This window comes from Neobacillus mesonae (assembly GCF_001636315.1).
Taxonomy (GTDB): Bacteria; Bacillota; Bacilli; order Bacillales; family Cytobacillaceae; genus Neobacillus; species Neobacillus mesonae.
The window spans coordinates 116546-163702 of sequence record NZ_KV440949.1; the positions used below are offsets into that span (position 1 = coordinate 116546).

Sequence of the window (47157 nt, forward strand, 5' to 3'; positions counted from 1 at the left end):
GTCGTGGTTAAGGCAGCACGATACTTCTCCTCAAAAGCCATATCATACATCCGAGCTTTCACATCAATGATCGGCTTAAAGGACGGGTGTTCAGTGATATTTTTCACCTTTTCCCCGTCAATATAGACCTCCCTCCCATCATGAAGCGACTCGCGATACTGTTTACCTGTCATTAACGCCATCCAGCTACCTCCCTTTTTAATAACCATTAACCATCTAATGTTACTTCCTATTTACGGATTTTTTCTTTAACTATTCTTTAAATAAAATAACATCGCCATAGTGCTAATGTCAATCCAATTTTCTAAAAATTCATTATTTTATAAATTTAAAAAGAGTGTCAGGCACCATGTGAAAATTTCACATGGTGCCTGACACCCAATATCCACTCATTTAAACTGCTTGTGTAAATGTATTAACTGTGTTGTGCTGATCTGCTTTTCCTTTTCGCAGGCTGATCATGGCGATAAAGGAGACACAGTAAAGGATGGCTAGGTAGCCCATGGCGACTGTGACGTTGGCGTGCTGCAGGATGAAGCCTACTAGGATTGGTGATAATCCTCCTAATGCTCTCCCGAAGTTGAAGATGGTGTTGGTTGCTGTGCTTCGTACTTCAACTGGGTAGTAGTGGCTGATTAATGCACCATATCCGGCAAACATTCCGTTTGAGAAGAATCCGACGATGGCCCCGCCGATTAAAACCCCCGCTGCTCCAGTCGCAAACGAGTACATGAACACCGCGATTGCAGAAGCAACAAGGAAAATTCCGTAGGCTTTCTTCATTCCAAGCCTGTCCATAATCTGTCCGAACGTTAGCATCCCGGCAATCATTCCTACTGCGGTACTAATCGTCCAAAGCGCAGAACCCGATACCGATAAGCCTTGTGATTTTTGCAGGATGGATGGCAGCCAAATCATCAAGCCGTTATACCCGGCGATTTGCACAGTAGCCATAAGGGCTAAGGCAGCAGTGGTAAACGCAATTCTAGGATTAGCGAATAACTGACTAATATTTCCTTGCTTTTTCGCTTGACGTTTTTCTTTGGAGGCTGCAAGCCATTCAGGTGATTCCTTCAGGTTTTTCCGAACGATGAAGGCAAAAATAACTGGTACAATACCCACGAAGAACAAACCTCTCCAGCCCCAGGTCGGTAAGATCATCGCGCTAAGAAGTGCCGCGAGGATAACCCCGAATTGAGCCCCAATACTTACATACGAAGAGGCGCGGCCTTGCTTTTTCTTTGGCCATGCTTCTGCGACAAGTGTCATCCCAATTCCATATTCCCCGCCTGCTCCTAAGCCAGCAATAAACCTGAAAATGTAAACCTGTTCAACATTGGCTGCGAGACCCGTTAACGCTGTACCGATTGCGAACAATAATACCGTATAAGTAAACACTTTTACACGGCCAAACTTATCTGCTAAGATTCCGAAAATGACTCCTCCGAATAACATTCCTAAGTTGGTAATGGAAGAAATAAGACCGCCTGTTGCCATATCAAGATGGAATTCCGCGATAATCATCGACATGGCAAAGGATATAAACATGATGTCCATACCTTCTAAAGTCAAACCTGCTACTGATGCGACGACTGTTTTTTTCTGATAATTCAATTTCGTCATTCTCCTTTCGAGCCTCACTGGACACAGATTAAAAGATTTTAAATAAAACTAAAATGCCCTTCCATCCGTAGAGGACAAAAGGGCATTCATATATCTAAATACTATATACGAATATTAACGTTCACCCTTTTTGGACTCTCTGGACCAAGATTAAAGGAAATTTTCTTCATAATACTATCACGACTTTCTGCCGCTGACAATAATTTTTTATAAAAGTTGCTGCAGGGAAATAATAGGAATCAGCCTGTTACACGCCTCGCTTATTGCCCCAAAGCAATGTATGCAGCTGCGGCAATACCCTGACATTGTTTAATTGGGCATCCGCGGCCACACAATTTACCAGCCATTCATATTTTTGAAGCAGCTTATCGATTAATTCATGATCGTTTAAATTAGTTAAATCATTATTTCCAACCTGCAAATAAAACGGAATATGTTCATATCTTTGGTGGACCATTTTGGCATACTCCAAGTCTGCTTCGTCAAAAATCACAACTTTTAAACTCACATGATTTTTAAAATCTTTTAACCGCGAAAAAATCATATCTAATATCTCAAAATTAGTATTCATTTTGGAGCTTGGCGGTTTTGGTGAAATTGTTAGTTCATCGACGTTTAAAAACCAGTCCTGCCATTTACTTCCTTGTGTTTCAAGCCCGCATTTGATGCCATTCGCTTTTAATAATTCAATGAGGGCATCCATATTTTTCAGAAGTGCGGGATTCCCGCCGGAAATGGTGACAAACGAGAACCGATCTCCCCCGATTTCCGTTAATTCCTGCCAAATCTCTTCTGCATCCATTAACCTAATTTCATCTTTCGCGCTTCCGTCCCAGGTGAAAGCAGAGTCACACCAGCTGCAGGAATAATCACAGCCTGCTGTGCGGACAAACATCGTTTTCTGGCCAATGACCATGCCTTCCCCTTGGATTGTCGGGCCAAAGATTTCAATTACAGGGAGCTTACTCATTTCCCATCCACTCCCTTCTAGCCTCGGCATAACTTGTCGGGGTTTCATAAAGGCGAACAAATTCAACCCTTGCCCCGTCATATTTTGGCCCAGCCGCTTCAAGTGCTTCAGTCATTTTTTGAAAAATCCAAACGACCATGTTTTCCGCGGTCGTGTTCATCGGCGGAAGGGTCTCATTTAAATATTTATGATCAAGAAAAATTTCAATTTGATTTTTCCAAATTTCCTTTATGTCTCCAAAGTCCATCATAATTCCACGATTATCTACAAAGCCGCTGATGCCGAAGATGACTTTATATGTATGTCCATGGAGGTTCTTACATTTTCCATCGTAGCAATGGAGGTGGTGAGCGGCATCGAAAGTAAACTCTTTGCTCACTAATACGCGTTTCGTATGATATTTTAACTGCTTTCGGCTGATGTCCTCATCGATTTTCTGCAGTTTGTCGACAATTCTAAAACCGTACATCATTTACTGCCCCCGCTTAAGTATTCTTCAAGCCCTCTTTTTCTCAGAACACAGGCAGGACACTCCCCGCAGCCGTCCGAGATAATGCCGTTATAGCAGGTCAGTGTTTTTTCACGAACAAAATCTAGTTTTCCTAATTCATCCGCCAATGCCCAAGTTTGAGCTTTGTTAATCCACATTAGTGGAGTATGAATCACAAAGTTATCATCCATAGCGAGATTTAAGGTAACATTTAGCGATTTCACAAACATATCGCGGCAATCCGGATAACCGCTGAAATCTGTTTCACAGACACCGGTAATGATATGCTTTGCCCCTACCTGACTAGCTAAGACACCGGCAAAGGATAAAAATAACAGGTTTCGGCCCGGAACAAAAGTTGATGGAAGCTCTCCTTCCGCCCCATCCTTGACCTCAATTTCAGAACGTGTCAACGCATTCGGCGCCAACTGATTCAATAACGACATGTCTAAAATGTGGTGCCTGACACCAACTTCATTTGCGATTCTTTCTGCACACTCAATTTCCAACCGGTGTCTTTGGTTGTAATCGAAGGTAACTGCTTCGACTTCCCTGAAGTTTTTTAATGCCCAGAATAGACATGTCGTGCTGTCCTGTCCTCCGCTAAACACTACAACTGCTTTTTCATTTTTCAACATTCTTTAGGAATGCTCCTTTCAAAATAGAAAAAACAGTACTAAGAAACGTACTGTTTTTCCTTAGTTTTTTTAGTGAGGGGTGCTAGAACCTCAACCGCATTTCAGCGGATTTTTATTCATTTATTTTCATCAGCAAATTTATATTACTATTTTTCTAACTTTCTGTCGACCATCAATTTTCATTTGACGTGCTTTCACATTTTCTATATCATAGTGGGTAATTGAATACGAGAGGTTCATAGCGATTAACCCTCTATAAAAAACTATGGATATTTTAAAGCCAGCCATGTCCATATAGAACATGGCTTTTTATTTTTTTATAGAATGGTTGAATGATCCTCTTATTCATTAATTTAAGGGGGTTTTTTTATGACTGGCAGAAGCGATGAACAAGGTTTAAAGGATTTAACATTATTAGGAAATCAAAATAATCAATATTTATTTGAATATTCACCGGATGTTCTGGAAGCGGTGGATAATCTTCATGCCGACCGTGATTATTTCGTCAAATTTAATTGTCCGGAGTTCACGAGTCTATGCCCGCTCACCAAGCAGCCGGATTTCGCCACCATGTATATTTCATACATACCAGACCGTAAAATTGTCGAGAGCAAATCACTGAAATTATACTTATTCAGTTTCCGCAACCACGGTGATTTCCACGAAGACTGCGTCAATATCATTATGAACGATTTAATCAAGCTGCTTGACCCGCGGTATATTGAAGTCTGGGGCAAATTCACTCCCCGCGGCGGAATATCCATCGACCCATGGTGCAACTACGGAAAACCAGGAACCAAATACGAAGAAATGGCCAATTTCCGCCTCATGAATCACGACCTCTACCCAGAAAAAGTGGACAATCGATAAAAAGAAAGCGCAAAGGGTGTCAGGCACCATGTGAAAATTTCACATGGTGCCTGACACCCAATTTAATTTAGCACATTTTCTGCCACATTCTCGTGCTGTCAGCTGTGGAGTGATGCTCGACGATGGAGTAGGCTGCATTGGTGATGGCATGGGCCAGTGTTTCGCCGGTGGCGCAGATTTCATTAAAGCAAACTCGAGAAACACCTTTGACGGTATAAGTAAATCCCATTTCTTCCAGTCTATCAACGATCAGCATGGCGTGGTTTAGGTTTTGCTCCGGCTGAAAATCAGCATCATGAATGAAAACCCCTTTTTCCCCATCATACCAGCGATCCCATCGATTTAATTTCCAGCCCAGAATTCTCCGTGCAATTGAGTCTGTTTTCATCATTCGCCCTGCTCCTTTATTAGTGAATTTTTGTTATATAACACCCATGTTTAATTACCACAATTATATAACACAATTTTCTGATTTTCCAGTATTTATTTATAAAAAATTTTAGTGATTTCAATCACAATATAGGACGCTTGAATTTTTTATACTAAAGGTAGACGAATGTAAGAAAGGGGTTATTTTGATGCTAGGGTGTCAAAGCGGAATGTTTGGAAATGGTCCAGTTACACTTTCGGAAGGATTAAATAAATTACTCAGTGAACATATCCCACTAAGGGAAGGGTTAGAAAGATTATTTTCATTGTGTAAAACGGTAAAGGAGGGACAAGGGGCTTCTTTTGTAGACTTAGTTCAGGAAGTAAAGGATTTTGCAAGCGACCTTGACCATCATTCTGAGCGTGAGGAAAACATTTTATTTCGCATGATGGAGGTTTATCTTGGTAAAAACGGCGGTCCGATCGCTGTTATGGAATATGAACATGAGAAGGCTCATGGATTTATAAATGTATTTTTGAAAAACGTCGAGAGCTCTTCTGAGTTTTCTGATGAGGAAAAAATTCAAAATGCCGATTTGATTGAAAATGCTTATCATACGTTAATCAGCCATTTTGGTAAGGAAGAACAGGTGCTCTATCCAATGGCTGAGCGTATGTTTACCGATGAGGAAAAGGAAATAGTGAAACAAAGGGTTTCTGAATAGCCATACTTTTTTAAGAGTCCGATTGGTTTGGACTCTTTTCCCTTATATTTAGAAGGGTTACCTTTGGTACAATACAGGCTCATTTTTTCATTTTTATCGTAAACTGAAAAAAAATGCAGCAGGTGATTTCATGCACACGATCATTACCGGCACCAACGGAGCTATCTATTTAGGTTATCCCCCGCCATTGTTTGGTCCATGGGGTCTGCCAATTCATCATCATACTGTTCACTTCGGCCATTACAACTATCATTTTATTCCTGTTCTTTACGGCCACCCGTCGTCGTTTCCATATTTCGGGCCGTATGTGCCGTTGCAATAATTAAAATGGTTAAAATAAATTTTTTATATGTTATTTTTCGGTACCTTTTCAATTTCGGTAACGTTGACTTCTTCTACGTTACATTACAGTCTTTCTTTTCGCTCTTTCGGTCACGTAGACCCCTTCTACGTTACCCTACTGCCTTTCTTTTCACTCTTTCAGTCACCTAGACCCCTTGTACGTTACCCTACTGCCTTTCTTTTCACCTCTTCGGTCACGTTGACCCTTTCTACGTTACCTTACATGCTTCCTTTTCATTCTTTTTGTCACGTAGACCCTTTCTACGTTACCCTACAGCCTGGCTTTTCACTCTTTCGGTCACGTAGACCCTTTCTACGTTACCCTACAGCCTGGCTTTTCACTCTTTCGGTCACGTAGACCCCTTCTACGTTACCCTAATGCCTTTCTTTTCACCTCTTCGGTCACGTAGACCCCTCCTATGTTACCCTAATGCCTTTCTTTTCACCTCTTCGGTCACGTAGACCCCTTCTACGTTACCTACAACCTTTCTTTTCACCTTTTCGGTCACGTAGACATCCTCTACGTTACCTACAACCTTTCTTTTCACCTTTTCGGTCACATAGACATCCTCTACGTTACCCTGCAGCTTTCCATATTCCCATTAGGTCACGTAGGCTAGCTTTACGAATGAATATTATTTCTTCACATTAATCGCACCTCTCCCGGTAAAAATAAGGATAATTACATAAATCCATTGCACGGGAGAGGTCCATGGAAGAAAGAAAAAATCGCGCAAAACTAAATATTACATACGCCCGTTTAAGACGAGCCAGATCTAGGGTCAAGCTTCCGCAAATTTCAGCTGAATCTATAAGTTTAGGGGCAATGCTTGCTTTAATTGGCGGTTTCTTGGATGCTTATACGTACGTCAGCCGGGACGGAGTTTTCGCTACATCCCAAACCGGAAACCTTGTTCTGCTTGGAATAGAACTGGCCCATGGCCAATGGGACAAAGGATTAAAGCATATTCCCCCAATCCTTGCCTTTGTCATGGGAGTGATTGTTGCTGAGGGTTTAAAACATCCAATGATTACAAGGATATTCCCCCATCCTGCTCGAACAGTTCTGCTCCTTGAAAGCATTGTCCTATTATTTGTTGGGTCATGGCCAATTGAGGTTCCAAATACAGTAGTAACCGTTACGATTGCCTTTGTCGCATCCGTACAGATTTCGTCCTTTCGTACCTTGGTAAAATGGCCATATAATTCAGCAATGGTAACCGGCAATTTACGGACAGCCGCCGAAGCAGCCTATACCGCCTTCATCCTGCACGACCGCCAAGGAATCCTGAAATTTATCGATTTCGCAGCCATAATTGTTTCATTCCTAGCTGGAGCCTTAATCGGCGCATTATCAACCATCCATTTCGGCACAAAAGCCATCTGGCTCGCATCCGGAATCCTCCTCTGCGCCATGCTCGTCCTTCATGCCAATCCGAAAACCTTGCTAAATCGAGGATAGTAAAAGGCACCATGTGAATTTTTCACATGGTGCCTGACACCAATACTCTCTCCTGATGGGTATATACGTTGAATCCATTGCCTCTGATGAAGCCGATGGCGGTGATGCCGAGTTCTTCCGCTAACCCAAGGGCGAGGTTGGTTGGGGCGGATTTGGAGAGGATGATGCCTACGCCAATTTTGGCGGCTTTCAATAATACCTCCGACGAAATCCGCCCGCTGAAGGCTATCAGCTTATCCTTTAGCGGAATCTGATGAATCAAACAATAGCCGAACAGTTTATCTAAGGCATTGTGCCGTCCGATATCTGTCCGTGCCACGACAATACCGTCTCTGGTGCATAAAGCCGCATTATGAACACCGCCCGTTTGCTGGAAATAGGATGAACCTTCTTGCATCTCGCCCATCAGCCGGCGGCATTGTTCCGGCGTAATCTTCAATTTACTCATCACCGTTTTGGCTGTTTTTACATCATTTTGAAAATAAAACTGCCGGCCTTTCCCACAGCAGGAGCCGATAAACCGTTTGGAATGGAAATCTCGCATAACACAATGCTTACGTACCAAATCAACATAAGCGAATCCCCTGTCCCCATCAATATGCATTTCCTTAATATCATCGTAAACTCGGATCACACCTTCAGAGGCCAGAAATCCGACGACCAATTCTTTCAAATCGGAAGGACTGCAAACCATGGTCGCAAATTCCTCACCATCCAGCACAATCGTTAGTGCTGTTTCAACCGCAATATCATCCTCTTCCTCCACAAAATGCTGTCCGTCAAACCTAACAATACTTTGTGAAGTCGTAATTTCTTTTAACAACCTTTCCGCCCCCTTTACCCCACTTCTGTTTCTAGCTCAGGAACCGGCTTTTCAAGATAGTCGGTATCTTTTCGCGCAAGGTAACGTTCTGCTTTTTCAACATAAACAGTAATATTGTAATCCGGGATTCCGGCATACTTTTCATAACGGCCGCGCGGCAGCAGGAAATTCCCCTCTGGAAAGTGAACCTCGATATTCCCTTCAGCGATTTCCACGAATTTCGCTTTCCCTTGAAAAACACCAAAACCGTTATACACCACGATTCCTTCCCCTTCAGCGATGCTCAGCCTATGCCCGTCTGCGGCATTCATCAATACATCATAGCGCCCTGCACCGTTTAATGGGTCGACCTCATGGTATACCATGGAATTAAACTGCTTTCCGCGCCGGCTCGTAACGATAAATTGTTCCGGTTTTTTGTTTAAATCAGGAATCTCTACCGGGATTAAACTACCTTTGCCGTCCACAGTCGGACAAATTCCATCCTCGCACAGCCAGGCTCCGCCCCACTGGAACACATCCCCTTGATTCTTCAAATGCTGAATTCCGTCATAATCGGGATTGGCTTTTGCGATTTCCTCACGGATATCAAATCCGTCAGTAAACTCGACCATATGAGCTTCCTCCGGCTTAATCCGCTTAGCCAAATCAATATAAATCTTCCATTCTGCGCGCGCTTCTTCGATTCTGTTTTTATTCCCAGGAATCTCCGGTGAAAAATAAACCATCCGCTCTGTAGACGTACTTATACCGCCGTCCTCCTGCTCATAGCGGGTTTTCGCCGGCAATACAATTACCGCTTCCTTGGCATCGACCAATGTGGAGGTGTTTAAAATAATATCCTGATGGACCCGAATTTCAAGCTCCGCTAATGCCTCTTTGATGAAATCAGGATCAGGCATCGTTTCTAAAAAGTTGCCGCCGGATAAATAGTACAGCTTGATCTTTCGTTCGTGATCTTCGGGAAGAACAATGTTTTCCAGGGTTACCCCGACAATATCCCCCTGCCACTTCGGCAGTTCAAAGCCCCAAAGCTTTTCAATTCTATCAATCGTCTTCTCATCCCAGCCGCCGCCTGGTAAGACAAATGGGTCGGCGCCCATTTCTCCGCTTCCTTGCACACTTGAATGGCCGCGAAACGGCATTAGCCCATTAAGCTTTCGTCCCAAATGGCCGCGAAGGAGGGCAAGATTGGCAACCTGTGAAATATTATCAGTGGCAAACGAATGCATCGTCAGCCCCAGCGCCCATGCATAGACTGCATTTTTGCTTTTGGCCAGGAGTTCCGCAAGTTCTATAATACGAGCCTTTGCTACCCCGGACGATTCAATGATCGCTTCCCAAGATTGTTCCTGCACCTGTTTCTTTAACTTGTCATATCCATTGACATGCTTCCCAACGAATTCATGATTAATCGCAGAACCATGAGTCCTCTCTTCCATATCAAACCAATGCTTCATAATTCCGTGCATGAAGGCGATGTCGCCGCCGATGTTCACTTGGTAAAAATCATCAGCAATTTTTGTCCCGAAAAGCGCCGATTCAGGGTTGGACGGGATCCAATATTTGTCCATCGCCGGTTCGCGGTACGGGTTCACCACAATGATTTTGGTTCCCTTTTTCTTCGCCTCGAGCATATATTTGGACGAAACCGGAGAGGAATTCGCCGCAACGCTGCCCCAAAACAATAAAACATCGGTGCCAATCCAGTCCAAATAATTACAGGTTGAGGCCCCGACACCAATCGACCGCTTTAATGCCGTTTTACTTGGTGCATGGCAGATCCGGGCGGCATTATCAATGTGATTCGTTCCAAGAAAGCGGGCTACTTTGCCAGCAACATAGTAGCTTTCATTTGTAATCCCGCGGGCCGTCAGATAGAAAGCATATTGCTTTGGGTTCAGTTTTTTCATTTTCCCAGCAATCAGATCCATTGCTTCATCCCAAGCAATTCGGGAAAATTTCCGCTCCCCTTTGCGGCGGATTAACGGGTAAGGAATGCGTCCAAGCCTGCGCAGTTCCGTACTGTCATATTTACGGAGCTCATCAATATCAGCGTGAAGGATTTCCGGTTTGATCGCCGGCATGGTGTTGAGTCTTAGCACATTCAGGCGGGTGGTGCAAACATGCGGGCCGGTTAACGTCTGATCATATAACCCTGATACACCAAGGGCACAGCCGTCGCAAACCCCCTTCGTGATAATATTTGCAGCATAGCCGAGATTATCTTTGTTGTCCCACACCACTTTCATCGTATCGCGAATGTGCTTTGGCTTAATTTTTCCCAGCCCAAAAGGTATCGGACTTACCCAATGTTCCGGGGCAGGCTTCCATGATTTTTTCTGTGGTCCAGGATGCTTTGTCTTTGCCATTTTCTGTTTTTTCCTCCTTTTTTAAAATACAAATAAAAAACCACCAAGGATAACATTCATCACTTAAAAGGATGAATGTGCCATGGTGGTTAGCCTTCAACAGGTTCGCTGTCAAGTACCAACTACTGTCATTCAATGAAAGCAGCTATACATTTTTAAATTTTTCTTCAATATCTTCATCAAACACGAAGATCGACATGCCTTTGTCTTCTTCAATATTAATGTCGACAAATACTTTAACGAATTTGACTCCAAGGAGCTCTTCCATTTCGATTGGATAATTTTTTTTATAAATATCCTTTACCATTTCAGTTCGGGCAGCCCGAAGCATCTGTCTGCCGTCTTCAGCAGTGGCTATAAATTTTTCAATTGGGGACAAATTCCCCTCCATTTCACAAATCGCCCAGTTCTTACAAAATGTCGTCCTTACTTGACTGGGACCTTTGCCCATATGACGTTTTCGGAACGCACGAACAATATTACTGAATTCCGCTTCATATTTATTCACAAAAACTCAACTCACTTGCCAATACTTCAGATTATCACTGTGTTAACCTTGTTAATATTCTACAAGTTTATAAGAATTTTTGCAAATTTCTAACCTACTTGATTTTCAAGCGATGGATTAGACACCATTTTACTTTGTTTTAGCTTTTTAATATCTAAGCGAATCAGCAGGGAAATGACGAACGCAATGACAAATAAACCTGAGAAAAATGTTAAACTACCGGAATAGCTGCCTGTTGTATCCTTAATCCAAGCGGCAAATAATGGGCCGACAAGTCCTGCTGCTGCCCAAGCGGTTAGAATGTAGCCATGAATCGCACCGAGCTGTTTTGTTCCAAACAAGTCGCCGATAAAGGCCGGTATCGAGGAAAAGCCGCCGCCGTAACAGCTGATGACGATAATCAGCATTCCCACGAACAGCCACTTAATCGATACATCCGGTAGAAAAAAGAAAATTACCATTTGCAGGACAAAGAAGGTTGTATAGGTAGCAGGCCGCCCGATAATATCTGAAAAACTGGCCCAGCCGATTCTGCCTAAGCCATTAAAGACACCGATTGCGCCTACAAGGGCCGCTGCTGCTGTCATATCAATCCCGATACTTTCCATCGTAAGCGGCTTGGCAACCGCTAAAATCGCAATACCGCATGTAACATTAATAAACAGCATCAGCCACAAGAACCAAAAGCGTTTTGTTTTAACAGCCTCATTGGCCATCAGCTGTGTTAAATCCATATTTGGTTTCGTTTTGCCGCTGTTCAATTTCTCCTTATAACCCTCCGGAAGCCATCCTTCCTCAGGCTTTTCAAGATAAAGCGAGGACAGCAGCATGATGGCGAAATACGCGATACCAAGTATGTAAAAGGTATTGGCAACACCGACAGCCACAATTAACGCATTCATGACTGGGCTGGAAATGGCTGCCGCGAAGCCGAAGCCCATGATGGCAAGACCTGTAGCCAGTCCCCTTCTATCAGGAAACCATTTAACCAGAGTGGAGACCGGTGCTATATAACCGACGCCTAATCCAATTCCCCCTAGGGCGCCGTAGAAAAAATACAATAAATATTTCGAACCTAATGTCACTGCCAAACCGGCTCCAACCACACCAACCCCGAAAAAGATTGCCGCCAAAAGCCCCGATTTCCTTGGACCATGCTTTTCCACAAAGTGTCCTAAAAATGCGGCGGACAGGCCTAAAAACAAGATGGCAATACTAAATGTCATGGCCACTTCTGAATCAGACCAGCCAAATAAATCTTTTAATGGGGTTGTAAAATTACTCCACGCATAGACAGAGCCAATTGAAATATGAATCCCCACGGCAGATAATGCAATTAACCAGCGATTCTTTGTTTTCTTCATAATCGTCACTCACTCCTTAAAAAGTTGTTTAATTCAAATCTTTGTGAACAAATAAAAAACCGTTGAAAAAATTCGTCGAGGTTCCTTTAGGAAGGAATCACTAAGAATTCTTACAACGGTTTGCCTTACACAGGGACGCTGCTAAGTACCAACAGTCATAGTTTAAGAGAGTGAACCATACTTTTAACCGTCGAACAGGATCGCTATTTCGTATTAAAAGCAGTATCAAATATAAAAGTTCAAAATTTGTTCACAATTTACGAAATAATCTTACCATGAAGGCGGATACAGCACAAGATTAATTTGGAAAATTTATCATAAAAAAAACGGTGTCAGGCACCCATGTGAATTTTTCACATGGTGCCTGACACCGTGATGTTCATTTCGTGTTTTTGGCGTCTTCTTTTTAGGCGGTTGGTTATTTCCTTTTCGTAGAGATAGTGGACGACGAAGTAGGAAATAACACCGAGGATGATGCCGAATATGGTCATGCCGATGAGTGCATGGATGCCGCCATGGAGCAGCCCTATTAAACTATGGAAATCACCATGAAGCAATTTTTGTAATGAAAAAGCGGTATGATGTCCATTTCTGATTTTCATTGGAAAAATAGCTTTTCCTAATGTTCTAGCAAATGGAAGCAATAGAACAGGCAGAAAGGTTAACTTGCCAATTACATTTCCAATGATTGAAGCTGGCAGTGAGCCTTTTGCCAAGCGGACAATCGGAACAAATAATATATATATAAGAGAAGCAGTTGAAATGACTAACATTTCCAAGCCGAAGCCAAGCGCAAAACCCAATGCAACCTTCCTAGCTCCACCTGGGGAACGAAGAAGTTTCACGAAGTTTAACTTAAAAGCTCGTCCAAGGCGTTGAATAAGATTATATTTATGTTGTTTAACGCTCATAAGATAACCTCCAAGTGAAAAAATAGAATGGAAAATTGTTATTTGGGCTGGCAAAGCTTCATGCCGGCTTCATAGGAATGTTATACTACTGCTAATAATTTTTCCTATATTCATAGTATATTATAATTCAATTCTGAAAACTAGTTTTAATATACTAAATAATAAATGGTAAGACATGGGTACTTTCACCTAATAAACAAAGCCACCGAAAATCGATAGCTTCGTTAACAAAATTATATCAAAATAACATGTGCCTGACACCAAATTAAGCGTGGATTTGCTTGCCATCCACCGCCAAGGCTGCTTCTCCGATTGCTTCGGCTAATGTTGGGTGTGGATGAATCGTATGAGCAATGTCCATGGATGTCGACTCTAATACCCTGGCAAGGCCGATCTCTGTGATCATATCGGTTACATGCGGACCCACCATATGAGCGCCCAACAGTTTATTTGAACCTTCTTCCACGACCAATTTAACAAATCCGTCAGAGTCGCCAAAAACCAAAGCCTTACCGATTGCCCGGAATGCGAACTTTCCTGTTTTTACTTGATAGCCCTTCTGTTTCGCTTCCTCTTCAGTGAGTCCGACACTAGCCACTTCCGGACTGCAATAGACACACTTAGGCACAAGCGTCGGGTCCAGTACTTTAGGATCTGCCCCCGCCATATGCTCCACCGCAATCATTCCTTCATGGGAGGCGACATGGGCCAGCTGTAAGCCGCCAATCACATCGCCAATGGCGTAAATATTCGGCTCCTTCGTTTGATAGAATTCATTCGTTTGAATAAAAACAGGCCCCAGTTCGACTTCTGTTTTCTCCAGCCCGATTCCTTCTGTATTCGGCTGCCGGCCTACAGAGACCAACAGTTGATCAGCCGAAAATGAAGTTTCTTTTCCCTTATGCTCCGCTTTAATCGACACACCGTCCCCTTTTTCCAGCGTTTCTGGAAGCACCTTTGCACCTGTAACGATTTTGACGCCTTTTTTCTTCATTAACCGCTGAATTTCCTTCGAAATGTCTTGGTCCTCCGTTGGCAGGATCCGATCAGCATATTCAATGACCGTGACTTGAACGCCGAAATCGACAAGCATCGAGGCCCATTCCATCCCAATGACCCCGCCGCCGACAATAATTATCGAATTTGGAAGCCCTTCCATCTTTAACGCTTCGTCCGATGTCATGACATACTTTTCATCGGCCTCGAGCCCAGGAAGCGTGCGCGGCCGCGACCCCGTTGCTAATAAAATATTCTTTGGACTTAAGATGACTTCCCCTTCACCATTGTTCATTTCAACTAGCACATCTTTAGACTGCAAAATACTGCCTTTCCCGTCATAAACATCAATTTTTCCCTTTTTCAGTAAATGCTGGACACCTTTAAAGAGACGCTCCGTAATCTCGTTTTTCCGCGATTGAATTTGTGAGAAATCAAAGCTGACTTCAGGGGCATACACTCCGTACTTACTGGCATTTTTGGTTTGGGTATAAACCTCCGCACTTCTCAGCAGGGCCTTACTCGGAATACAGCCCGCATGAAGACATGTTCCGCCCAATTTTCCTTTTTCAACGACTGCCGCTTTTAATCCTAGCTGGGAGGCGCGAATGGCCGCAACGTATCCGCCAGTACCGCCGCCGATAATCACAACATCATATTCTATTGTCATGGTCGGGACTCCTTTTTTATAAAAAATATTTAGAGGCTGCGGCCGGGAAGTTTTTTACGACAACAGCCTTTTCCCATGGTTTAAACAGTGACTGCCTGTTGAAATAGCGGATAGCCTTCGCAAATCGCTTTCGTCGCTGCCTTTGCCTGCTTCAGTACCTCTTCGTCCCCTTGGCTTTTTAGTACATCTGCTATCACTTTTCCAATCCGCTCCATTTCATCCTGTTTCATTCCGCGGGTTGTTAATGCCGCCGTCCCCATACGGATGCCGCTCGTTACAAATGGGCTTTGCGGATCAAATGGAATTGTATTTTTATTCACGGTAATTCCTGCTTCCTCTAACAGCTTCTCAGCTGCCTTTCCAGTCAGGTCCCAAGGGCGCAGATCCAAGAGAACAATATGGTTATCCGTACCGCCGGAAACAAGTGTTGCTCCTTCCTGCTTTAACGCCTCTCCTAGAGCTGCCGCATTGTCAATCACCTGCTGTGCATAAGCCTTAAAGCTTGGCTGCAATGCTTCGTTGAACGCAACCGCTTTGGCCGCAATGATATGCATCAGCGGTCCGCCTTGAATTCCGGGGAACACAGATTTATTGATGGCTTTATAAATATCCTCGTCATTTGTTAAAATAATGCCGCCGCGCGGTCCTCTTAGTGTTTTATGCGTCGTACTTGTCACGACATCAGCATACGGAACAGGTGATGGATGAAGACCGGCAGCAACTAAGCCGGCAATATGCGCCATGTCTACCATGAATTTGGCACCGACTCCATCGGCAATTTCCCTAAAGCGGGCAAAATCAATTTTTCTAGGATAAGCGCTTGTTCCGGCAATAATGAGTTTTGGTCTCTCCTTCTTGGCAAGCGCTTCTAGTTCATCATAATCAATTAATTGTGTATCTTCTCTGACCCCATAGGACACGACTTCGAACCATTTGCCGGATACGCTTACCGGACTGCCGTGCGTTAAGTGGCCGCCGTGCGAAAGATTCATTCCCATTACTTTATCACCAGGCTGAAGCAATGCGAAAAAGACAGCAAAATTGGCCTGCGCCCCTGAATGCGGCTGAACATTGGCGTAACTCGCGCCAAACAGCTTCTTTAAACGGTCAATAGCGGTTTGCTCGGCAACATCAACAAACTCACAGCCGCCATAGTAACGTTTTCCAGGATACCCCTCGGCATATTTATTTGTCATGACGCTGCCCATTGCCTCTAATACATCTCCGCTCACGAAGTTTTCGGAAGCAATCAGCTCCAAGGTTTGAAGCTGGCGTTGCTGTTCTTTTCTAATTGCTTCATAAATTGTTCCATCATTTTGTTGTAAACTCATTCGAATTCCCCCTTGAAAAATTGGTCTGACTCTCCCTTTGTTCTGCCAGAGTCAAAGCTTACTTGTTTGCCGCTTTCCCGTTTTTCTGAGGAAACAAATGATGTTTCGTAGCCTTTTTTGGACGCAAAAAAGGACAGAAAAAGGGTAATACAGCTTTGTTTACCCTTCTCTGTCCTTTTACCTGAGAGTTTAACTCTAAGAAAATAGAGCCTACCCCTTTGGTGGCGGTCTCGATCCAACCGCGCTCTCCAGAGTTGCGTCCTGTTGTGGTTCCTCTACCTGAGAGATTAGTTCCAAGGGTCTTTTTGGAACTTGCTCCTTCGGTGGCTTTTCTAGTGCACTCTCCCACAACCGTCATCCGCGATATATTATTATTTTCAGAATAATAGCAAAGCATTTCGAAGTCAAGTAAAAGTGTAAACGGAAACAAGATTAATTTTTCAAAAAATAAAGCAGTTAGTTTTCCGCAACTTGTCCTTGACCTACCTTTTCCTCTTTAACTGCTTTCACTTTTCTAAGCTTATAAACCACTGTCAGTAAAATAAACCAAACTGGTGTTACAAATAAGGCAACACGCGTATCCTCAGCAAGGGCCAGCACGACAAGAATGAAGGCTAGGAAAGCGAGAATTAAATAATTGGAAAAAGGATACAGCGGCATTTTGAATTTGTTTACTTTAGCAAGATCAGGTCTTGTTTTACGGTATTTCAAATGTGAAATGACGGTGATCCCCCAAATAAAGATAAAGCAGACGGTTGAGATACTTGTGATTAGGGTGAAAACGCCCTCTGGCATCACATAGTTTAAGAAAACAGCAACCAAGACAACAACCGTTGAAAAGAACAATGCATTGGAAGGTACTTTACGAGAAGTAAGTTTTGCTAATGGTGCTGGTGCATTTTGATCCTTGGCTAAGGAATACACCATACGGCTTGTACTGAACAACGCACTGTTACATGCGGAAGCAGCTGATGTAAGGACGACAAAGTTGACAATACCTGCGGCTGCCGCAATTCCGACTGCCATAAATACTTGGACAAATGGGCTTTTTGCTGGATTGACGGCATTCCATGGATAAATGCTCATAATCACAAGCAGCGCCCCTATGTAGAAAATAATGATTCGAATCGGGATATTATTAATCGCCTTTGGAATAACTCGTTCCGGATCCTCCGTTTCCCCTGCAGTTAATCCGACAAGTTCAATCCCCACGAAGGCAAATACAACCATTTGGAAGGAGAGAATAAAGCCGTTCATCCCGTTCGGGAACATTCCGCCGTGGTTCCAAAGGTTGGTAAAGCTGGCAGCTCCTGAGTTTGTTGAAAAACCTTTGATAATCATAATTACACCGACAATGATGAGAGCTAAGATCGCGATGACTTTAATTAACGCAAACCAGAATTCCATTTCGCCAAATAGTTTAACAGTGGCAAGGTTCATTGCCAGAAGAATGACAAGGGCAATTAATCCCGGCATCCATTGCGGTACCTGCGGGAACCAATATTGGGTGTAAATCCCCACCGCTGTCAAATCGGCCATGGCAATTGAAACCCAGCAGAACCAATAGGTCCAGCCGGTAATAAAAGCGGCCATGTTCCCTAAATAATCTCTGACAAAGTCGACAAAAGAATGGTACTTCAAGTTACTTAATAGCAGTTCCCCAAGTGAACGCATGATTAAAAAGCAGATGACACCCGTAATCATGTAGGCAAATAGGATGGATGGGCCTGCTAAATGGATCGATTTTCCGGCCCCAAGAAACAGCCCTGTCCCGATGGCGCCACCGATAGCGATTAATTGCACGTGCCTGTTTTTAAGTCCTCTAGATAATGTTTGTTCCTGCATATTCGTTCCCTCTTTCACTATTCAGGATGTTTGCATATTAGAATTTCCCAGGGCGTTCAAACTAGCAGCATTTTGGCAATTTATTATTCTTAAAAAATATAATTCTATAAACCGATCGTTCAGTTAGGAAAAAGCGCTTACATTTTTCTCTTTGCAAATATAATGATGAATGACCGCCTCCTTTTTCACCTATTCCTATCTTTCCCCATCAAAAAAGACAGAGAAAAATAGGCATTCCTACTTTTCTCTGTCCCTTTTACCTGAGAGTTTAACTCCTTTGGTGGCCTATGGCTCTCTCCAGAGATGCGTCATATTGTAGTCCTTTTACCTGAGAGATTCCTGCCCAAAAATAGGCTTGCTCCTTCGGTGCCAAACAATTCGTTTAGTCTCTCCCACAATAATCATCCGCGCATATGAATTTACTAACATAATATTCAAACACAGTCCCTTTGTCAAGAAACATTCCAAATTGTTAAAAATATTTCAAAATTCAAAGGTGTCAGGCACTATGTGAAAAATTCACATGGTGCCTGACACCCTTCCAACTTATTTCTCCATCATCAACTTTAAAATCATCTCATCTGTTTGGCGTGTTCCTTCATTTCCAAGTTTGCAGAAGGATTCTATGCTTTTTTCCACATCGTCATGAATGAAGCCGTCGGTTGACTGAATTTCTTGGTGATTTAATGCGAGCAGTGCGGATTGTACTGCGACATTTGAACAGGTGGAGACTTTCATCGCACATCCCGCCTTTGCACCGTCACAAATCATCCCCGAAACATTGCCGATCGTATTTTGAATCGCCGCTTTTATTTGTCCAAGACCACCGCCGAGCAAATAAACAATCGCACCGCTTGCTCCCATACCCGCGGCAGTTACACCGCATAATGCAGATAGACGGCCGAATTTCGATTTAATATGAATCGTGATCAAATGGCTTAAGGCCACAGCACGAATCATTTTCTCTTCTGATACCCCGAGCTTCTCAGCCGCCGCTACAACCGGCAGGGTTACTGCAATACCCTGATTTCCGCTCCCGGTATTCGCCATTACCGGCAAGGTGGATCCGGCCATACGGGCATCCGATCCGGCAGCGGCTAAAGACATCGCCGCGGTGGCCAGGTCATCAGATAAAATTCCTTTTTTCACATTATCTTTGATCGTCTTTCCGACATTTAATCCATAGTTTCCGGAGAGACCCTCTACCCCGATGACCTTGTTTAATTCAATACTCTTTTTGACGAGAGATAGTTCAGCTAAGTCTGCCGCTAATACCCAGTCATAAATTTCATCAATGGTCAGCGTTTCTAATTCCTCTTCATCCGTTTGAATCCCAATGTTCTCACAACCCCCGAGGAACACAGCCTTCCCATCGACTTCTATTAAGCTGATATTACTATGATTATCGGAAATGACCACTTTCGCAGTTCGCTCAGCTGTCTCCACCATCACCTCAATATAAAGCCGTTTTGGTGTATCTGCCTGCCCAGCCGTTACTTTTCCAGCCTCAATCAAGTTTAATGCCAGCGCTTCATCCTTACTGTTAAGTCCGTCTAATACTTCTAATTTTTTGTTGGGATCCCCAGCAACTGCTCCAAGAGCGGCAGCAAATTCAAGTCCCTTTGCCGTCATCCCCGGAATGCCAACGGATTTTGCATTTTTAATAATATTGCCGCTCGCTTTTAAGGTAATGGTATTGATTTCTCCGGTTGTATAGCTTTTCGCCGTAGCAGCCGCCAGGGCAATCGCGACCGGTTCCGTACAGCCGAGAGCAATGACTAATTCTTTTTCTAAAATCACTGAGACTTTGTTCTTTTTCATTATATTCCCCCTAAAAACTTTTCTACCATTCTATCATAATCTTAACTTATGTTAGCGAATGTCCAAATAGTTTTCTTTTACCATTATACAGCCTCTAAATCAGAAGGTTATGCAATCTTATTAGCGCTCTATCACTATTTATCAGACGGTCCCGACAATAGAATCCAAATTTATGGCACATAAATAGTAAAATATTTTGACATATTAATAAAAATAAGGTAAATTAACTTATGTACGAACGATCTTTTTAAAAATAAATTTATTATTCGTGTTTAGGAGTGTAATTTATGGATAATGTTTTTGATTACGAAGATATTCAACTGATTCCTGCAAAATCTGTGGTTAAAAGCCGATCTGAATGTGATACAAGTGTTAATTTTGGAGGGCATACCTTTAAATTGCCAGTAGTACCTGCTAATATGCAGACCATTATAGACGAAAAAATTGCCACCTTCTTAGCCGAAAACGGTTACTTTTATATTATGCACCGTTTCCAGCCTGAAAAACGAATTGATTTTATAAAAGACATGAAGGCCCGCGGTTTAATCGCTTCCATCAGCGTAGGTGTTAAAGAAGGGGAATACGATTTCGTTAAGCAGCTTGCCGAAGAAAACCTTGTTCCGGAATACATCACCATCGATATTGCCCACGGACATTCCAATGCCGTCATCGAGATGATTCAGCATATTAAAAAATACCTGCCAGACAGCTTTGTTATTGCCGGAAACGTCGGAACTCCGGACGCGGTCAGAGAATTAGAAAATGCCGGTGCAGATGCAACAAAGGTGGGCATTGGACCTGGTAAAGTTTGTATTACAAAAATCAAGACGGGATTCGGTACCGGCGGCTGGCAGTTAGCAGCACTAAGATGGTGTGCAAAAGCAGCCAGCAAACCGATTATCGCCGACGGAGGAATCCGCACACACGGGGATATCGCTAAATCCGTACGCTTCGGTGCTTCCATGGTCATGATTGGTTCCTTATTCGCAGGCCATGAAGAATCTCCTGGCGAAACGATTGAAAAAGACGGCAAATGCTATAAAGAATATTTCGGTTCTGCATCTGAATTCCAAAAAGGCGAACGAAAAAATGTCGAAGGTAAGAAAATGTATGTAGAACATAAAGGGGCTTTAATGGATACGTTAATCGAGATGGAGCAAGACCTGCAATCCTCGATTTCCTATGCCGGCGGCCGAAAGCTGCAAGATATTCGCAAAGTAGATTATGTCATCGTGAAGAATTCCATTTTTAATGGCGATAAAATCTATTAATAACCAACTAGGAGCGGGACCTAACAAGCCCCCGCTCCTTTCCATGTTTAAAAAAACATAAAAGCCAGCTTCGAAACGCCGACTCAATGTAACTAAAAAAACTCATTTCAAAATCTCTTTATAAAACTCCAATCTTTCCTTTGCAGTTTCTTTAAAGATAACTTCCACACCACAATCAATAAACTGATCAACTGGTTTGCCGTTTATAACTTTCAATGCCGTTTCTACACTGAGGTGTCCCATATCATAAGGGTTTTGACCTATACTCGAGGAAATCACTCCATCCTCAATCAATTTCGCCATATCGGAAATTCCATCCGTTCCAATCACCGGAATGGTAATGTTCTCGTCTCGTAATTCTTTAATTACAGGAATCGCCGTAAGATCATGGTCCGTGATGACTCCCTTAATATCGGGATTAGACTTAAGAATGTTCAAGATTTCTGTGCGGACAACCTCCTCAACATCGGGAACACCCGTTTTTTCTGCAGCAACGATGATTCCTGCGTCCTTTAAGGCCATTTTAGCACCATTTACCCTCTCTCTAAAAACCAAGGAAGACATGTCACCGCCGATAATGGCGACCTTATTTCCGGGATGAAGCTGTGCGCTCATGAGTGTACCAGCCATCTTCCCTAATTCAATATTGTCGGCCCCAACATAGGCAGCTTTGTTGGGCCATGGTTCATTTTGATCCACTAAGATGACAGGAGTATGATTGTTCGTAAACTTATTCAATATCGGAATCACCGATTTATCAATTGGTGCGACCATGACAACATCAGGGTTTTGTTGATAAACCGTCTCTAGCAGCTGAATCTGTTCTTCTGCAGTCTCTTTAAGGGGTGCCATTACTTTGCCGTCAATGCCTAGTTCCTCGAAGGCATTTTCGGCGCCTGCCTTCACAATGTTCCAATATTGGATCTCTAAGTTTTTCACCACTACAACCATCCTCGGTTTTTCATGGGCAGCTGTAGAAGAAATAAAACTAATAATTAAAACCATAAAAGCCGCTGCAATCAGCCAAATAGATCTTTTATTTTTTAACAATTCCCCCTACCCCTCTTCTTTGTTCGGAATGAAGGGAAAATGAATTGAAAATACGGTTCCCTTATTCCCAGTGGCAATATCGATTTCAGCCTGGTGACGTTTTGCTACACTAAAACAAATGGCTAAGCCTAAGCCTGTTCCCTTCTCCTTTGTCGTGAAAAAAGGTGTTCCAAGCTTTTCTAGTATTTCGGGTTGAATGCCTTTCCCTTGATCCTTAATTTCTAAAATCACTTTGTCTTGCTTTGTATAGGTTTTAATGGTAAGCTGTCCATTTTGAGTCATAGCATCAAGTCCATTTAGGGCAACATTTAAAATAAGCTGACGAATTTCTTTCTCATCGAGCAAAATATCCGGACATTCATGTAAATCCAGCTTTACATATTTCCGGGAACGCAGTGCTTCAGCTTGTATCAATGGTGAAATGGCTCCGAGGATGGAATTTAAATTTTGTCTTTTTTTCATACTGATTTTATTTTTCGCTAAATTAAGAAATTCGGAAATAATGGAATTTGCCCTGAATAATTCCTCCAGCATTAAGTCGATAATCTCTGTGGATAAAAGCTCACTGTTATTCCTGGCGATTTGTAAAAATCCTTGAACTGTCGTCATTGGATTTCTAATCTCATGAGCAATTCCTGCTGCCATCTCACCAATTAAGTTCAATCGGTCTAAGCGGGCCAGCTGCTTTTCTAAATGAACTCGATCCGTCACATCTGTTAAGACAAGGAGCATACATGGCTCAGAAGCGATATCAATAATTTCCGTGGATAGCAGTCCCTCTCGTAGCCCTCCGTCCTTCGTTTTATAGTGAATTTTCTTATTCAAGTGTTTTTGATCGAATTCAATCGGCTTCCCTGTTGATTCGTCAATAAAATCCGCTGCATTTATTTTTTTATTAACTATTTCTTTATTTTGATAGCCAGTAAGGGTGACCCAGTAGGCATTCACTTCGATTATGATAAAATCCTCGATTGAGCATATTGCCATTAAGCAAGGACTGGAATCAAAGATTTTTCGAAATCTTTCCTGAGAACGATACAAATGGCTTGCCATTCGTTTCCGTTCAATAATTTCTTTATGCAGTTCCTCATTTGCTTTGGTAAGTTCAAGTGTTCGTGTCTCAACCATCTTTTCCATTTGATCAAACTGCAATTTCTGAGCCTGTTCCATTTGCTTTCTAGTGGTAACATCACGAATGGTACACACATAGATCTTATGCTGCTCAACAGTTGTTTCACCAATTAGAATATCCGCATGAAACCAGCTGTCATCCTTCCTGTAGACAACGGATTCCATTACCTTCCCTGCATATTGTTTTATGCAGCTTAAGGATGCTAGATAGGATTCCTCGGAAGTTCCTGCTCTCGTTTCGTGCAAAAGTACACAAACATGCTTGCTGATTAATTCCTCTGGATCATACCCAAACATAGTTTGGATGGCCGGATTTACCGAGAGAATCGTCCCTTGGTCGTCGAAGGTAATAATCGTATCAATGATGGTTTCACCAATAACCTTTGCGAGCGCCTCCGTTCGCCGTAAATTCAAGGCCGTTCTATCTAATTTTTTATTCAATTCCTCGGTTCGTTCTTGTACGGTTTGAAGCTTGCTTTCTTCATTGTTTAGATGAATTTTAACAAATTGCTCAATTTTCTTTTTTAATGTTTCTGGCTGAAACGGTTTGAAAATATAATCAACTGCCCCGACCTCATATCCTTGAAGGACATGCTCCATATCCTGACTAATTGCCGTAATAAAAATGATCGGAATATGCTTTGTTTTTTCCCGTGCCTTGATGAGTTTAGCGGTTTCAAATCCATTTAAACCGGGCATTTGCACATCAAGTAAAATGACGGCAAAATCCTGCTGCAGCATACGTTTCAATGCTTCCTTTCCGGAGTTGGCCCGAACAAGATGATAGTTTGGCGACATGAGTACCGCTTCCAACGCTAAGAGATTTTCCGGATGATCATCAACCATTAAAATATTGACCTTTGTAGGGGAAGAGCTATTTAACCTTTTGATAGAGTTTTTCGGATGGTTCGAATTCCCTGTAACAATTTCCATAACTAGTAAACTTCATCCCCTCTCGCTGCCCCAGACCTAAAAACCCAGATAGACTGAGGCTGTCGTATAGTAACTTATGAACTTGATTTTGAAGCTCTCTATTAAAGTAGATGAAAACATTCCGGCAAATGATTATATCAAACTCATTAAATGATTGATCTGTTACTAAATCATGCTGTGCAAACACAATATTTTTTTTCAAAAAAGAATGAAATAATACTTTATCTTCGATCGCCTTGTAATATTCCGAAAAGGACCTTTTGCCCCCGGCTTCCAGGTAATTTTTTGTATAGAGCTGCATGACATCTAATGGGAAAGTTGCATACTTTGCCTGTTGTAGAACATCTTTATTTAAATCAGTAGCAAAAATACGGCATTTGTCATAGATCCCTTCTTCATAAAGAAGGATCGCCATCGAATAAACTTCCTCACCAGAAGCACAGCCGACGTGCCAGATTCTAATTTCGGGATAGTTCTTGATGATTGGGATAATTTTTGTTCGTATTGTTTTAAAAAATAATGGATCTCGAAACATTTCTGTTACGTTGATAGAAAAATCGGAAAGTAGCCTCATCATCGATTCGGAATTTCGCAAAACCTTTTCTTGCAGTGCCGAAATACTAGACAGGCTTTCCTTGTGGACTCGGTGGATGATTCTCCTTTTGACGAAAGGAAAGGCATAGTTTCGAAAATCATATCCGTAAAAGCGATAAACCGCCTCGAGCAGTAAATCAATTTCAATGTTTTCAATTTCTTCCATTTGTTCCAGCGTTTCGTCACCATTGACCTTTTCGACCATCATGTTCTACTTCTCCTTACTATAAAGCCAAACCTGCATTAGCGATAATAGCTGTTCTACGTTAATGGGCTTGCTGATATAATCCGTTGCGCCGGCCTCTAAACATTCTTCCCTGCTTTGCTTCATCGCCTTTGCGGTCAAAGCGATGATAGGTAACGCTTTATATTCCGGCAGGCGGCGAATTTGGCGCATCGCTTCAAACCCATCCATTTCAGGCATCATAATATCCATTAATACGAGATCCGTATCTGGATGATTCTGCAGCACCTCAAGACCTTCCCGGCCATTTTCCGCCACAATAATTTCCATTTCATAGATTTCAAGGGCGACAGTTAAAGCATATACATTACGAATATCATCATCTACTATTAGAACCTTTTTATTTTTCAGATTTGATTTCGTCCGTTGATTAATAGGGGTGATATCTGTATCTGACTCCTCGTAAAGACTGATGGCCGCTTCCTCAAAAGCTAAATTACCGCCTGATAGACTTGGCTCTCTGTATGGCAAATACAATGTAAACGTACTTCCTTCTCCTTTTGTACTCGCTACTTCAATAAAGCCATCCAATAATAGAGCAATTTCCCGGCTTATTGAAAGTCCCAAGCCAGTACCGCCATATTTACGGCTTGTGGTGCCGTCTGCCTGCTGAAACGCATTAAAGATTACTTTCTGCTTTTCTTGGTCAATGCCAATTCCTGTATCTATAACAGAGAATGCAAGCATGGACATACGCCTTGGATTTCCTTTAGCGGAAGCTTCATTAATCTCCTTCAGCACCTTCTCAACCTTTAATGTCACACTGCCGTTCTCGGTAAATTTAAAGGCATTGGAAAGGAGGTTTTTCAAAATTTGCTGTAACCGCTGTTCATCTGTTTGAAAGCTTCCAGGTAAACTTGGGTCCAGCTCCATCATAAATCGAACCTGCTTTTGGTCCGCAAACGGAGTAAACTGCTGCTCAATAAACCCTAGAACATCACAAAGTTCCACTTCTTTCGTGTTAATATCCAATGTACCCGATTCGACTTTTGCCAAATCCAACACATCATTGATTAAATGGAGCAGATCATACCCGGAGGAGTAAATCGTCCGAATATATTCCTCCTGTTTTTCTGAAAGATTTCCTTCCTTGTTTTCAGAAAGGATTTTGGCTAAAATAAGTAAACTATTAAGCGGTGTTCTTAACTCATGCGACATATTGGCCAAAAACTCCGATTTATATTGTGAGCTGACCTCGAGCTGCTGGGCTTTCTCCTCAAGCACACCCTTTACCTTTTCTATTTCTTCATTCTTGTGTTTTAATGCATCATATTGTTCCTCTAGTTTTTCATTTGTTGTCCTTAGTTCTTCCTGCTGCAGCTGAAGCTCTTCTGATTGAGCTTGCAGCTCTTCCGTCAATGTTTGCGATTCTTGCAATAACTTTTCTACCTTTTCATGGTTCAAAATCCGATTGATCCTAATTCCTATATTGTCCAATGTTGCCTCGAACAGCTTTAACTGCAATGGATTAAAGGTCTCAAATGAGGCGATTTCCATTACTGCCAAGACTTCATCTTCATTTTGAACCGGTAAGATGATGATATTTTTAGGGGGGCTTTCCCCCATTCCTGAGCTGATTTTCAAGTAATCATCAGGGACATCATTTAACAGGATTGGACGCTTTTCCAGAGCACACTGACCAATCAGGCTTTCACCAAACCGATAACGGCTGTCGTTATTTGAATCATCCATGATGGCGTAGGAGGATATTTTTTTAAAATAATATTCCCCGTCCTCCAGTTCCTTCATATAAAAAATTCCGCAGCTGGCACCTGCCATTGGTACCAGCTTCGATATGAACAATTCCGCGAGTTCCTGGACATTTTCTACCTCAGGATTGATGGTAGCGATATCGGCAATTTTCCCATTCAGCCAGCTCCCCGCTTCCGCCTCTTCTTTCAGCTGTTTCTCTAGCAAACTATGCTTCTCCAGTGCATCAGCCATTCTATTAAAGGAAACGGCAATTTCTCCCAATTCTCCTTTCGCCGATATCTCAATTCGAGGTATCGATTCAAAATTACCGGTTGCCGCATTCCTCATTACATCTGTAACTTTGTTTAAATTATTTGTCACGCCTCTAATAATCCAATATGTAAAACCAATCCCGATGAAAAGAGCAACGGCCAGATAAATGTAAATCATTGTAACAGCTAAATTGTACGTATCTTTTGTTCTGAAGAGTTCACTTTTCAGCTTTTGCTCCTGCAATACAGAAACCAGATTGGCAATCTGCAACATTCTATTTCTTGTTAGTTCCGCCTCCTGCCAGAAGGATTCCGGAAAATCAAATTTTTCATTCATTTTTTTGGCGGCCAAAGCTTGCTGTCCCATATTCTGATAGGATTGATGCAATGTTTTATATTTAGCGAGCAGCTCCTGTGCTTTTACCTCCGTGTCCATTTGCTGCAGCGATTCAAGTGCCGCATGTATATTCGTTTGTGATTCTTCCCAATCATGTTCAGCCTTTAAATGAGCTTCATCATAACGATCCGTTACAATCAACCCCAACTCTAATCCGATTCTAGAAGTCTCGTATTTCATCACGGAAGCCTTTTCTATTCTTTCATTTAAGCCATTCACCACATCATTCATTTTCACAGTTGTCTGTTCAAGCATGTTTAATAAAATGACGGCAATAATGAGAATAAACAACAATAAAAAACCAACACTCGTATAAAGCTTTGTTTTAAGTTTCATATTTCCTCCATCTCATCATCCGGTCAGCCGGTTTTCTACATTATGTATGATGTCCAAAAAAACCTTGGAGCAGTGCTCAATTTCGTTAAATATCAAATCTTCAAATTTATCAGTAAACTATATTATTGCATTTATTTTACTTAATATTATTATTATCGTCCACATAATATTTACTTCTTTTCGTAATTCCTTTCATTCTCCCCTTAATCATATCTTAATTTTCAAGTAAAGAAACTGTAATACTATTCTATCTTTTCATCTCATAGAAATAGTGACTAAACAAGCTATCATCTAGGAGGAAAAGAGATTGAAAAAAATAATTCTAGCGCTTACAGTAGTAATATCGATTCTATTTGCTTCACCAGCATTCGCTTATACGGTTAAAACCGGGGATACAATGACAAAGATTGCAAGGGAAAATAACCTGACATTAGAGGATTTGGCAAAAATGAATCCGCAAGTTAAAAACCTTGATTTGATATATGTTGGACAGACTATACATATAATGGAGAAAGAGGCTGAAAAAGCAAGGCCGAAAGTAAAAATGGTCACAGGCTATTCGGTTTCCGAGCTCGATCTACTTGCGAGATTAGTAAGGGCGGAGGCGGAAGACGAGCCGTATCAAGGTAAGGTGGCAGTTGCCTGCGTGGTGCTTAACCGTGTCGAAAGCAAAGCGTTTCCAAACACAATTAAGGAAGTTATCTATCAAAAGAGGCAGTTCCAGCCCGTTCAAAATGGACAAATCAACAAACCTGCGAATGATGATTCTATTAAAGCTGTACAGGAAGCATTGAAAGAGAAACGCCAGATCGCCGGCGATTCCTTGTTCTTCTATAATCCTGTCATTGCGACCAGCCGCTGGCTCGATACTAGAAAGACAACACTTGTCATTGGCCGGCATGTATTTAAAAAATAAGCCCAAGCAACGAACGGAAAAGGTGATTATGAATGAAGGACATGACATTTAAAGCATTTGCTGTCACGAATGAAATTGATTTAAACAAAATTGCGGTTCATTGCGGCATCCCTAAAAAATTCACCTGGGAGCAGCCGTTGATTTTGAAAGGAAGCGTTCTATCAACCATCTTCGGAAAAAAAATAGAAGACTCACAAATGGTTTTGGTTTTTTCATTCGGCAGTATCGTCTTTATTAATCTTTCCCACCCGGAAGAGTTTCTTACCTTTTTAAAATATATCCATACCTTTGAACCTGACCTTGACATCAAAAATAAAGACAGATACACGGATGATTACAGCCTTCACATTCAAAAAACGGAAGCCCTCCAGCTGACAGACGAATATGTCGTTGTCCCAGAATTTGAAGATTATTATCCTGAATTAATCTCCACCGTCATTGCCAAATCAGTGGCGCTGGAAAAAACAGAAGAACAGCTGGGGAAAATTCACGACAAGCTCGAAACGATGATTGACCGGCTGGAACGCGGCAAACTGCGGATTGGTAATAAGGAGCTGGCCAGAACAACGGCGAAGATTGTCCGCCATGAATATAATACGCTAGCCTATATCATGATCCTCGATAAGCCTGATATTACCTGGACAAGCAGTACGGCGAATGATTTTTATGACCAAATGACAGAATTCTTCGAGTTAAATGACCGTTATAAAATTTTGAAAAGTAAAACGGACATCTTATATAACATCATGGATGGTTTCTCGACCATCAGCCACTCTATCCGCGGACTATTTGTTGAATGGATCATTGTCATATTGATTGCCTTCGAAATTGGCTTAACGATCTTGCAAATACTAGGATGGCTTCCATAAGCATTATGTTTCTATACAAAAAAGGACGGCCGCGGCCGCCCTTACTAAATTTAAAATGATTTATTATTACTAATCAGGATATTAGCCCGTTTTTGATTGGTGGCAATAATGTAAATTGCTGCCACTGCAATCGCTGCCGCAATAAACGATCCAATATTAAAGATCCCTTCCTGCGAGTACCAAACAATCGAATACCCGATTGACCCTGCCAGGAGCGCGTAGTAGGTAAACGGAAACAGTGTTTTGCGTATAACCGCCCCTTCCCTGCCGACGAGACCAACCACCGCTGATGCTGCGACAACGTTATGCACGCAAATCATGTTCCCGGCTGCTCCGCCGACTGCCTGCAGCGCCACAATCCATGCAGGGTCAACGCCAATTTGTGATCCAACATTGAACTGGAATAAAGAGAACATCATATTACTTACGGTATTACTGCCGGCAATAAATGCTCCAAGCCCGCCAATGAAGGTGGCAAAAAACGGCCAATACTCCCCAGCCAGTGCTGCTGCACCGTTTGCCAGTTCAATCGGCATCTTATCAAAACCGGCCGCACCGCCGCCAGTGTTGGTGAATACCTGCACCATTGGAACAGTGAAAATAAGTGCAGTGGAAGCAGCGATCGTTGTTTTCCCTGACTGTGCCCAAGCTCGTTTGTATGCGCTTCCATTCATACCGTGAATAAAGAACGTAAGAATCGAAACAAGTATGAAAATCGTCCCCGGTGAATATAACGGCTGAAAACTCGCACTAACTTCGGAGCCAAAAATATTGGAAACCTGCAAATTCCAAGCCTTCATCCAAGCATTCAATGGAAGCACTGTCAACCTTGTCAATACAAGGAATAATCCGACCAGTATGTATGGCGTCCAAGCGCGCATCATGCTCATGCTTCCATTTTTATGGGCAATATCTTTAATTTCGATATTACCGGTCCATTCCGGATCCCATTTAGATTTTTCTTCAAAATCCCATGCTTCTTCTTTTGGCGGCAATAAGAAACCTTTTTTCGCTGCCGAAACAACAATCGCCAATCCGATTAATCCGCCGGTCATCGATGGGAATTCAGGTCCTAATACATTCGCCACAATCACATAAGGAATTGTCATCGCGAATGCGGCAAACAATGCAAATTTCCAAACCTTAATGCCTTCGGTGAAAGATTTATTTTTGCCAAAGAATCTTGTCATTAGGGCTACCACAAACAGTGGAACAAGCGTGCCAGAAATCATATGGAGAATTGCCGCTTTACCGGCAATATCCGAAATAAGCACCATAAAATTACTTGCGATGCCGCTATCGGCGGATAAGCCAGTATGAACTCCGACAAGAATCGGTGTCCCAACCGCTCCGAAGGTTACCGGCGTACTTTGAATCACCATACCAGCAATAACCGCCGCCATTGCCGGGAATCCGAGCCCAACCAATAATGGCACAGCCACTGCAGCTGGTGTCCCGAAACCGGAGGCTCCCTCAATAAAGGAACCAAACAGCCAAGCGATAATGATCACTTGAATCCTGCGGTCCGGTGATATATCGGTAAAACCTTGCCGAATCACCTTAATCCCGCCGCTTTCCTGCATTGTGTTTAATAGTAAGATGGCACCAAAAATAATGAATAACAATGTTCCCGCGACGACAAGCCCGTTCACCGACGCTGCCGCCACTGTTGCCCCCGGAACCTTCCAAACAAATAAAGCAAGTCCGACCGCTACCAAGTAAGAAATCGGCATCGCTTTACTTGCCGGCCACCTTAGGCCCACAAGAAAGACTCCTACCACAAAGATGGGCAGCAGTGATAGAAACGCTAGCATTCCTGTACCCATAAAACCATGTCTCCTTCCCTTTTTTACAGATATTTTCTGATGAAAAATGGCAATGATGGCATGACTCTATTTATTATAGCATGATAAATCCAGTAAATTGGTTTATTATTTCAAAAATTCTAAATAATTAGTCGACAAGAATTTACATAAATATATCACTCCAATTTTATGCTAAACTATCTTTATGACAATCAAATAATGATAGGATGATTATTCTTGAAAAAACGCATTGTGGTATCATGGAGCGGCGGGAAAGATGGCTGTCTTGCCTTACATACTCTTATTGAACTGGGTTACGAGGTTGTTTCACTAGTGACAACCGCACCAAAAGAATTAGGCCGGACCTTTGGTCACGGTGAACGGACAGAGATGATCACATTACAAGGAGAAGCACTCTCTATACCTGTTCATTTTATCGAATGCACCTTTGATAGCTATACGGAACAATTTATCCAAGACCTGAAAGATTTGAAAAATCATTATCAAATATCCGGGATTGCCTTCGGGGATTTGTATTTAGATGGCCATCGTGAGTGGGGAGAAAAAGTGGCAGATGCAGCTGGTGTTGAAGCTATCTATCCGCTATGGACGAAACAAGAAGAAGCGCTTGAATCACTAGAAAAATTTGTGCACTCCGGCTATCAAGCGATCGTCATCCGTATCCGTGAAGATATTTTAGATGAATCATGGCTTGGCAGAATAATAGATGATTCTTTCGTACGGAACATTCAACAGACCACCAGCTGTCCGATGGGAGAATCAGGTGAATACCATACATATGTCTTTGATGGTCCCCTTTTTTCCAAGAAGATTCAATTAGGAGATAGTGAGCTGATCCAGTTAGAAACAACAAAGAAGCTTGAATTCAAAAGCATCCAATTGGTATAAAAGGTTTTGTCCTTCATTTTATGATGAAGGATATTTTTTCGGTTTCCTATCACGGTTTTGTCCTTCATCCGCCTTAAGAAGGACATTTTTTAATTAATACCGCGGTTTATGTGAAAACGTTCTCAATCCCTTTAGGACAACGAATCAATTTGAATTGCATTTATTTTTTGAAAAAAATAATTTTCATACTATTGAGTTTATTGGAATAATATTCTATAATACTTTACATCATTAAAAGATAGATAAAGAGGGGATTTTAACATGAAAACTTTAGAGCGTATCAGTCAATTTGCTGGAAATACGTTTGCGATTTGGGTGCTGGTATTTGCCTTTTTAGCATTCTTTGCGCCATCCGGTTTTACTTGGATTGCACCGCATATTTCCTTATTATTAGGAATTATTATGTTCGGGATGGGGTTAACATTATCGGGCAGCGACTTTAAAGAAGTATTAAAACGTCCAAAAGATGTAGCCATTGGCGTGGTCGGACAATTTTTAATTATGCCGGGTCTCGCTTTTCTGCTCGCTAAAGGATTACAGCTTCCGCCTGAAATTGCTGTAGGTGTTATTCTGGTAGGCTGCTGTCCTGGCGGTACTTCTTCAAACGTTATGACATTCTTGGCAAAAGGAGATGTACCTTTAAGCGTTACAATTACATCATGTACTACAATTCTTGCACCGGTGGTAACGCCTGCTTTGATTTTGTTACTAGCAAGCGAGTGGATCCCAGTCGATCCTAGCAGCCTGTTAATGTCAATTCTTCAAATTGTTATTGTACCAATTGTTCTTGGAGTCGTCATTAAGAAACTATTTAATAAACAAGCTCAGGCAAGTGTAAAGGTTCTTCCATTAGTGTCTATAGTTGCAATCGTTGCGATTGTGACGGCAGTGGTTTCTGTCAACCAACAAAATATCGCCAAGACAGGATTACTTATTTTCGCTGTTGTTATTTTGCACAATGTCCTTGGTTATCTCATCGGCTACTTATTCGGTAAACTGTTTAAGATGGATCTTTCGAAGAAAAAAGCCGTTGCCATTGAGGTTGGGATGCAAAACTCCGGCTTAGGCGCCGCCCTTGCCGCTGCTCACTTTTCCCCATTGTCTGCTGTACCAAGTGCGATTTTCAGCGTATGGCATAATATTTCCGGGCCGATTCTTGCCACCATCTTCACCCGGATGAAGGAAGAAAAAGCGGCTCCTGCTGTGACCGGAAAAACTCTAACAAAATAAGAAAAAACACCTTTGGTTTATACAATAGCCAAAGGTGTTTTTTCTTATTTTAATTGTCTAACTGACCCGTCCAAAACCGACCACCAAGGGGGACCTGAAGAGGAATCTAAATTATTACCCAATAAAAACCTTGTTACTAGTGTTTGGATTCGTCCATCATTTAACATAAGTGAGTGCATGGCGATATCAGTCCATTTTTTCTTTACTGCCAGCGTCAAAATTTTCTCCTTATAGATCTCAGCACTATCTAATGAAACAACACCATCTCCATTACCATCGGCACCTTTCGATTCAAAATTGAAGAAATTTTTTGCTCTGCCATCCGGGCTTAGCGGCTGAACAATCACTTTATTTTTCGTTTTTTCACCCTCACCTGCGATAATGAGGATTCTTTTCCTGACCTCATCCGGGAGTTCTGTTAAATTAAGCATAGCTGGATTTTGCCTATCCCAGAAAGCTTTAATCTGCCGAATCCTATCAAGAAACATTGCTGGATCATCATTCCCAATATTGGATTGCCAATGATCTGGATTAAATAGATCAAATTCCGCACCGTTTTCAAAGACAATTGCATTCTTATAGGTTGGACATAATTCATAGACAGATGGAAATGTACGGGCAATTTTTCTGAATTCATCATTAGAATTGAACAATGGAAACTTAAAACCGCCTTCGCCTGCGGTTAAAGCGATCAGTGATCTGACAGAGCCTTTAAATGGACATGCCGCCAATACCGCGTGGTCAATCACTTCATAATTCCCTTGTAACTGCTTTAAGTAGCAGCTGAAAATCATCGCACCCATGCTATGAGCAACAAAGTTGAAGGAGTTGATTCCTAGTTTCTCCTTAAGATATTCAACATAAGCGGCTAGTTGTTGGGCTGTTTCAGCGGAAGATTTTCTCCAGTCATAACCAAAAATATAAACCGGCATACTTGTCTTGTGTTCCAAAACATATACCACCTGCCGATAAGGTAAATCCTCCACATCACTTCGTTCGATGATTGATTTTGGCTTGACCTCAAATCGGCTGTCCTGCTTTAATGCCAAGTCATAAATCGTTTCATATTTGCTTTGAACACTAGACCAAATCGTATCAAAGTTTAAGGTATTCGAATTTACCAGCTTTGTTCCTTGCAAACCAGGGATTAAAATAACAGCACGAGACAAATGGCTCCCCCCCTTAAGGCAATGAATAATAATTACATACCTTTTTTTTCTTAATAATATATGAAGAGTAATCAGTTCGCTAGGTCCATTTTCCTCAAAAAAAGGAACCCGTTAATTAAAACGGCTCCCTTTTTATTTGTTGGAATCTGCAGAGTTATTTTTTTCCGACTTAAATAAATTTTTCGAAACAGCATTTAGTTTATTTACAAATCGGTTGAATCCGAATCCTACAAAGAAGGCAATGCTTATCGGTGCATATGGGGTATCGTTATAATCGGTGAACTCAATTAACAGGATTCCGCTTTTGATTAAAGTAACGGCAACTACCGCTGTTCCAGTGGCAAATATTGGATAAAAAATATACATAATCCATTTGCGATAATCGGTTAACTCCCCCTCCATGTAATGGGAACAAAACATATAAAGGTGCCTTAAGGAGCCGCCAATCGCACCGGCGAAAAAATAATACAAAAATGGTTTGATTTCAGAAACGATCGGCAGTGATTTTTCAATTATTCCCGTCCAAAGCATGCCAATCGCCAAGAAACTGCCGAAAAATAATAGGGACAAATAGGTTAAGATTAGTGCTTTTAACCATCTTTTCATATAATCCCCCCAAAAGATAATATTTTATCTTATGAGGGGATTCATCAGGTGTTTCTAATTAGCATATAAGTTTACATAACATTTTTATATTAACCTACTATTCTATTATAAATTGCCTTGGCCTGCGCAATTTCACTCGTCCCATGGATAAGCGCCCTGCCATCTTTAAAGAATACAATCCGGAAATCCTCATAGGTACAGGAAAGCAAATAAGGATTCTGAATGAGATTACAAGTAAGTTCTTTTAGCCGCAATGCCAGCTGATCAAGCGAAATCGACCGCTCCATTCCAGGCCTTAGCTGCACAGTATTCCGGCCGCACAGCACAGCGGCTTTTGTTTGATTTTCATAAGCTAAAAAAGGATATGCCGGACTGCTACCACACGTTGGACATTCCGGATTTTTAAGAGTGTTTACGTTTATCTCAGCTTGTTCACTTATCCAAATATCAAATGATTGAAGTCGGGATTCTATCTCATTCCCTGTTAGAATCTTCAAGGCTGCTGTAACCTGATAGGCTGTTACCAGCTGGACAATTGGGCTGATCACTCCAACCGTATCACAGGTTTGATTTTGAGCTGGCAGATGGTTTATTAAGCAATGAAGACATGGAGTTTTCCCTGGAATCATAGGAAACGTCATCCCATAACTGGCTACACAGGCACCAAATATAAATGGAATTCTATGCTTAACAGCCGCATCATTGACCACAAGCCTCGTTTCAAAATTATCCGTTGCATCCATGATTAAATCATGATCTTTTACCAGTTCTTCTACGTTCATTCCGTTCACGTCTGCGACAATGCCTTCGATCATGACCTCACTGTTTATTTCCCATAGACGATTTTTCGCAGAAATCGCTTTTGGCAGCTTATCCTGTACATCCTTTTCAGTATAAAGCTGCTGTCTTTGCAGATTACTCCATTCCACATAGTCACGGTCCACAATCGTTATCCGACCAACGCCGGCGCGTACAAGCATTTCGGCGCTGGAGGTGCCAAGTGCTCCGGCACCTATAATAAGAACACGAGCGTCCTTCAGCTTGGCCTGCCCGACTTTACCTATCGGAGGAAATAATTCTTGTCGAGAATAGCGGTTGGTGCTCAAGAAGTCACCATCCCCTCTTTTGGACTGCTTGCTACTGCATATTCCTTCTCTTCAATTCTGCCTGCTTCAAATCCTAGGCGTCCGGCTTCCACCGCCATTTTCATCGCCAACGCCATTTTGACCGGATCTTTTGCCCCGGAAACCGCCGTGTTTAATAACACTCCATCAGCCCCAAGCTCCATCGCGTACGCCGCGTCCTTTGGCGACCCAATCCCGGCATCAACAATGACAGGGACTGATGACTGTTCAATAATAAACTTAAGATTCAGCGGGTTGACAATACCCTTTCCAGAACCAATCGGCGAGGCGCCCGGCATGATGGCATGTACACCTAAATCTTCCAGCTTTCTAGCCAAAACCACATCATCCGACGTATATGGCAGAACGATAAATCCTTCTGCTAATAACATTTCGGATGCTTTTAATGTTTCCACAGGGTCAGGCAAAAGCGTCTTATCACAGCCGATAATCTCAACCTTAACCATATCGCATAATCCAGAGGCTTTCGCAAGCTTCGCAATCCGCACTGCCTCTTCAGCCGTTTTAGCACCAGCTGTATTCGGCAACAGTTTATATTTGCTTAAATCCAATTGTTCTAAGAAATTTGGCTGAGATGCCTCAAAAATATTCATCCTTCGTACGGCAAATGTCAAAATTTCAGATTCCGAAACACGAACGGCTTCCTTCTGAACCTCAAATGAAGGATACTTTCCCGTACCTAACAATAATCTCGAATTAAATAGCTGATCTCCAATTTTTAACATACTGTCATCCTCCTCCTACAAAATGAATCATTTCTACTTTGTCCCCATCTGCTATGGGCAGCTCTGTGTACTTGCTTTTATCAGCAATTTCATTATTCAACTCAACAATAACAATCCGATTTTCTAAATTGTAATGTTTCAATAATGTATCCACATTCTTTACATCTTCTGGAAGTTCCACTGTTCGGCCGTTTAATTGAATGGTCATTCCTGCTCCCCCTTTACACCAAAACATGGCTTTTACGGTCAATTTTAAAAGCTTTGACCCAATTTTCATTCACTTCTCTTTGTAAAATTAAATCCCTGATCATTTGCCCGGTAGCTGGTGCCAGCAGGATTCCATTTCGGAAATGACCCGTGGCAAACAAAATTCCATTATCCTCTGGATGAAAACCAATAAACGGTCTGCCATCAAAGGTCTGAGGTCTGAGCCCTGCCCAAAAGGATGCAGCTTTCATCCCTTCAATTGCCGGCAGCATCGTTTTTGCCTTTGCAATCATTTGCCCTATGCCGCCAATGCTTGGTGTTTCGCTCCAATCATTCTCGACCATCGTCGCGCCAATGACAAGTGTGCCATCATTTCGCGGGACGATATAACAATGCTCATGAAAAAGAGTGTGCTGAAGCCGTATCCCTTCCCTCCAAACAGAAAGGCATTCCCCCTTCACCGGAACGATTCGATTTTCCAAACCTAAGCTTTGAAAAAAAGAATGACTCCAAACGCCGCTTGCAATAATGACATGCTGCACCTCAAAATTGCCAGTCTGTGTCTTGACAAGATAGGTGCTCCCATTTTTTTGAATATCAATTACTTGTGTATATTCATGAATGGCCGCACCGTACATTTGAGCCCCTTGGCTAAATCCGCGGCATACAGCTTGCGGTAATACATGGACATCCTCTTCTATGTAAGCCGCCCCTACAATATCATTCGTAATAGCCGGCTCCATTTGCTTGATGTATCTACCATCCTGCCATTCTACTGTTTTTAAACCGCATAATTGGCCAAGGTCCTGTTTTTCCTTTTCATTAAATGCGAGTTTATAGATTCCACCTGCTGTTCTTCTAATATCAATCCCCGTTAACTCTTTTAATTCCTGTTCAAGGATGGAATAGGATCGCTGGCTTCTTCTGGCAAACGGATAAAACACCTCCAGATCGTCGCACTCCGAATGGGCTCCAAGCATTCCGGCAGCAGCACTCGTTGTTTTGCTGCCAATTTGCCCGCTGTCAAATACAACTGTGGAAACTTTTTCTTTGGCTAAATAATAAGCAATGGAAGAGCCGATGATTCCGCCGCCAATGACGGCCACATCATAGAATGGTTCCATTGATGATCATCTCCTTGCATGTCTTAAAATAGTGAGCTGCCGCTATTGCCGGTTCATCGGCGGAAAATAGGCCGGACATGACAGCAATACCGTCCGTCTCGATTTCGTAGATCCTATCAGGTGTGATGCCGCCTATGGCATAAACTGGAATGGAAAGCGCGTCCTTAATCTCGTAAAGTTCCTCAGGGCCTCTTGGTTTGAGTCCGGCTTTACAATTTGTCTCAAATACATGGCCGAATAATACGTAATCAGCTCCATCCTGTTCCGCCTTTAATCCCTCGTTCTTCGAATGAACGGAACAGCCAATCCGCATGAATGGAAATTTTTCTCTTACTTTTTTTACCGATAGTCCATGACCCGGTAAGTGAATATTCGGGATGCCTGCTATTAAGGCAACATCCAAACGATCATGAATGACGACTTTTCTTTTTGGAATGCCTCCTTCTTGTAACCTCTCTACTAATGTGAGCAGTTCTCGTGCAGATTTAGATTTCTCGCGAATATGGATACAATCCACATAGTTTTGTATTTGTAAAATCTTTGAAGCTAGTTCTTCCACTTGATGCCGATCATCGGTGATGGCTAAAAGTTTCAGAAGCATTCCCCTCCTTTTTGACAACAAAAAAACCACTTTCCAAAATAGGAAAGTGGTTTTGTCATGTTAATTCACCAGTTCAAAAAATAACACGCCACTTCCCTACGCAGGTACGAACCTGTTCAGGTTTTGAGGGTTTCAAAGTAACTACTCTGCTCTCAGCCCTTATCAAGGGATCCCCTAGTGAAAATTCATTTAATTTATCTGAATTATATCACAAATTGCGCTAGATACAAGATAAAAATGGAAGGTTTTGCACCAAAATAAATTTGAAGCTTGATTAAAGACATTTCAACTGCTTTTTTCGCTGTTTTAGTCTTTCAAAATTTTATATCATTTACCATCTACAATTTCTTTAAAAATTTCATAAGAACGTTTTTGTTTCTCAGGATCAAAAATATAAGATACCACCATGAGCTCATCCACTTTATATTTTTCCTGAAAACGTGACAGCTGCTCACGAATCGTCTCCTTACTTCCAATAAACGTCAATCTCGCCATAGATGCTGCTGCTTCCTTCTCCATCGGATTCCACACTTTATCCAAATTTTCAACCGGCGGCTGCAATGGCATCCGGGAATTCCGGACCACATTGAGGAAAAATTGCTGTGCCGTGCTTGATAAAAACTCCGCTTCCGCATCCGTCTCTGCTGCGATTACGTTTAAACAAACCATCATGTACGGCTTATCCAGATATTCAGATGGCTTGAACCGGCTGCGGTAAATCGAGATGGCCTCCTCCATGAACCGTGGAGCAAAGTGTGAAGCGAAAACGTATGGCAGCCCTAAACTTGCCGCTAAATACGCTGAATCTGTCGATGAACCTAGAATATAAATCGGGATATTGGTATCAGCACCAGGATAGGCTCTTACATATCCTTGCTGTTCTTCTGGCCCCAAATAAGTTAATAGTGCCTCAACATCCTCCGGAAAGGTAAACACAGAATCATTCTTTGAGCGTCTTAAAGCACTTGCCGTCATCATATCGGTTCCAGGAGCTCTCCCTAACCCTAAATCAACCCTATTTGGATAAATGGTGGCCATGGTACCGAATTGTTCTGCCACTACTAAAGGAGAATGATTCGGCAGCATCACGCCGCCGGAACCAACGCGAATACGTTTGGTCTGCTCCAATGTGTGTTTAATTAAAATGGATGTCGCCGAGCTGACAAGTGTCGGAGTGTTATGATGCTCGGCAATCCAATAGCGTGTATATCCCATTTCCTCCACGGCCTGGGCAAGATCAACCATAGCATCAATTGCTTGTTTTTGATCTTGTCCCTCGCGGATTGGCGCGAGATTTAAAACTGATACAGGTATATGAATATTTGCCATTATTTGCAAGTCCTTTCATAAAAGTTGTACATACAAATACTATCAAATTGGGCTCTGCAAATTAAAGTTTTATGCCTATGATCCTTGTTTTTGAAAAATTAGTAAAAAAATAAGGCTGCCAGTGTGGCAGCACTTTATTAATCATTATTATCTTGGGATTGTTTAATATTTACATGTTGCGGCCGTTTTGGATAATCGCTTTTCCCTGCGTCATCTGGACCGGTAAGGGTATTTCTTTGGTCTAGAACTTTTCCAGTATACTCAATGGGTCTTTGATTTTTCATTATTAACACCTCCCTCTCACAATCTGCCTTCCAATATGGTCCCCAAAAGGGTTAAAAACAATGTAGGAACCACAAACATTGTGGTGCCTACATTGTTTTAAGAAAGATGATTTTTTAAATGGTTCGAAATAAGATTCCCAAGAATTTGAACGCCTTTTTCAATTTGTTCTTCAGACTCAAAACTGTAAGAGAGGCGGAGGTATTCAATTCCTTCATCCTGATTACTGAAAAAGTATTTTCCCGGTACATAAGAAACTTTTGCACTCAGAGCCAGTGGTAACAAAGCGGAGGTATCAACTCCCGGTACTCTAACCCAGACAAAGTAACCACCCTTTGGTACATACCATGTAACCGAAGTAGGAAAAAACTTCTCCAATGACTGTATTAACAAAGTGCACTTTCTTTGATAAATCCCTTTTAATTTCTTAAGCCGCTCTTCAAGGTCAATACTCTCTAAAAAAACGGCCATTGCGGACTGTGCAAATGAATGATCTAAATCTTTTTTAAACCAGGCAAAAGCTGTTATAAACGGTCTTTCCGCAGCAATCCATCCGATCCTCATACCTGGAGCAGTAATCTTAGATAACGATCCAACATGAATAACACGCCCTTCTCGATCCAATGCCTTTAATGACAAAGGACTGACATCAAAAGTAAGCTCTCCATACGCGTCATCCTCTAAAATAAGGAAATCGAATTCTCTGGAAAGTTCCAAAAGACGCATCCTGCGTTGTTCATTCATTGTCGTACCTGTTGGATTTTGAAAAGTAGGGATTGTATAAAGAATACGCGGCAAAACAAGGCCCAAACGTTTTCTTTCAGCTAATACGGATGCAAATTCATCTACTCGAAGTCCTTGTTCATCAACCGGAATACTAATAATTTGATTAGTATAGTTACGGAAAATCTCTAATGCTTCCATGTAGGTAGGAGATTCTACTGCAACCACCACCTTTTCATCAAGCAGGGCACGTGCAATTAAATCAATGGCCTGACATGCCCCAGCAGTAATCAGTAGTTCCTCTTCCTGAACCTCCATACCACGTTCCGCTAAACGGTTCTGGATTTGCTGTTTTAATCTCGGCATCTTGGGGCTTCCAAGATAATGCAGCGGCAAGTCCTGTTCTTCCTCTAATAAAGTCGATACTGCTGCTTTAATCCCATTGGAAGGAACGAGTTCTGATGCAGGATAGCCAGAACTAAGTCGGATACAGCCTTCTGGAAGCGCAGGCATCCATTCGCCTGGCGGGTCATTCTTTAATGCTGCTTTTACGTTATATGGAAAATAAAATTCATGATTCACTTTTAAACAAACACCTTTCCCACCGAACATATATTAAAAACTAAAGATGCATAACCAGCCATTCTTATATAAACCTAGTGAATCGCCTTTAAACTCTCTTCCCTTATAAGAGAGAGTAATTCATCTTTAAATTGTGCAAATTCGACAGACCCTTTAACACTAAAATCCCTAGGTCTTTCCAAAGTAATTGGCACCTTTTTCTTCAGCCTGCCGGGTCTTGCGGTCATTACATATACCGAATCGGCCAAGAAAATAGATTCTTCCACGTCATGGGTAATAAATAATATCGTCTTCTTAGATTCCTCCCATGCTTTTAACAGGACTTCCTGCATGATATTTCTTGTTTGAGCATCTAGTGCTCCAAACGGTTCATCCATTAAGAGAATTTTGGGCTCATTGGCTAGTGCACGGGCAATCGCAACTCGCTGCTTCATACCGCCTGATAATTGAACTGGGTAATGCTTTTCGAATCCTTCCAATCCAATTAATTGCAGGTAATGGCGCGCGACATGATCTCGTTCTCTTTGGGGAACGCCCTTTAATTTCAAACCAAAAGTAATATTTTCTTTCACCGTTAACCACGGATATAAAGTATACGATTGAAACACCATTCCCCGATCTGGTCCAGGGCCGCTGACTGGCTTTCCATCAATCAATACCTGTCCAGAGGTAGCTTCCTCCAGTCCTGCAGCAATACGTAATACTGTTGATTTGCCGCAACCGGACGGACCTAAAATAGTAACAAACTCCCCTTCACTGACTGAAAATGATGTTTTTTCTAATGCTGTCGTTTCGCCCTTTTTCGTTTTGAAAACTTTTCCAACCTCTTTTATTTCCAGTTTAGGAGTTTTTCCCTCGGTTGCTTCTTTTTCTGCTTTAACTGCTTCTTTCGTCACCATTTTATAACCCCTCCTTTCTCATCCAGGAAAATGAAGCCCGATAAATTGCTTTAAAGATCATATCTGTTAACAATCCAAGTAATCCAATAACTAAAATTCCAACAATAATTTTATCTGGCTCAAGGAAACGGGATGCCTGCATTATCATGTATCCTAATCCGCTTGAAGCCCCAACAATTTCCGCTACAACTAAGTAAGTCCACGCCCAGCCAAATGTAATTCGAAGCGTATCAACAATTCCAGGTAATGCTGCTGGAAAAATTACTTTTGTAAAAAGCTGTGCTTTCTTTGCTCCTAATGTATAAGAGACTTCAATTAATTCATTTTGAACATTCTTTGTTACATCCATAATCATAAGCGTAAGCTGGAAAAACGTCCCCAGGAAAATGACGCTCATTTTCTCTGACTCGCCTAGACCAATCCACAAAATTAATAATGGTATAAATGCAGAAGCTGGCATATATCGGATAAATCCAATAATCGGTTCAAATGCACCTTCCATAATCTTTAACGATCCCATTAAAATCCCTAATGGAATACCAACAATCGCTGCAATGAGAAATCCCGCTAAAACCCTCGAAAAACTAATGCCAATATCTGATAAAAGATTTCCATTCACGAATAAATCAACACCTGTATCCAGTACTGCCGTCGGTGTCGGTAAAAACAGAGAATCAACAATACCGCCATAAGTTAATACTGCCCAAATTGCTAAAAATAAAAGAAATGTTACCAAGCCGGCTGTACTATAAAGCTTTTTTGGTATTTCCTTATTAGGCGTCAATAATTTTGTAAACATTTCACTCACCCAATCTATCAATCTCTTAAAAAAGCCTAGTATATGAGAATTAAAACGGACTCATATACCAGGCTCACAACCTATAAAAATGACTTCTTCCTATTGGAAGTTCGGATTAATTACTTCTTCTACTTTTGGTTCTGCTTTTATAATTTTCTGCTCTTTATAAAACTTAATGGCATTTTCAGTTGATTGATAGATAGAACCTTTGCTGCTTTCTGTACCAAATAGCTGTTTGTTGTCCTCTTTTGTTAGGAATTTCAATCCAGCTTCAGTGGCTACAAATTCTTCCTTATCAATTTTTAAACCTTTTGCCATAATCTCGTCTGCTTCATCTTTATGCTCTCTCCAGTAATCCATCGCTTCACCCATCGCTTTAACAAATGCTTTTACATCTTCAGGGCGTTGTTTAATAACATCCTCTTTAAAGCTGACAGTATCAACAATAATTCCTGGCAGATCTTTTGTTGTTAATAAAACTTTTCCATTTGCTTTTGACCCTTTTGACAGCCATGGTTCCCAAGTTACCGCAGCATCTACTTTTCCCGCTGCAAAGGCCGCACCGGCATCCCCTGCAGACATTTGAATAACTTCAACGTCCTTTTCAGTCAAACCGCCTTGTTTTAATGCAGTTAAAGCTAGCATATGACTAGTAGAACCAACTTCAAAAGCAACCTTTTTACCTTTTAAGTCCTTCACATCATTGATGTCGTTCTTAACGAGAATCCCATCACCGCCATGAGAATCATCCAATAACCACACAACTTGTACTGGGATTTTAGAAGCAGCCATTGATACTTGAACATCCAAAGCCGTTGCCATGCCGTCAATTTTTCCGCTGGCTAATGCCTGTTTCCGTTCACCTAAACCTTCAACGATGGAAAGCTCAACATCCACCCCATTTTTTTCAAAAAAGCCCTTTTCTTTTGCTAAAAATAATGGACCATACCCAGTCCATGTTGGCAATGTTATTTTTAATGGTTCGGCTTTCTTTTCTTCTTTTGTACCGCTAGAAGCCTGATCCTTCCCACATGCCGCTAATGCTAACACTAGCATGAATGAACAAATCGTAACGAGCCATTTTTTCATGAAAATATCCCCCAAATTTTTTAATTAATACGATTTAACAAACATTCCGGAACCAATTTCGTCAGCCTGGCGAACTGAAGTAACCACCATTTCAGGTGTAACATCAAAAGGCATATTCGCCATATCCTCTATTGTAACCGTAATTTCCCCTAATTGTTTCCATTGTCCATCCGTTAAACCATTGATCCCCATTTGTTTCAACGTGTATGGCAAACCAACATTTTGATAATAGTTTATTAATGACCTTACATCTTCCTCCCACGTACCTTCCATACACAGTTGAGCTAGAATTCCAAAGGCAACGATTTCCCCATGATAGGTTTGATGAATTTCCGGAAAGATGGTTAGACCTGAATAAATCGCATGGGCTGCAGCTGTCCGGCAATCATCACCGCCGTAGCCGCTGACACTGCCGCTGACTAAAATGATCGCATCGATGATATCCTCTAACTCTTTTGTTAAATGTTTATCTTGGATGGATTGAACGGACGCTTTTCCCGATTGCAGCAGGGTTTGATATAATTGGGCTGCAATGGCAATCGCCGTCTGGTTGATTGCATTTGGTACTGCTTTTTTTACCGAGCATTTCGTTTCAAACCATTTTGCTAATGTATCACCCATCCCTGCAATTAAATAGCGGACAGGTGCATTTAAAATAATCGTAGTATCTACTAATACCAGTTCCGGTACTTTTGATACTCTTCCAATTTCGATAAACTCCCCTTCATCATTGTAAAGAATACAAATTGGGGTCGCTGCAGCACAGGTAGCCGCTATAGTAGGAATGGCAACTAGCGGTTTATTTAAACGATATGCAACCGCTTTGACAGTATCCAATGCCTTGCCGCCGCCAGCTGCAATCAGGACATCAAATGTTTGCGTTTGTAAATGTTCAACTAAACTATCAATATTGGTTTGGGAGGATTCTCCTCCAAACCATAAGGAATCTTTCAATGTAACTCCATGGTCCGCAAAGCTCTTTTCAAGCAGCTCTTCGACAACTAGTCTTCCTGTATTTCCCCCCACCAGTACAGCCTTGGTACCAAACTTTTTTATGTATAGACCAGCATCCGATAATATCCCTTCTTTTCTAATATACTGCCCTGGTCCGACAATTAGCTTCATCCTTCATACTCCCTCTCACGATGCATAAATATAAGTAATATCCTATTAATATAAATGTTTGACTATTTCATGTCAATATATTGTTTAAATTTTCTTAACACATTATATTTTTAATATTTTAATCAATTATTAAGATTATTATAATTGGCATACTTCTCCAATTTAATTTGTAAAAATTCAATACTTAAGTTAAAAAGCACAATAAAAAAAAGACAACCATTACTGATTGTCTTTTTTGTTTGCCCGGCAGCGTCCTACTCTCACAGGGGCGCCTGCCCCAACTACCATCGGCGCTGAGAAGCTTAACTTCCGTGTTCGGTATGGGAACGGGTGTGACCTTCTCGCCATCACCGCCGGACTATAATATTTGAGGTTCATTCCCTCAAAACTAGCTAATACAGATGAAGATTGGTAAGAATGAGTTCGCTACTATTTATCTAATTGTCTAGCTCCAGCGTCCAGCAACTAGTGTCCTGCGGTCTTTTCCCTACGATAAGTCAACATCGATTCGCTTACGCTCATCGTGGTTCCTTTATCTCAGTACAAGCCCTCCAGGACATACGTTGCTAACCGGCCGCTTACGGTTTTCGATTTTGGTTAAGTCCTCGATCGATTAGTATCAGTCAGCTCCACATGTCACCATGCTTCCACCTCTGACCTATCAACCTGATCATCTTTCAGGGATCTTACTAGCTTGACGCTATGGGAAATCTCATCTTGAGGGGGGCTTCATGCTTAGATGCTTTCAGCACTTATCCCGTCCGCACATAGCTACCCAGCGATGCCTTTGGCAAGACAACTGGTACACCAGCGGTGCGTCCATCCCGGTCCTCTCGTGCTAAGGACAGCTCCTCTCAAATTTCCTGCGCCCACGACGGATAGGGACCGAACTGTCTCACGACGTTCTGAACCCAGCTCGCGTACCGCTTTAATGGGCGAACAGCCCAACCCTTGGGACCGACTACAGCCCCAG

The 47157-nt window shown here is 41.9% G+C and carries 44 protein-coding genes, 2 rRNA genes and 5 riboswitches (2 of these 51 only partly in view); of the genes, 9 read left to right on the forward strand and 37 right to left on the reverse strand.

Annotated elements, in window-relative coordinates; all coding sequences use genetic code 11:
• From A6749_RS00535 to queC, 5 genes are all read right to left on the reverse strand, one after another.
• Positions 1-182 carry the 5' portion of a 4-hydroxyphenylacetate 3-hydroxylase family protein gene (locus A6749_RS00535; protein ID WP_066383441.1) on the reverse strand. 1285 nt of this gene lie to the left of the window's left edge, so only the first 182 of its 1467 coding nucleotides appear in the window; its start codon is at positions 180-182; the stop codon falls past the left edge of the window.
• Positions 183-393: 211 nt separating this feature from the next.
• Positions 394-1614 (reverse strand): MFS transporter, encoded by a 1221-nt coding sequence (locus tag A6749_RS00540; RefSeq protein ID WP_066383442.1) that lies wholly within the window; start codon positions 1612-1614, stop codon positions 394-396.
• A gap of 256 nt (positions 1615-1870) precedes the next feature.
• On the reverse strand, positions 1871-2593 hold the full coding sequence (gene queE, locus A6749_RS00545; protein ID WP_066383448.1) for a 7-carboxy-7-deazaguanine synthase QueE: 723 nt from the start codon (positions 2591-2593) through the stop codon (positions 1871-1873).
• Positions 2586-3062, reverse strand: a complete 477-nt coding sequence (queD, locus tag A6749_RS00550) for a 6-carboxytetrahydropterin synthase QueD (RefSeq protein WP_066383452.1) — start codon at positions 3060-3062, stop codon at positions 2586-2588. Before queD ends, queE begins: the two co-directional genes overlap by 8 nt.
• Positions 3062-3718 (reverse strand): 7-cyano-7-deazaguanine synthase QueC, encoded by a 657-nt coding sequence (gene queC, locus A6749_RS00555; RefSeq protein WP_066400563.1) that lies wholly within the window; start codon positions 3716-3718, stop codon positions 3062-3064. The genes queD and queC overlap by 1 nt, the downstream gene beginning before the upstream one ends.
• A gap of 228 nt (positions 3719-3946) precedes the next feature.
• A riboswitch (PreQ1 riboswitch) is annotated at positions 3947-3994 on the forward strand.
• A 96-nt stretch (positions 3995-4090) separates the two neighbouring features.
• On the opposite strand from queC, the gene queF reads away from it, so the two are divergent.
• On the forward strand, positions 4091-4591 hold the full coding sequence (queF, locus tag A6749_RS00560) for a preQ(1) synthase (protein WP_066383455.1): 501 nt from the start codon (positions 4091-4093) through the stop codon (positions 4589-4591).
• Between the two features lie 67 nt (positions 4592-4658).
• Here queF and A6749_RS00565 read toward each other — a convergent pair whose 3' ends face one another.
• Positions 4659-4982, reverse strand: a complete 324-nt coding sequence (locus tag A6749_RS00565) for a BC1872 family protein (RefSeq protein ID WP_066383458.1) — start codon at positions 4980-4982, stop codon at positions 4659-4661.
• A 187-nt stretch (positions 4983-5169) separates the two neighbouring features.
• Between A6749_RS00565 and A6749_RS00570 the strand changes: the two genes are divergently transcribed.
• Positions 5170-5685, forward strand: a complete 516-nt coding sequence (locus tag A6749_RS00570) for a hemerythrin domain-containing protein (RefSeq protein ID WP_084797590.1) — start codon at positions 5170-5172, stop codon at positions 5683-5685.
• A gap of 130 nt (positions 5686-5815) precedes the next feature.
• Positions 5816-6007 (forward strand): hypothetical protein, encoded by a 192-nt coding sequence (locus tag A6749_RS27990; protein ID WP_153042985.1) that lies wholly within the window; start codon positions 5816-5818, stop codon positions 6005-6007.
• 442 nt (positions 6008-6449) lie between these two features.
• On the opposite strand, the gene A6749_RS28265 is transcribed toward A6749_RS27990, so the two are convergent.
• Positions 6450-6587, reverse strand: coding sequence for a hypothetical protein (locus A6749_RS28265; RefSeq protein ID WP_161487101.1), 138 nt, complete (start codon positions 6585-6587; stop codon positions 6450-6452).
• 152 nt (positions 6588-6739) lie between these two features.
• Here A6749_RS28265 and A6749_RS00575 point away from each other — a divergent pair, with 152 nt between their 5' ends.
• Complete coding sequence (locus A6749_RS00575; protein WP_066383465.1) at positions 6740-7489, forward strand: YoaK family protein; 750 nt, start codon at positions 6740-6742, stop codon at positions 7487-7489.
• A 22-nt stretch (positions 7490-7511) separates the two neighbouring features.
• On the opposite strand, the gene fdhD is transcribed toward A6749_RS00575, so the two are convergent.
• From fdhD to A6749_RS00625, 9 genes are all read right to left on the reverse strand, one after another.
• A complete protein-coding gene (gene fdhD / locus A6749_RS00580; RefSeq protein WP_066383478.1) occupies positions 7512-8312 on the reverse strand; it encodes a formate dehydrogenase accessory sulfurtransferase FdhD in 801 nt (266 codons plus the stop codon).
• Between the two features lie 14 nt (positions 8313-8326).
• Positions 8327-10684, reverse strand: a complete 2358-nt coding sequence (locus A6749_RS00585; protein WP_066383485.1) for an FdhF/YdeP family oxidoreductase — start codon at positions 10682-10684, stop codon at positions 8327-8329.
• Between the two features lie 145 nt (positions 10685-10829).
• A complete protein-coding gene (locus A6749_RS00590; RefSeq protein ID WP_066383487.1) occupies positions 10830-11192 on the reverse strand; it encodes a Na-translocating system protein MpsC family protein in 363 nt (120 codons plus the stop codon).
• 89 nt (positions 11193-11281) lie between these two features.
• Positions 11282-12556, reverse strand: coding sequence for an L-lactate MFS transporter (locus A6749_RS00595; protein WP_066383489.1), 1275 nt, complete (start codon positions 12554-12556; stop codon positions 11282-11284).
• A gap of 353 nt (positions 12557-12909) precedes the next feature.
• Positions 12910-13467, reverse strand: a complete 558-nt coding sequence (locus A6749_RS00600; RefSeq protein WP_066383490.1) for a DUF2062 domain-containing protein — start codon at positions 13465-13467, stop codon at positions 12910-12912.
• Positions 13468-13732: 265 nt separating this feature from the next.
• On the reverse strand, positions 13733-15133 hold the full coding sequence (gene lpdA / locus A6749_RS00605; RefSeq protein ID WP_066383501.1) for a dihydrolipoyl dehydrogenase: 1401 nt from the start codon (positions 15131-15133) through the stop codon (positions 13733-13735).
• A gap of 80 nt (positions 15134-15213) precedes the next feature.
• Positions 15214-16464 (reverse strand): serine hydroxymethyltransferase, encoded by a 1251-nt coding sequence (gene glyA / locus A6749_RS00610; RefSeq protein ID WP_066383504.1) that lies wholly within the window; start codon positions 16462-16464, stop codon positions 15214-15216.
• Between the two features lie 167 nt (positions 16465-16631).
• A riboswitch (glycine riboswitch) is annotated at positions 16632-16718 on the reverse strand.
• A gap of 3 nt (positions 16719-16721) precedes the next feature.
• Positions 16722-16822, reverse strand: a riboswitch (glycine riboswitch).
• Positions 16823-16920: 98 nt separating this feature from the next.
• Complete coding sequence (locus tag A6749_RS00620) at positions 16921-18309, reverse strand: amino acid permease (protein WP_066383515.1); 1389 nt, start codon at positions 18307-18309, stop codon at positions 16921-16923.
• A 306-nt stretch (positions 18310-18615) separates the two neighbouring features.
• Positions 18616-18714, reverse strand: a riboswitch (glycine riboswitch).
• Positions 18715-18855: 141 nt separating this feature from the next.
• Complete coding sequence (locus tag A6749_RS00625; protein WP_066383517.1) at positions 18856-20130, reverse strand: L-cysteine desulfidase family protein; 1275 nt, start codon at positions 20128-20130, stop codon at positions 18856-18858.
• 287 nt (positions 20131-20417) lie between these two features.
• Here A6749_RS00625 and guaC point away from each other — a divergent pair, with 287 nt between their 5' ends.
• Positions 20418-21401 carry a GMP reductase gene (gene guaC, locus A6749_RS00630; protein ID WP_066383519.1) on the forward strand — a complete coding sequence of 328 codons (984 nt, stop codon included), beginning with the start codon at positions 20418-20420 and terminating at the stop codon, positions 21399-21401.
• Positions 21402-21503: 102 nt separating this feature from the next.
• Here guaC and A6749_RS00635 read toward each other — a convergent pair whose 3' ends face one another.
• From A6749_RS00635 to A6749_RS00650, 4 genes are read right to left on the reverse strand one after another with little or no spacing between them, the layout of a single operon-like run.
• Positions 21504-22451 (reverse strand): sugar ABC transporter substrate-binding protein, encoded by a 948-nt coding sequence (locus tag A6749_RS00635; protein WP_066383521.1) that lies wholly within the window; start codon positions 22449-22451, stop codon positions 21504-21506.
• 6 nt (positions 22452-22457) lie between these two features.
• Positions 22458-24515, reverse strand: a complete 2058-nt coding sequence (locus tag A6749_RS00640) for a PAS domain S-box protein (protein ID WP_153042986.1) — start codon at positions 24513-24515, stop codon at positions 22458-22460.
• Entirely contained in the window at positions 24457-25314 is an 858-nt protein-coding gene (locus tag A6749_RS00645; protein ID WP_066400567.1) for a CheR family methyltransferase, read from the reverse strand. Before A6749_RS00645 ends, A6749_RS00640 begins: the two co-directional genes overlap by 59 nt.
• Before the next feature lie 6 nt (positions 25315-25320).
• A complete protein-coding gene (locus A6749_RS00650; RefSeq protein ID WP_066383527.1) occupies positions 25321-28050 on the reverse strand; it encodes a response regulator in 2730 nt (909 codons plus the stop codon).
• Positions 28051-28357: 307 nt separating this feature from the next.
• On the opposite strand from A6749_RS00650, the gene A6749_RS00655 reads away from it, so the two are divergent.
• The gene (locus tag A6749_RS00655; protein ID WP_066383531.1) at positions 28358-28966 is read left to right on the forward strand and encodes a cell wall hydrolase; all 609 of its coding nucleotides are present in this window, start codon (positions 28358-28360) and stop codon (positions 28964-28966) included.
• A gap of 32 nt (positions 28967-28998) precedes the next feature.
• A complete protein-coding gene (locus A6749_RS00660) occupies positions 28999-29835 on the forward strand; it encodes an RMD1 family protein (RefSeq protein ID WP_066383534.1) in 837 nt (278 codons plus the stop codon).
• 50 nt (positions 29836-29885) lie between these two features.
• Here A6749_RS00660 and A6749_RS00665 read toward each other — a convergent pair whose 3' ends face one another.
• Positions 29886-31661 carry an L-lactate permease gene (locus A6749_RS00665; RefSeq protein WP_066383538.1) on the reverse strand — a complete coding sequence of 592 codons (1776 nt, stop codon included), beginning with the start codon at positions 31659-31661 and terminating at the stop codon, positions 29886-29888.
• Positions 31662-31877: 216 nt separating this feature from the next.
• On the opposite strand from A6749_RS00665, the gene A6749_RS00670 reads away from it, so the two are divergent.
• Both A6749_RS00670 and A6749_RS00675 read left to right on the forward strand, forming a co-directional pair.
• Positions 31878-32549, forward strand: coding sequence for a Dph6-related ATP pyrophosphatase (locus A6749_RS00670; protein WP_066383541.1), 672 nt, complete (start codon positions 31878-31880; stop codon positions 32547-32549).
• Between the two features lie 261 nt (positions 32550-32810).
• The gene (locus A6749_RS00675; RefSeq protein ID WP_066383549.1) at positions 32811-33779 is read left to right on the forward strand and encodes a bile acid:sodium symporter family protein; all 969 of its coding nucleotides are present in this window, start codon (positions 32811-32813) and stop codon (positions 33777-33779) included.
• A 44-nt stretch (positions 33780-33823) separates the two neighbouring features.
• Here A6749_RS00675 and A6749_RS00680 read toward each other — a convergent pair whose 3' ends face one another.
• The 16 genes from A6749_RS00680 to A6749_RS00750 all read right to left on the reverse strand — a co-directional run.
• Positions 33824-34948 (reverse strand): alpha/beta hydrolase, encoded by a 1125-nt coding sequence (locus A6749_RS00680; RefSeq protein ID WP_066383550.1) that lies wholly within the window; start codon positions 34946-34948, stop codon positions 33824-33826.
• Positions 34949-35080: 132 nt separating this feature from the next.
• Positions 35081-35554 carry a hypothetical protein gene (locus tag A6749_RS00685; protein ID WP_066383551.1) on the reverse strand — a complete coding sequence of 158 codons (474 nt, stop codon included), beginning with the start codon at positions 35552-35554 and terminating at the stop codon, positions 35081-35083.
• Between the two features lie 89 nt (positions 35555-35643).
• Positions 35644-36660 (reverse strand): ThiF family adenylyltransferase, encoded by a 1017-nt coding sequence (locus A6749_RS00690; RefSeq protein WP_066383552.1) that lies wholly within the window; start codon positions 36658-36660, stop codon positions 35644-35646.
• Positions 36657-37424 carry a thiazole synthase gene (locus tag A6749_RS00695; protein WP_066383555.1) on the reverse strand — a complete coding sequence of 256 codons (768 nt, stop codon included), beginning with the start codon at positions 37422-37424 and terminating at the stop codon, positions 36657-36659. The genes A6749_RS00690 and A6749_RS00695 overlap by 4 nt, the downstream gene beginning before the upstream one ends.
• Before the next feature lie 4 nt (positions 37425-37428).
• Positions 37429-37632 carry a sulfur carrier protein ThiS gene (gene thiS / locus A6749_RS00700; RefSeq protein WP_066383564.1) on the reverse strand — a complete coding sequence of 68 codons (204 nt, stop codon included), beginning with the start codon at positions 37630-37632 and terminating at the stop codon, positions 37429-37431.
• 13 nt (positions 37633-37645) lie between these two features.
• Entirely contained in the window at positions 37646-38755 is a 1110-nt protein-coding gene (gene thiO, locus A6749_RS00705; protein ID WP_066383567.1) for a glycine oxidase ThiO, read from the reverse strand.
• The gene (gene tenI, locus A6749_RS00710) at positions 38739-39350 is read right to left on the reverse strand and encodes a thiazole tautomerase TenI (protein WP_066400570.1); all 612 of its coding nucleotides are present in this window, start codon (positions 39348-39350) and stop codon (positions 38739-38741) included. Before tenI ends, thiO begins: the two co-directional genes overlap by 17 nt.
• Before the next feature lie 82 nt (positions 39351-39432).
• A riboswitch (TPP riboswitch) is annotated at positions 39433-39542 on the reverse strand.
• A 141-nt stretch (positions 39543-39683) separates the two neighbouring features.
• Positions 39684-40685 carry an LLM class flavin-dependent oxidoreductase gene (locus A6749_RS00715; RefSeq protein WP_066383577.1) on the reverse strand — a complete coding sequence of 334 codons (1002 nt, stop codon included), beginning with the start codon at positions 40683-40685 and terminating at the stop codon, positions 39684-39686.
• 137 nt (positions 40686-40822) lie between these two features.
• Complete coding sequence (locus A6749_RS28270) at positions 40823-40969, reverse strand: hypothetical protein (RefSeq protein ID WP_161487102.1); 147 nt, start codon at positions 40967-40969, stop codon at positions 40823-40825.
• A gap of 97 nt (positions 40970-41066) precedes the next feature.
• A complete protein-coding gene (locus A6749_RS00720; protein WP_066383579.1) occupies positions 41067-42272 on the reverse strand; it encodes an aminotransferase-like domain-containing protein in 1206 nt (401 codons plus the stop codon).
• Between the two features lie 74 nt (positions 42273-42346).
• On the reverse strand, positions 42347-43171 hold the full coding sequence (locus A6749_RS00725) for an ABC transporter ATP-binding protein (RefSeq protein ID WP_066383582.1): 825 nt from the start codon (positions 43169-43171) through the stop codon (positions 42347-42349).
• A 1-nt stretch (position 43172) separates the two neighbouring features.
• Entirely contained in the window at positions 43173-43970 is a 798-nt protein-coding gene (locus tag A6749_RS00730; RefSeq protein WP_066383584.1) for an ABC transporter permease, read from the reverse strand.
• 99 nt (positions 43971-44069) lie between these two features.
• Complete coding sequence (locus tag A6749_RS00735) at positions 44070-45059, reverse strand: ABC transporter substrate-binding protein (protein WP_066383586.1); 990 nt, start codon at positions 45057-45059, stop codon at positions 44070-44072.
• A gap of 24 nt (positions 45060-45083) precedes the next feature.
• Positions 45084-46184, reverse strand: coding sequence for an iron-containing alcohol dehydrogenase family protein (locus tag A6749_RS00740; protein WP_066383589.1), 1101 nt, complete (start codon positions 46182-46184; stop codon positions 45084-45086).
• A 241-nt stretch (positions 46185-46425) separates the two neighbouring features.
• A 5S ribosomal RNA gene (gene rrf, locus A6749_RS00745) occupies positions 46426-46542 on the reverse strand.
• Positions 46543-46777: 235 nt separating this feature from the next.
• Positions 46778-47157 (reverse strand): 23S ribosomal RNA (locus A6749_RS00750); it runs 2557 nt beyond the window's last position.

What these genes read in the sequence shown, in the direction of transcription:
- queE (WP_066383448.1), bottom strand. Translation starts at nt 2,593, where the DNA reads ATGAGTAAGCTCCCTGTAATTGAAATCTTTGGCCCGACAATCCAAGGG.
- queD (WP_066383452.1), bottom strand. Translation starts at nt 3,062, where the DNA reads ATGTACGGTTTTAGAATTGTCGACAAACTGCAGAAAATCGATGAGGAC.
- queF (WP_066383455.1), top strand. Translation starts at nt 4,091, where the DNA reads ATGACTGGCAGAAGCGATGAACAAGGTTTAAAGGATTTAACATTATTA.
- A6749_RS00565 (WP_066383458.1), bottom strand. Translation starts at nt 4,982, where the DNA reads ATGATGAAAACAGACTCAATTGCACGGAGAATTCTGGGCTGGAAATTA.
- A6749_RS00570 (WP_084797590.1), top strand. Translation starts at nt 5,170, where the DNA reads ATGCTAGGGTGTCAAAGCGGAATGTTTGGAAATGGTCCAGTTACACTT.
- A6749_RS27990 (WP_153042985.1), top strand. Translation starts at nt 5,816, where the DNA reads ATGCACACGATCATTACCGGCACCAACGGAGCTATCTATTTAGGTTAT.
- A6749_RS00575 (WP_066383465.1), top strand. Translation starts at nt 6,740, where the DNA reads ATGGAAGAAAGAAAAAATCGCGCAAAACTAAATATTACATACGCCCGT.
- A6749_RS00585 (WP_066383485.1), bottom strand. Translation starts at nt 10,684, where the DNA reads ATGGCAAAGACAAAGCATCCTGGACCACAGAAAAAATCATGGAAGCCT.
- A6749_RS00595 (WP_066383489.1), bottom strand. Translation starts at nt 12,556, where the DNA reads ATGAAGAAAACAAAGAATCGCTGGTTAATTGCATTATCTGCCGTGGGG.
- A6749_RS00600 (WP_066383490.1), bottom strand. Translation starts at nt 13,467, where the DNA reads ATGAGCGTTAAACAACATAAATATAATCTTATTCAACGCCTTGGACGA.
- lpdA (WP_066383501.1), bottom strand. Translation starts at nt 15,133, where the DNA reads ATGACAATAGAATATGATGTTGTGATTATCGGCGGCGGTACTGGCGGA.
- glyA (WP_066383504.1), bottom strand. Translation starts at nt 16,464, where the DNA reads ATGAGTTTACAACAAAATGATGGAACAATTTATGAAGCAATTAGAAAA.
- A6749_RS00620 (WP_066383515.1), bottom strand. Translation starts at nt 18,309, where the DNA reads ATGCAGGAACAAACATTATCTAGAGGACTTAAAAACAGGCACGTGCAA.
- A6749_RS00625 (WP_066383517.1), bottom strand. Translation starts at nt 20,130, where the DNA reads ATGAAAAAGAACAAAGTCTCAGTGATTTTAGAAAAAGAATTAGTCATT.
- guaC (WP_066383519.1), top strand. Translation starts at nt 20,418, where the DNA reads ATGGATAATGTTTTTGATTACGAAGATATTCAACTGATTCCTGCAAAA.
- A6749_RS00640 (WP_153042986.1), bottom strand. Translation starts at nt 24,515, where the DNA reads ATGGAAATTGTTACAGGGAATTCGAACCATCCGAAAAACTCTATCAAA.
- A6749_RS00645 (WP_066400567.1), bottom strand. Translation starts at nt 25,314, where the DNA reads ATGGTCGAAAAGGTCAATGGTGACGAAACGCTGGAACAAATGGAAGAA.
- A6749_RS00650 (WP_066383527.1), bottom strand. Translation starts at nt 28,050, where the DNA reads ATGAAACTTAAAACAAAGCTTTATACGAGTGTTGGTTTTTTATTGTTG.
- A6749_RS00660 (WP_066383534.1), top strand. Translation starts at nt 28,999, where the DNA reads ATGAAGGACATGACATTTAAAGCATTTGCTGTCACGAATGAAATTGAT.
- A6749_RS00665 (WP_066383538.1), bottom strand. Translation starts at nt 31,661, where the DNA reads ATGGGTACAGGAATGCTAGCGTTTCTATCACTGCTGCCCATCTTTGTG.
- A6749_RS00675 (WP_066383549.1), top strand. Translation starts at nt 32,811, where the DNA reads ATGAAAACTTTAGAGCGTATCAGTCAATTTGCTGGAAATACGTTTGCG.
- A6749_RS00685 (WP_066383551.1), bottom strand. Translation starts at nt 35,554, where the DNA reads ATGAAAAGATGGTTAAAAGCACTAATCTTAACCTATTTGTCCCTATTA.
- A6749_RS00695 (WP_066383555.1), bottom strand. Translation starts at nt 37,424, where the DNA reads ATGTTAAAAATTGGAGATCAGCTATTTAATTCGAGATTATTGTTAGGT.
- thiS (WP_066383564.1), bottom strand. Translation starts at nt 37,632, where the DNA reads ATGACCATTCAATTAAACGGCCGAACAGTGGAACTTCCAGAAGATGTA.
- thiO (WP_066383567.1), bottom strand. Translation starts at nt 38,755, where the DNA reads ATGGAACCATTCTATGATGTGGCCGTCATTGGCGGCGGAATCATCGGC.
- A6749_RS00715 (WP_066383577.1), bottom strand. Translation starts at nt 40,685, where the DNA reads ATGGCAAATATTCATATACCTGTATCAGTTTTAAATCTCGCGCCAATC.
- A6749_RS28270 (WP_161487102.1), bottom strand. Translation starts at nt 40,969, where the DNA reads ATGAAAAATCAAAGACCCATTGAGTATACTGGAAAAGTTCTAGACCAA.
- A6749_RS00725 (WP_066383582.1), bottom strand. Translation starts at nt 43,171, where the DNA reads ATGGTGACGAAAGAAGCAGTTAAAGCAGAAAAAGAAGCAACCGAGGGA.
- A6749_RS00730 (WP_066383584.1), bottom strand. Translation starts at nt 43,970, where the DNA reads ATGTTTACAAAATTATTGACGCCTAATAAGGAAATACCAAAAAAGCTT.
- A6749_RS00735 (WP_066383586.1), bottom strand. Translation starts at nt 45,059, where the DNA reads ATGAAAAAATGGCTCGTTACGATTTGTTCATTCATGCTAGTGTTAGCA.
- A6749_RS00740 (WP_066383589.1), bottom strand. Translation starts at nt 46,184, where the DNA reads ATGAAGCTAATTGTCGGACCAGGGCAGTATATTAGAAAAGAAGGGATA.